Origin of the sequence: Nostoc sp. (genome assembly GCF_036917615.1) — a bacterium.
Taxonomy (GTDB): domain Bacteria; phylum Cyanobacteriota; class Cyanobacteriia; order Cyanobacteriales; family Nostocaceae; genus Nostoc.
This window is the reverse complement of sequence record NZ_JBALCZ010000018.1, coordinates 1-57671: the sequence shown is the minus strand read 5'-3', so window position 1 is coordinate 57671 and position 57671 is coordinate 1. Positions and strand designations below refer to the sequence as shown.

General features: G+C 42.1%; 50 protein-coding genes and 3 pseudogenes (1 of these 53 running past the window's edge). 27 read left to right on the top strand and 26 right to left on the bottom strand.

Annotation, left to right across the window (positions count from 1 at the left end):
* Window positions 1-99 carry the 5' end (the start) of a helix-turn-helix domain-containing protein gene (locus V7K85_RS05465; RefSeq protein WP_334811639.1) on the bottom strand. It extends 228 nt beyond the left edge of the window, so 99 of the gene's 327 nt are visible here — the first part of the coding sequence; the start codon lies at window positions 97-99; its stop codon lies off the left edge, out of view.
* A complete protein-coding gene (locus V7K85_RS05460) occupies window positions 96-470 on the bottom strand; it encodes a type II toxin-antitoxin system RelE/ParE family toxin (protein WP_334811638.1) in 375 nt (124 codons plus the stop codon). Before V7K85_RS05460 ends, V7K85_RS05465 begins: the two co-directional genes overlap by 4 nt.
* Window positions 471-509: 39 nt before the next feature.
* On the opposite strand from V7K85_RS05460, the gene V7K85_RS05455 reads away from it, so the two are divergent.
* From V7K85_RS05455 to V7K85_RS05445, 3 genes are all read left to right on the top strand, one after another.
* The gene (locus V7K85_RS05455) at window positions 510-914 is read left to right on the top strand and encodes a hypothetical protein (protein WP_334811637.1); all 405 of its coding nucleotides are present in this window, start codon (window positions 510-512) and stop codon (window positions 912-914) included.
* Between the two features lie 152 nt (window positions 915-1066).
* A complete protein-coding gene (locus tag V7K85_RS05450; RefSeq protein ID WP_334811636.1) occupies window positions 1067-1789 on the top strand; it encodes a carbonic anhydrase in 723 nt (240 codons plus the stop codon).
* A gap of 450 nt (window positions 1790-2239) precedes the next feature.
* Window positions 2240-3748: a UbiD family decarboxylase gene (locus tag V7K85_RS05445; protein ID WP_334811635.1), complete on the top strand. Its 1509-nt coding sequence runs from the start codon at window positions 2240-2242 to the stop codon at window positions 3746-3748.
* Between the two features lie 218 nt (window positions 3749-3966).
* Here the strand turns inward: V7K85_RS05445 and V7K85_RS05440 are convergent, their stop codons facing one another.
* The gene (locus V7K85_RS05440; RefSeq protein WP_334811634.1) at window positions 3967-4848 is read right to left on the bottom strand and encodes a TauD/TfdA family dioxygenase; all 882 of its coding nucleotides are present in this window, start codon (window positions 4846-4848) and stop codon (window positions 3967-3969) included.
* Window positions 4849-5136: 288 nt separating this feature from the next.
* On the opposite strand from V7K85_RS05440, the gene V7K85_RS05435 reads away from it, so the two are divergent.
* The 3 genes from V7K85_RS05435 (at window position 5137) to V7K85_RS05425 (ending at window position 6743) form a co-directional block, all read left to right on the top strand.
* Entirely contained in the window at window positions 5137-5676 is a 540-nt protein-coding gene (locus V7K85_RS05435) for an SH3 domain-containing protein (RefSeq protein WP_334811633.1), read from the top strand.
* Window positions 5677-5750: 74 nt separating this feature from the next.
* Complete coding sequence (locus V7K85_RS05430) at window positions 5751-6536, top strand: DUF4058 family protein (protein WP_334811632.1); 786 nt, start codon at window positions 5751-5753, stop codon at window positions 6534-6536.
* Between the two features lie 18 nt (window positions 6537-6554).
* Window positions 6555-6743 carry a DUF4058 family protein gene (locus V7K85_RS05425; RefSeq protein ID WP_334811657.1) on the top strand — a complete coding sequence of 63 codons (189 nt, stop codon included), beginning with the start codon at window positions 6555-6557 and terminating at the stop codon, window positions 6741-6743.
* Window positions 6744-6801: 58 nt separating this feature from the next.
* Here the strand turns inward: V7K85_RS05425 and V7K85_RS05420 are convergent, their stop codons facing one another.
* Window positions 6802-7827, bottom strand: coding sequence for a hypothetical protein (locus V7K85_RS05420; RefSeq protein WP_334811631.1), 1026 nt, complete (start codon window positions 7825-7827; stop codon window positions 6802-6804).
* Window positions 7828-8088: 261 nt separating this feature from the next.
* Here V7K85_RS05420 and V7K85_RS05415 point away from each other — a divergent pair, with 261 nt between their 5' ends.
* Entirely contained in the window at window positions 8089-9726 is a 1638-nt protein-coding gene (locus tag V7K85_RS05415) for a tetratricopeptide repeat protein (protein ID WP_334811630.1), read from the top strand.
* A gap of 128 nt (window positions 9727-9854) precedes the next feature.
* Here the strand turns inward: V7K85_RS05415 and V7K85_RS05410 are convergent, their stop codons facing one another.
* Window positions 9855-11765, bottom strand: coding sequence for an ATP-binding protein (locus V7K85_RS05410; RefSeq protein WP_334811629.1), 1911 nt, complete (start codon window positions 11763-11765; stop codon window positions 9855-9857).
* Between the two features lie 318 nt (window positions 11766-12083).
* Here V7K85_RS05410 and V7K85_RS05405 point away from each other — a divergent pair, with 318 nt between their 5' ends.
* From V7K85_RS05405 to V7K85_RS05390, 4 genes are all read left to right on the top strand, one after another.
* Complete coding sequence (locus tag V7K85_RS05405; RefSeq protein WP_069074004.1) at window positions 12084-12287, top strand: hypothetical protein; 204 nt, start codon at window positions 12084-12086, stop codon at window positions 12285-12287.
* A 359-nt stretch (window positions 12288-12646) separates the two neighbouring features.
* Window positions 12647-13501 (top strand): cyanophycinase, encoded by an 855-nt coding sequence (locus tag V7K85_RS05400; RefSeq protein WP_334811628.1) that lies wholly within the window; start codon window positions 12647-12649, stop codon window positions 13499-13501.
* 283 nt (window positions 13502-13784) lie between these two features.
* Window positions 13785-14255 (top strand): NADAR family protein, encoded by a 471-nt coding sequence (locus V7K85_RS05395; protein WP_334811627.1) that lies wholly within the window; start codon window positions 13785-13787, stop codon window positions 14253-14255.
* 497 nt (window positions 14256-14752) lie between these two features.
* The gene (locus tag V7K85_RS05390; protein ID WP_334811626.1) at window positions 14753-15853 is read left to right on the top strand and encodes a tetratricopeptide repeat protein; all 1101 of its coding nucleotides are present in this window, start codon (window positions 14753-14755) and stop codon (window positions 15851-15853) included.
* 62 nt (window positions 15854-15915) lie between these two features.
* Here V7K85_RS05390 and V7K85_RS05385 read toward each other — a convergent pair whose 3' ends face one another.
* The gene (locus V7K85_RS05385; protein WP_334811625.1) at window positions 15916-16602 is read right to left on the bottom strand and encodes a phosphoribosyltransferase; all 687 of its coding nucleotides are present in this window, start codon (window positions 16600-16602) and stop codon (window positions 15916-15918) included.
* Window positions 16603-16793: 191 nt separating this feature from the next.
* Between V7K85_RS05385 and V7K85_RS05380 the strand changes: the two genes are divergently transcribed.
* Window positions 16794-17474: a uracil-DNA glycosylase gene (locus tag V7K85_RS05380; RefSeq protein ID WP_334811624.1), complete on the top strand. Its 681-nt coding sequence runs from the start codon at window positions 16794-16796 to the stop codon at window positions 17472-17474.
* Window positions 17475-17926: 452 nt separating this feature from the next.
* On the opposite strand, the gene V7K85_RS05375 is transcribed toward V7K85_RS05380, so the two are convergent.
* The 3 genes from V7K85_RS05375 to hetZ form a co-directional block, all read right to left on the bottom strand.
* Window positions 17927-20230, bottom strand: coding sequence for a transglutaminase TgpA family protein (locus tag V7K85_RS05375; RefSeq protein ID WP_334811623.1), 2304 nt, complete (start codon window positions 20228-20230; stop codon window positions 17927-17929).
* Window positions 20231-20718: 488 nt separating this feature from the next.
* Window positions 20719-21696: a PatU gene (locus V7K85_RS05370; protein ID WP_334811622.1), complete on the bottom strand. Its 978-nt coding sequence runs from the start codon at window positions 21694-21696 to the stop codon at window positions 20719-20721.
* Entirely contained in the window at window positions 21689-22894 is a 1206-nt protein-coding gene (gene hetZ / locus V7K85_RS05365; RefSeq protein ID WP_334811621.1) for a heterocyst differentiation protein HetZ, read from the bottom strand. The genes V7K85_RS05370 and hetZ overlap by 8 nt, the downstream gene beginning before the upstream one ends.
* A 205-nt stretch (window positions 22895-23099) precedes the next feature.
* Between hetZ and V7K85_RS05360 the strand changes: the two genes are divergently transcribed.
* A complete protein-coding gene (locus V7K85_RS05360) occupies window positions 23100-23573 on the top strand; it encodes a hypothetical protein (RefSeq protein WP_334811620.1) in 474 nt (157 codons plus the stop codon).
* 401 nt (window positions 23574-23974) lie between these two features.
* Here V7K85_RS05360 and sds read toward each other — a convergent pair whose 3' ends face one another.
* Window positions 23975-24946, bottom strand: a complete 972-nt coding sequence (gene sds / locus V7K85_RS05355; protein WP_334811619.1) for a solanesyl diphosphate synthase — start codon at window positions 24944-24946, stop codon at window positions 23975-23977.
* A gap of 947 nt (window positions 24947-25893) precedes the next feature.
* On the opposite strand from sds, the gene V7K85_RS36385 reads away from it, so the two are divergent.
* Window positions 25894-26091, top strand: coding sequence for a hypothetical protein (locus tag V7K85_RS36385; RefSeq protein WP_442940547.1), 198 nt, complete (start codon window positions 25894-25896; stop codon window positions 26089-26091).
* Between the two features lie 76 nt (window positions 26092-26167).
* Here the strand turns inward: V7K85_RS36385 and murI are convergent, their stop codons facing one another.
* The 5 genes and pseudogenes from murI to V7K85_RS05330 all read right to left on the bottom strand — a co-directional run bounded on the left by murI (window position 26168) and on the right by V7K85_RS05330 (window position 34204).
* Window positions 26168-27034 (bottom strand): glutamate racemase, encoded by an 867-nt coding sequence (gene murI, locus V7K85_RS05350; RefSeq protein ID WP_334811618.1) that lies wholly within the window; start codon window positions 27032-27034, stop codon window positions 26168-26170.
* A gap of 131 nt (window positions 27035-27165) precedes the next feature.
* Window positions 27166-29067 carry an N-acetylmuramoyl-L-alanine amidase gene (locus tag V7K85_RS05345; RefSeq protein ID WP_334811617.1) on the bottom strand — a complete coding sequence of 634 codons (1902 nt, stop codon included), beginning with the start codon at window positions 29065-29067 and terminating at the stop codon, window positions 27166-27168.
* 424 nt (window positions 29068-29491) lie between these two features.
* On the bottom strand, window positions 29492-31372 hold the full coding sequence (locus V7K85_RS05340; RefSeq protein ID WP_334811616.1) for an N-acetylmuramoyl-L-alanine amidase: 1881 nt from the start codon (window positions 31370-31372) through the stop codon (window positions 29492-29494).
* Window positions 31373-32225: 853 nt separating this feature from the next.
* Window positions 32226-33704 carry a cation:proton antiporter gene (locus V7K85_RS05335; protein ID WP_334811615.1) on the bottom strand — a complete coding sequence of 493 codons (1479 nt, stop codon included), beginning with the start codon at window positions 33702-33704 and terminating at the stop codon, window positions 32226-32228.
* Window positions 33705-33790: 86 nt separating this feature from the next.
* Window positions 33791-34204: pseudogene (locus V7K85_RS05330) on the bottom strand (EVE domain-containing protein).
* A gap of 393 nt (window positions 34205-34597) precedes the next feature.
* Between V7K85_RS05330 and V7K85_RS05325 the strand changes: the two are divergent.
* Window positions 34598-35341 (top strand): SIMPL domain-containing protein, encoded by a 744-nt coding sequence (locus V7K85_RS05325; protein ID WP_334811614.1) that lies wholly within the window; start codon window positions 34598-34600, stop codon window positions 35339-35341.
* A gap of 65 nt (window positions 35342-35406) precedes the next feature.
* On the opposite strand, the gene V7K85_RS05320 is transcribed toward V7K85_RS05325, so the two are convergent.
* Window positions 35407-35769, bottom strand: coding sequence for a single-stranded DNA-binding protein (locus tag V7K85_RS05320; protein ID WP_334690500.1), 363 nt, complete (start codon window positions 35767-35769; stop codon window positions 35407-35409).
* Between the two features lie 374 nt (window positions 35770-36143).
* Between V7K85_RS05320 and V7K85_RS05315 the strand changes: the two genes are divergently transcribed.
* From V7K85_RS05315 to mreD, 3 genes are all read left to right on the top strand, one after another.
* Entirely contained in the window at window positions 36144-37151 is a 1008-nt protein-coding gene (locus tag V7K85_RS05315) for a rod shape-determining protein (RefSeq protein ID WP_334811613.1), read from the top strand.
* A 99-nt stretch (window positions 37152-37250) separates the two neighbouring features.
* Window positions 37251-38060, top strand: a complete 810-nt coding sequence (gene mreC / locus V7K85_RS05310; RefSeq protein ID WP_334811612.1) for a rod shape-determining protein MreC — start codon at window positions 37251-37253, stop codon at window positions 38058-38060.
* Between the two features lie 26 nt (window positions 38061-38086).
* Window positions 38087-38722 (top strand): rod shape-determining protein MreD, encoded by a 636-nt coding sequence (mreD, locus tag V7K85_RS05305; RefSeq protein WP_334811611.1) that lies wholly within the window; start codon window positions 38087-38089, stop codon window positions 38720-38722.
* Window positions 38723-39496: 774 nt separating this feature from the next.
* Here mreD and msrB read toward each other — a convergent pair.
* The 7 genes and pseudogenes from msrB to V7K85_RS36370 form a co-directional block, all read right to left on the bottom strand.
* Window positions 39497-39991, bottom strand: a complete 495-nt coding sequence (gene msrB, locus V7K85_RS05300; protein ID WP_334811610.1) for a peptide-methionine (R)-S-oxide reductase MsrB — start codon at window positions 39989-39991, stop codon at window positions 39497-39499.
* A 188-nt stretch (window positions 39992-40179) separates the two neighbouring features.
* A pseudogene (hisI, locus tag V7K85_RS05295) lies at window positions 40180-40497 on the bottom strand (phosphoribosyl-AMP cyclohydrolase); the annotation flags it as partial.
* 35 nt (window positions 40498-40532) lie between these two features.
* Window positions 40533-41243, bottom strand: coding sequence for a class I SAM-dependent methyltransferase (locus V7K85_RS05290; protein ID WP_334811609.1), 711 nt, complete (start codon window positions 41241-41243; stop codon window positions 40533-40535).
* A gap of 80 nt (window positions 41244-41323) precedes the next feature.
* Window positions 41324-41682: pseudogene (gene folE / locus V7K85_RS05285) on the bottom strand (GTP cyclohydrolase I); the annotation flags it as partial.
* Between the two features lie 225 nt (window positions 41683-41907).
* Complete coding sequence (locus V7K85_RS36380) at window positions 41908-42234, bottom strand: hypothetical protein (protein ID WP_442940546.1); 327 nt, start codon at window positions 42232-42234, stop codon at window positions 41908-41910.
* A gap of 117 nt (window positions 42235-42351) precedes the next feature.
* A complete protein-coding gene (locus V7K85_RS36375; protein WP_442940545.1) occupies window positions 42352-42834 on the bottom strand; it encodes an FAD-dependent oxidoreductase in 483 nt (160 codons plus the stop codon).
* 104 nt (window positions 42835-42938) lie between these two features.
* A complete protein-coding gene (locus V7K85_RS36370; protein ID WP_442940544.1) occupies window positions 42939-43175 on the bottom strand; it encodes a hypothetical protein in 237 nt (78 codons plus the stop codon).
* 506 nt (window positions 43176-43681) lie between these two features.
* On the opposite strand from V7K85_RS36370, the gene ssuD reads away from it, so the two are divergent.
* From ssuD to V7K85_RS05255, 5 genes are all read left to right on the top strand, one after another.
* Window positions 43682-44842 carry an FMNH2-dependent alkanesulfonate monooxygenase gene (gene ssuD, locus V7K85_RS05275; protein WP_334811608.1) on the top strand — a complete coding sequence of 387 codons (1161 nt, stop codon included), beginning with the start codon at window positions 43682-43684 and terminating at the stop codon, window positions 44840-44842.
* 27 nt (window positions 44843-44869) lie between these two features.
* Complete coding sequence (locus tag V7K85_RS05270) at window positions 44870-45508, top strand: beta-class carbonic anhydrase (protein WP_334811607.1); 639 nt, start codon at window positions 44870-44872, stop codon at window positions 45506-45508.
* Window positions 45505-46071: an NADPH-dependent FMN reductase gene (ssuE, locus tag V7K85_RS05265; protein WP_334811606.1), complete on the top strand. Its 567-nt coding sequence runs from the start codon at window positions 45505-45507 to the stop codon at window positions 46069-46071. The genes V7K85_RS05270 and ssuE overlap by 4 nt, the downstream gene beginning before the upstream one ends.
* A 105-nt stretch (window positions 46072-46176) precedes the next feature.
* Window positions 46177-46374: a hypothetical protein gene (locus V7K85_RS05260; RefSeq protein ID WP_334811605.1), complete on the top strand. Its 198-nt coding sequence runs from the start codon at window positions 46177-46179 to the stop codon at window positions 46372-46374.
* Between the two features lie 369 nt (window positions 46375-46743).
* The gene (locus V7K85_RS05255) at window positions 46744-47085 is read left to right on the top strand and encodes a hypothetical protein (protein WP_334811604.1); all 342 of its coding nucleotides are present in this window, start codon (window positions 46744-46746) and stop codon (window positions 47083-47085) included.
* A gap of 338 nt (window positions 47086-47423) precedes the next feature.
* Here the strand turns inward: V7K85_RS05255 and V7K85_RS05250 are convergent, their stop codons facing one another.
* Both V7K85_RS05250 and V7K85_RS05245 read right to left on the bottom strand, forming a co-directional pair.
* Window positions 47424-48194, bottom strand: coding sequence for a PepSY-associated TM helix domain-containing protein (locus V7K85_RS05250; protein WP_334811656.1), 771 nt, complete (start codon window positions 48192-48194; stop codon window positions 47424-47426).
* Window positions 48137-48286 (bottom strand): hypothetical protein, encoded by a 150-nt coding sequence (locus V7K85_RS05245; RefSeq protein ID WP_334811603.1) that lies wholly within the window; start codon window positions 48284-48286, stop codon window positions 48137-48139. Before V7K85_RS05245 ends, V7K85_RS05250 begins: the two co-directional genes overlap by 58 nt.
* A 477-nt stretch (window positions 48287-48763) precedes the next feature.
* Between V7K85_RS05245 and V7K85_RS05240 the strand changes: the two genes are divergently transcribed.
* The 3 genes from V7K85_RS05240 to V7K85_RS05230 all read left to right on the top strand — a co-directional run bounded on the left by V7K85_RS05240 (window position 48764) and on the right by V7K85_RS05230 (window position 53283).
* Window positions 48764-50122 carry an FAD-binding oxidoreductase gene (locus tag V7K85_RS05240; RefSeq protein ID WP_334811602.1) on the top strand — a complete coding sequence of 453 codons (1359 nt, stop codon included), beginning with the start codon at window positions 48764-48766 and terminating at the stop codon, window positions 50120-50122.
* 56 nt (window positions 50123-50178) lie between these two features.
* The gene (locus tag V7K85_RS05235; protein WP_334811601.1) at window positions 50179-51534 is read left to right on the top strand and encodes a (Fe-S)-binding protein; all 1356 of its coding nucleotides are present in this window, start codon (window positions 50179-50181) and stop codon (window positions 51532-51534) included.
* A gap of 444 nt (window positions 51535-51978) precedes the next feature.
* Complete coding sequence (locus tag V7K85_RS05230; protein WP_334811600.1) at window positions 51979-53283, top strand: P-loop NTPase fold protein; 1305 nt, start codon at window positions 51979-51981, stop codon at window positions 53281-53283.
* A 132-nt stretch (window positions 53284-53415) separates the two neighbouring features.
* Here the strand turns inward: V7K85_RS05230 and V7K85_RS05225 are convergent, their stop codons facing one another.
* Window positions 53416-53667 (bottom strand): hypothetical protein, encoded by a 252-nt coding sequence (locus tag V7K85_RS05225; protein WP_334811599.1) that lies wholly within the window; start codon window positions 53665-53667, stop codon window positions 53416-53418.
* A gap of 104 nt (window positions 53668-53771) precedes the next feature.
* On the opposite strand from V7K85_RS05225, the gene V7K85_RS05220 reads away from it, so the two are divergent.
* Window positions 53772-57671, top strand: a 3900-nt coding sequence (locus tag V7K85_RS05220; RefSeq protein ID WP_334811598.1) for an nSTAND1 domain-containing NTPase, incomplete at its 3' end; no start/stop codon positions are given.

Sequence of the window (57671 nt, the reverse complement as noted above, 5' to 3'; positions counted from 1 at the left end):
CCCTATCTTGCCCCGCGTAAAAAGTTCCGAAGCATCCGACAAACCAAGGTCAGCGAATACGTTGCCACTGCTTTCTTCAAAAATGGGTTCTTGTGTCATTGTTGTTTCTCCCTTGCCACTGCATCCTTATAGCGTTGTTTAATCAGGTCAACATCAGCCTGTGGGGTTTTAATCCCCTGCTTTGATTTCTTCTGAAAAGCGTGCAGGACATAGATTTTCTCTCCAATCTTTACTGCATAGACTGCCCTGTAAGTATCAGTATCGTAGCGTTTGACGATTTCATGCACGCCGCTTCCAACCCCTTTAAAAGGCTTGGCATCCATTGGTGTTTCTCCTGCTTGCACCAATTGCAGCGCATAGCCTACTGATACACGTACCTCTTCAGGAAATGAGCGGATATTTTTGAGAGAGTCTCCCATCCAAACAAGAGATCGTAAAGGAATTTCTATAATATCCTCGTTATCGTCCATTTTATATGAAATTTACTATAAAATAAGTTAGACGATAGCATGAAATGTCCCCGTTTTGGAGGTTGGTTTCACTTTGTACCCAAACAAAGTAGTACTAAGGATTTAGGACTCTATATGCATCACTTCCAGCCTCCAGTAATTGTTGCCATGACCAATGAGGACTGCCGATGGTACTACAGACGAGCAGTAATAAGTTTTGATGATGGAGAAGTTAGAGTTTGTGATCGAATAGTAGCTATTACTTCCACATCGAGTCCCGAATTGATAATCTTCTATGACCCAAGCTTATTACCAATGTTTGCTGACCAATATGCATCTGCTGTAAATGAAGCACTTGAAAAAGGAGGACTTACTCGACGGCTTCAAGTAAAGAAGGGAATGTTGTTCTGGCAAGACGGGACAAAGTTTAATCACACATTCAAACTATCACTAGGGCAAGACTAGCTATCATCTGCATCGCCTCATCTTCAATAAGTTCTAAATTACCATGTAATCTGAACATTAAATGACTCTTAAACCGTGTAACAAGGTACTCTTGCATCTTGCTTAAGTCTGATATCTTCCTGAGAAAAGCTTTGTTGTTGTCAGGTAGATTAATGAGTCGAATTAATGGATTTGTCGGGCGACGTGATTTCTTAAAATTCGCAAGTGTGGTAGGTATTGCGGCTACTGCTTTTGGTGATAGTTTTTGGAATCCAGAGCAAACTGCTGTTGCTGATATTCGCCCAGTTAACCCTAGTCCAATCAGTCCGAATGAAGCCGTCAAACGCTTGCTGGATGGTAATCAAAGATTTATTCATCAAAAACGCAAATATCCCGATCAATCACTAGAGCATCTGCGATTAGTTGCTAAAGCTCAGTATCCCTTTGCCGCTATATTGGGCTGTGCAGATTCCAGAGTACCTGCAGAAATCGTCTTCGATCAAGGACTTGGAGATTTATTTGTCGTGCGAGTTGCTGGTAATGTCGTCAGTGACACGGTTATAGGTAGTCTGGAATATTCTACAGCAGTATTGGGTTCGCAGTTGATTGTGGTTTTGGGTCATAAAAGATGTGGTGCAGTAACAGAAGCAATCAAAAACGAACCACTTCCTGGCAGAATTGGTTTGATTATTGAGGGCATCAAACCATCTATAGAAAGGGTAAAGTTAAGAACGGGTGATAATATGCAGGATGTGGTTATAGCCAATATCCAGTATCAGACTGAAAAATTGCCGGAAAGCTCAACAATTTTAGCCAAATTTATCCGTGAAGGTAAACTAAAAATTGTTGGCGCTTGTTACGATATTGATACTGGTAAAGTCAACATTATTACTTGAACATCTTACACCTTTTAGGCTTAGTATTCTTAGTCTAATGATGTTGCAAAAATTATTATTTATAAAATATTTTTATTGAGAATCTTGAAGATTAATCAAATTCATTCTCACAAAAATTCAGAAAAACCCAAAAGTAAGGCACAGTGCAAGCTTGTAACAAATAAACCCAGCAGGGACCATATAACAAGACCGCCTGCCAGGAAGGTATAGTATATTCTGGCCATGTTTGATTAGGTTAGCGCTTATTTATCAAAAATAATTGCGTATCCCTAGATACAATAACTAAATCCTTTGGAAAACACAGTTAAGAAAAGTTACCAAATAGGTTAATTTCCAATTAAAACTAACAACTTCCGGAATGGGGACACGGAAAAATATTTCCGAATGACAAATGACTAATAATATAAGAAAGCGCTTCACACTTCTTAAATAATCAGCTTTATTAGAACAATGGCCAGAGACTTGCGGGGATTTATTAAAATTTTGGAAGATAAGGGACAATTACGGCGAATTTCAGCTTTAGTTGACCCAGACTTAGAAATTGCTGAGATTTCCAACCGGATGCTGCAAAAAGGTGGCCCAGGGTTGTTGTTTGAAAACGTCAAAGGCGCTTCCTTCCCGGTGGCGGTGAATTTGATGGGAACTGTGGAAAGGATTTGCTGGGCGATGAATATGCAGCATCCAGAGGAGTTGGAAACTCTAGGGAAAAAACTGGGTATGCTGCAACAACCAAAACCGCCGAAGAAGATTTCCCAGGCGATAGATTTTGGCAAAGTGCTGTTTGATGTGGTGAAGGCGAAACCAGGACGGGACTTTTTCCCTGCTTGTCAACAAGTTGTGCTTCAAGGTAATGATTTAGATTTACATAAGTTGCCCTTGATACGTCCTTATGTTGGTGATGCTGGCAAAATTATCACGCTGGGACTGGTGATTACCAAAGATTGTGAGACGGGTACTCCAAATGTAGGTGTGTATCGCTTGCAACTCCAATCTCAGAATACGATGACGGTTCACTGGTTATCAGTGCGGGGTGGGGCGAGACATTTGCGAAAAGCGGCGGAACGTGGGAAGAAGTTAGAAGTTGCGATCGCACTTGGTGTAGATCCTCTAATTATCATGGCAGCTGCCACACCCATTCCTGTAGATTTATCAGAATGGCTGTTTGCTGGACTGTACGGCGGTTCTGGTGTGCAATTGGCGAAGTGTAAAACTGTAGATTTGGAAGTTCCCGCAGATTCCGAATTTGTCTTGGAAGGAACGATTACACCAGGGGAAGTCTTACCAGATGGGCCTTTTGGTGACCATATGGGTTATTACGGCGGCGTGGAGGATTCGCCGTTGATCCGCTTTGAATGTATGACACACCGGAAAAATCCGATTTACTTAACAACATTTAGCGGTCGTCCACCTAAAGAAGAAGCAATGATGGCGATCGCACTAAATCGCATTTATACTCCCATACTGCGGCAACAAGTATCAGAAATTGTCGATTTCTTCCTACCAATGGAAGCTTTGAGTTACAAAGCGGCGATTATTTCTATTGATAAAGCATATCCGGGACAAGCGCGACGGGCAGCTTTAGCGTTTTGGAGTGCTTTACCACAATTTACATACACTAAATTTGTCATTGTTGTAGATAAAGACATAAATATTCGCGATCCGCGTCAAGTGGTATGGGCAATTACTTCCAAAGTTGACCCAGTGCGGGATGTATTTATTCTGCCGAATACACCTTTTGATACGTTGGATTTTGCCAGTGAGAAGATTGGCTTAGGTGGACGCATGGGAATTGATGGGACTACAAAGATTCCGCCGGAAACAGACCATGAATGGGGCGCACCCTTGGAATCTGACCCAGATGTGGCGGCGATGGTAGAGAGACGATGGGCGGAATATGGTTTGGCAGAGTTGCAGTTAGGAGAAGTAGACCCAAATTTGTTTGGCTATGATATGAGATAACGTGTTAGATAGAAACTGGTAAAAATCTATGCTGGCTATCAGCTTAGGAACATAAATTTAATAACTTACAAATTTCGTAGGGTGCGTTAGTAACGCACCATTCCATATGGTTCAGGTGCGTTACGCTGTCGCCAACACACCCTACAAAAGATAAGTTTTCTATTCTATGTTCCTGATCTAACTTTTATCAATAAAACTGACCAATAATTAACAAAATATTAGAATGAAAAAGCTGGAGAACATAGCCGGATATAAATGTCTCTTTGATCATCAGCAAAAGCTCTTCTCCCATGAAGTATTCTTGTATTATCAATCATTAAAATATCCCCTTTTTGCCACGAAATTTCCGTGGTTATTTTTTCAGCAATTTCATTAAGTTCAGAGACAACCTCATCAGGAATTTCTGAATTATCCTCAAACTTAAGAATCTTTGAGATGAACTGTTTTGTGGGCAATAAACTATTAATAAATACTTGATGCTTTCCACATCTGCTATGGATAATGGCTGGACAAATGTATTCAATCAGAATCGATTTATCATCATTTACTGTTAGATGCGTATTATTATTCTGACAAATCTCTTCCAGTGTATTCAAGTTATCTGTTTGGTATTTTTTCTGCCACTCCTCTTTAGATATGCTAACGGTGAATTTTAGCTTCTTTTTGTTGAACAATTCTTTGGTTGAACTACTAATTTCATGAAAAAATTGTCTGCCATCACATACTGTAGTTTCACCATCTTCTAATGGTGGATTAGCACAGAAAAACCACAGCATAAGTGGGATAGTCTGCTGATAATACATTTCTCCGTGCAACTTAATCTCTGACTTAAAATCGTTTACGCTTAAGAGAGTCTGATCCCCATTAATTACCCTTCTCCTGAATGCACCACCAGCATAATTTATAAAATCTCTACTCAAGAAATTGGTAAATTCTTTAAAAGTGTCAGTATCAACATTAAATCTTCTAAAAAGTAAGATTCCATCAGATTTAAATAGACTAATAATTTGTTCTTTGTCTAATTCTAAAATACTGACATGATCGAGATTAATAATCTCTTTACCTATGCCATCTGATATGGGCTGTATCTTGGTATTCATATAACTTAATAAAAATTTGTCGAAATTTGAACTCACTGTTGGCGTTAACTACACCATATACTGACATCTTAATACTCAATCATGTCGTTGTGTTGTATCCATCTGCGTAGGCGTAGCCCGTCGTAGACATCGCAATACTAAATTTTGTAAAATTATAAGTGTTGTTACAGTACTAAAATCCCTTTTATAAAACTACGTTACAAAGTTAACCCTAATTTATTTGGGTAGATTCTGAGAGAGAAATAAGACTACAGCTTTAGTTACTGATACCAGAAAATTAGAGAAATTATGATAAAAAAAGTGAAAAATCCAGCATCAAAGTTAGTGATAGGATTAACATTCAGTTGTATTAGTATAATGCTCAATACAGGTATAGCTAATCAAATAGCTTTAGCGAAATCAACTAATCCTCAAAAGTACAATATTCTTGCCTACGTCACCGATACAGATGCACAAGGTTTAAATGTGCGGAGTGGTGCAAGTACATATAACACAATTCTAGGGCAAATACCCATCAACGAAACAGTTCAGGTTATTGGTGCTGCTGGAGATTGGGTACAGATTACTAATGCTAGTGATGGTTTTCAAGGAACTGGATGGGTGTTTGTGCCAAAATTAGGCTTAACAACGCGGGGCTACGGTACTAATGGCGTGGATTTATATGCTAGTACCAGTCAACAAAGCCTAAAAGTGCGAAGAATTCCGGCTAATACGGTTGTTAAGTTGTTAGGCTGTCAGAAAGATTGGGCGCAGGTAGAATATCAAGGTGTTAAGGGTTGGTTAATAAGGAAAGATCAATGTGGTGCTGCCCTTACTAGTTGTTCTTAAAACTCCATCTCCAACCCCCTTCCTCGCTTGCGAAGAGGGGATTATGATAATTACTTTTAAATGAGATATTTATTATGGCTTATCCTTTTCCTGGTATGAACCCATATTTAGAAGATCCTGAATTATGGCCAGGAGTACATGGGAGACTAATAGTAGCGATCGCAGATTACCTCTCTCCTCAACTACGTCCTAAATATTTTGTCGCCATTGAAGAACGAATTTATCAAACTACTGGCGACGATAAACTCTTGGTTGGTATTCCTGATGTAATAGTACAAAATTCACAGACAGCAATAAATCCTAAAATACCGAATATAGCTGTAGCTACACCTGCCGTTCAACCTAAAACGGTGACAGTTCCCATACCTGAGATAGTGAAGGAGAGATATTTAGAGGTGCGAAAGGTAGCAACAAAAGAAGTAGTGACAGTGATTGAAATTCTCTCACCTAAAAATAAACGTACAGGAGAAGGACGCAACGCCTACGAAACTAAGCGACAGCGAGTATTGGGAAGTTCAACACATTTGGTGGAAATTGATTTATTGCGTGCTGGGGAACCAATGTTAGTTTTTGGGGATGGTACACAAAATGATTATCGGATTTTGGTTAGTCGCGGGCAAAATCGTCCCCAATCTGATTTATATGCCTTTAATTTAAAAGATGTAATTCCCTCATTTGCCTTGCCGTTGCGAACTGATGATAGTGAACCATTAGTGGATTTGCAGAGTTTATTAGCTGGGATTTATGAGCGTGCAAGTTATGATTTAGTAATAGATTATAGTCAAGAACCAGTGTCACGATTGTCAGAAGAGAATGCAGTTTGGGCAAACGCTTTGTTACGGGAGAAACAACTCCGTTAAAAAAGAAGTTACTATCAAATTGTAGTTTGTCGTGGCGATCGCCGTCCTTATGCTGACTTATATGCTTTTAATTTACAAGATATAATTCCACCCTTTCCCGTACCTTTGCTTTCTGGAGATACGGAACCAGTTATAGATTTGCAGAGATTGTTAAATGAGGTATATGACATCTACGGTTATGATTTGGTAGTAGATTACAGTCAATAGCCAGTACTAGCGTTATCAGAAGCAGATGCAGTTACAGTTAAAGTAACAAGAATCGTAATTATCTATTTAAAAAAAAATAATTTTCTTCTATTCCATCATCGTTGCTTACAGTAACTTTAAAAACAGGTTGAGATTTTCTAATAATCATAACTTGGTTACATTGAGAACATTTTTGTTCTAAATATATTTCTTCACCATGTTCAATAATTCTATTTACTAAAATTTTATGCTTGTTATGGCAATAAAGACACACTTTCTCGTCAATATTTTTTAGTTTTTGTCTTTGCCATTCATTTATATTAATTATTACTAACTTGATAGCTAGATTAATTGAGCGACAAAATAAATCATTCCATTTACATAATCGTTCATAACTGAAATTAGAAGATGAAAACCATTTTTTTTCTCCATGAACACAACCGCTTAATTCTTTATATAAATCTGAAAATTCTTTGGCTATATCTTTATCAATTATAGTTTTTTCAAGCAATGTATTAATTATACCTTTTTTATCTCTGTAACTATGCATTTGTAGGTGTTGAAATCTATTTAATCTCCAGTTTTTATAAGCAGCTTCATTTATACAAAAGTAAATCGGCTTAACAACTTCTTCTAAAAAGTTTCTTAATACTTCTAATCCTTGTTTGTAATAGAATCCTGATACTAAATACATAGAACTATTAATTTCACTTATCGTCTCATTAATATGGTCTATACAAAAAAATAAAGCTTCTGCCCTTATATATCTTATTAGGCAGTTCCAAGCAATAAAATATTTACCAACTTTTCCGAACTCAGGATCATCTATTAAGTTAGGTATTAATTCATTAAATTGACCTGCTGTCAATGTAACTCTTTTTATCCATTCTTGAAATATTTGTCTATAATTAAGATAAAAATATATTACTGTATCTTTGTGATTTATTGATATACGGCTGCCATCTTCTTTAACTACTATTCCTTGTTTATCATAAACCTTATAAATAAATTCTAACAAATCTCTATCTATGTTTTCATTCCAGTTAGATAATGCTTCTGGCGAAAAAGGTAGAGAAGTAAATAAATTTTGAGAAATAATATCCATTTAATGCTTAGTGAATTGATACTTGTAATATTCTAATGACTGTTTGACCGTTACAATCGGTTTATAGCTAGTCTAGCCGTCTTAGGTGATGATCGCCCCACATGGAAACCAAATCAGTTAATTTTAATATATTAAGTTAAATTAAGAAGTATTGCAAAATAGTAAACAATTTTTGGGAATATCACCCAAGCTAATTAAAAGGTTTACGCCGAATAGATATTTTAATAGAATAATCTCATCAAAAGATTCGCAGAAACATAAATGGACTGGATTACACTACTGCGATCGCTACAGTCTGATTTTATTAAAAGGTTAACATCTGGTTGTTTGCTTCATTGTGAAACAGAAGGTCAATATAGTGAATTAACTATAATCTCTGGAGAGAGATTAAAGGCACTACGGGAATTTTGCTGGCTGATGGCTGAGAAATATAAGCGTGTTTCGCCAGTGCGTGACGTTTTTCTTAGCTATCTCAAAGGGAAGTTGGGTGAGGAAGTTGTCAAAGAACGTTTAGCTGATTTTATTACCGAAGTTGATTATGAAAAGCGATTCGGCGGTGATGGCAATATAGATTTTACCTTGACTTCTGACCCATCTATTGGTATTGAGGTTAAATCTCGTCACGGGAGTATTGATAGAGTTAGATGGTCAATTAGTTCTGAAGAGGTTGAAAAAAATGCAGTTGTAGTTTGCATTTTGATTCAAGAAGATGTGAATGAAGCACAATCTGAGTATCACCTTTTCTTGGCTGGCTTTCTCCCAACCCAGATGATTAAGTTGAAGACTGGTAAAATTTCATTTGGGATAGAACAATTACTGTATTGCGGTGGTTTATGGTGCTATCTAGAACAATTACAATCTTCTATAAATAATTCTTATAAGCAACAACCACCAATTTATAAATATCTCCCGAAGCCGGAAATTCCATCTAATCCAACTAATAATCAGTTGCTCAAATCTTCCTTTCAACCTGAATTAGAGAACTATTTACAATATCGGGATGAAGATTTAAATATACGTTATGTAAAATTGGGTGATGAATGTTTTGAGAGAGGAGAATATCCGAATGCGATCGCCAACTATAATCAAGCCTTACAAGTTCAATCTAACGATGTTGATTTATATTATAAACGAGGTTTCGCTCACTATCAAGTAGGCGATTATGAAGCAGCGATCGCAGATTATTCTCAGGCAATTCAGATAAATCTTTATGATGCTAAATCTTACAATAAACGAGGTTTAGCTTTGTCTCAACTGGGGCGATTAGAAGAAGCAATTCATGATTATACTCAGGCTATCATAATTAATCCTAATGTTGCCGTAGCTTATAAAAACCGGGCTGAAGCTCGTTCTCATGTAGGAGATAACCAAGGAGCAATTGAGGATTACACTCAGGCTATTAAAATTAACCCCCATTATGCTGATGCTTATAAAAACCGTGGAATTGCTCGTTATTTATTCGGCTCTCAACCGGGATTTCCCCAAGCGATCAAGATTAATCCTAAAGATGCCATAGCTTATAAAAAACGTGGTAATGCGCGTTCAGATTTAGGAGATTTTGAAGGAGCAATTGAAGATTATACTCAGGCAATACAGATTAATCCTAATTATATCGATGCTTATTACAACCGTGGTAATGCTCGTTCTGACTTAGGATATTTTCAGGGAGCAATTGAAGATTATACTCAAGCAATACAGATTAATTCAAATTATGCAGATGCTTATTACAATCGTGGCAATATCCGTTTAGAAATAGCAGATAAACAGGGAGCAATTGAAGATTTTCAAAAAGCGGCAGACATCTATCGTCAAGAAGGTAAACTAGAAGCACTCAAAGATACACGAGAAAGAATATTAGATTTAGAAATAGAAGAATCATTAGATATTTTAAAGTTCTAAAAAATCGATGAATTTAGATAATTAGAAATTTTTAGCTAGGCTGCATATCCCCGACTTATTTGAGAAGTCGGGGATTTAACTTTTCAGTTAAATTCAGAAATATTGGGTTGAGCGCCTATTTACTTAGCTCACAAAATCGCTCCACTTTCTTTCAAATAAACCCGTGTAAATGGTTCATCTTCAGCCAAAGTATAATCTTCAATTAACCCTTTGCGACGCACAGAAATGTCGTTACCTTTTCTAATCACCACAGTAGAACCATCGAAGACATCCCGCACTAGTATCATCTCTGTTTCGGTGGGATTATCCAAAACTACGATATTACTACTCCGGTAAAACATGCCCTCTTCATTTAGGATGTCTTCCGCATATTCGGCAATCAGCAAATCAAGTTTTGGATGACGCAGCAAAGTTTGGACGTTGTTGTTGTAATTTTTGCTTAATACTTTTTTCGAGCGATTCACAAAAACTGCATCACGACAAACAGCGCCTATTGTCCAGTCGGGATGTTGCAAAAGGATATGGTCAATCGTTGCTTGCAGTTCTTCAACGGAGATTTTATTAAAGGTAATAATCGGTATCCTGGCATCTGTACCCGACTCAAAAAAGGTTTCTAAGATATGGGAAGGCACATCAACACTTTCACCAACAGAAGGTTTAAGATGCATTAAAACGCCTGGTGCAGCGTTGATTTCCAGAATGGCAAAGTTACTGGACTTCCAAGATTCTGAGAGACTTTTGGTAATGACATCAATACCAAGGCAAGTCAGCTGGAAGTGTTGGGCAATATCTTGCGCCAAGATAATATTGTCAGCATGAAGTGTCTGGGTTGCATCGATGCTTATACCTCCGGCTGAAAGATTGGCAACTTTACGCAGGTAAACAGTGCGTCCCTTCTCAATCACGCTGTCTAATGATAAGCGCTGTTCGTCTAAGTAGAGTTCCATCGCTTCATCAATCTGAATTTTACTCATGGGCGAGGTTGGCGTATCTAAACGTGCAGGTTTGCGGTTCTCTTGGCGGATTAACTCTGCAAGTGTTAAGTAGCCATCACCAATAACCGATGCTGGACGGCGTTCTGTGGCGGCGACGAATCGACCATTGACACACAATAAGCGAAAATCTGATCCGGAAATACTTTTCTCAACAATTATCCGAGTTAGCTGGTCTTCGGGAATCGCTGCCAGTGCCCTATTATAAGCAGATACCAGTTCTTTTGAGTCTTGCACATCAGCCGTAACACCAATTCCTTTGTGACCAACCACTGGCTTAACTGCCACTGGGTAACCAATTTGTCTGGCTGCGGCCAAGGCTTCCTTTTCAGAAAAGACGATATTGCCCTCAGGGACTGGGAAACCCAAGGTTTTTAAAAATGCCTTGCAGTCATCTTTGCGGGTGGTAAACTCCGAATCTAGATGACTATCACAGTTAAATGTTGTTGCTACCCCCCGGACATGTTTTTTTCCCAAGCCGTATTGCATCAATCCTTCTTCCCACAAATAAAAGGCGGGAATACCTTTTTCGTAGGCTGTTCGCAATAGGGCGTAAACCGTGGGGCCACCATAGGCAGATGCGCGGAATCTATTTTGCAGCCTCACTAGCTGCTCATCAAAGGTAAAGTCCTCGTCTTGAGTAATGGCTTCAAACCAATCCCAAACAAAATAAGCTACTTCTCTAGTTGTGCGTTCATGTAGTGATTGGACGCTAATCCGCACCAAATCTGGATATGGCTTAACACTCCAATGGTTAAGGTGCAAATCCATGTCCAGCTTTCCGACTTCGGACACAACTTGGGCAAATAGATGAGCATAAGATTCGTAGCTTTGGCTGCCCAGGTGTGGATAGCGATCGCCAATGCTTGCAATATAATCTTCAATGGGCAAAGGCTCTCTAGACTCAATTAGAGCAAAGTCAAATACTAGCGCCCCTGTATCTAAATAGGGGTTGGCCCCAATATAATGCTTGAAGTTGAATATATCGAATACATCCGTTCTTCTAGCATTTATGCGGACTAAATCACTGCTTTTTTGTAGAACCATTGATTACGAACCTTTGGCTAAACACCCTGAAATTTAGATGCTGAGTTATGGTTACTCAGACTTATTGATTGTAGATTGATTCAGATTAATTTTGAAGAGTGATGGCAAAGCCATTAATCTAATCAGAACCTACCTTAACTCTATTCGTAAGTATTTTCAACTATCTCAAGGCATAATTAAACCCCCCTTCTTTAGCAAAGAATAAAGCACAGTCTATTCATCCTCATGAATAGTCAAAAATATAACCTTTGAAAGGTGTAACATCCACCCAAGTATTTGTATAATTAAATGTACGGTATTTAAAAGACAGCTAAAGTTATGAATAGCACACAAGCTGCTCTAAGAGATGAAATTCGAGAACTTGCTGAGGAAGCTTTTCACCAAAAGCTGATATCTGGACATGGTGATGGGGCAGACATGAATGAGTATCAAATTGTCTACCAAGGCAAACCCAGGCATCTCCCACTAGAACAAGCACGTTTTTTCTTAACAAACTTGCTTTACAGAAGTCGGATTCATTAGGACTTACCATCAGATATTTAATTGCAGCCAGCCAGAGTTAATACCCAATTACTCACGATCGCACGATAAATCTCCAATCGATAATTAGCAATATAGCCAACTGCCTCTAGAAAATACCTCTAGAGGCAGTTGGCGTTGTGGATTTTATTTAGTAAGGGAAAATTAATTTTGATGAGAGTTATTTTTTAGGTAATTTTCCGGAAAAATCTTTTGGTCTAATTGCGATGTCTAACGACAAGCCGCTTTGCGTCTACGCAAATATTAATCCTACTTCTATCAGCTAATCTACCAAAGGGATGTTTGTATAATTTCAATTGTCATGGTTTAGTGAGATTTATGAACTAAAATCAGGGGGCATCATGGTGCAGAGTAATATCAAACGGCAGTTGGTAATTATTGGGGGAGCTGAAGACAAGGATGGAGATTCCATAATTCTGCGGGACTTTGTGCGACGCTCTGGGGGTATCAAGGCGCACATTGTAATTATCACGGCGGCGACAGAATTACCAAAAGAAGTGGGAGAAAATTATATTCAAGTTTTCGAGCGGCTGGGAGCCGAAAATGTTCGCATTCTTGATACAGAAACGCGCGAAGATGCATCTTCATCTACTGCATTAGAAGCAATTAATAAAGCAACTGGGGTATTTTTTACTGGCGGAAACCAGGCTCGCATTACCAGCATCCTCAAGGATACCGAAATTGATGCGGCGATTCACAAACGGTTCTCTGAAGGTGTAGTTATCGCAGGCACAAGCGCGGGTGCTGCCGTGATGCCAGACGTAATGATTGTGGAAGGCGACTCAGAAACACATCCAAGGATTGAAACTGTCGAAATGGGCCCTGGTCTAGGCTTTTTACCAGGGGTGGTAATTGACCAGCATTTTTCCCAGCGCGGACGCTTGGGACGCTTAATTTCAGCTTTGATACTACAGCCTGCTGTTTTGGGATTTGGTATTGACGAGAATACCGCTATGGTAGTGACAGATAACCAAATTGAAGTGATTGGCCAAGGCGCTGTCACTATTGTTGATGAATCAGAAGCTACATACAACAATATGGGCGAAATTTTGAAGGATGAATCTTTGGCGATTTGCGGAGCAAAGCTTCATATTTTGCCACATGGCTTCAAATTTGACCTGAAAACCCGCCAGCCCATCCTAAATAATGGCTCTGTTGCAAATCTCTCTGTACCTGTTGGTGCAACCACCACTTAACTTTGAGCAGGTGCGTTTAAATTGAGCCAATAATTAATACTTGTAGATTATTAAATATCCTCCCAAGTACTCTCAGAAATAGGGGACATAGCCCCGGATTTTCAGGAGAAAAGGGGGGATTAATTATTAATATTCCTTATCTTGAGTTCAGCAACTCCTACAACTAAGTAAGTAGGCAAGAATTAATCGAACTATATTACACAAAGTCAAATTACCTAAACTTGCTTGTAGCAAGGGCTTCAGTCCTTACAAATTAAGTAAATTTCAAGTGGTATCAACTTCTATGACAATCTACTTTTATAGCACTCGTGAAGAATATGGCTGTTTCTCCAACTTTTCGCCCCACGGCTTTGAATTAGATGGATTGTATTGGCCAACTAGCGAACACTACTTTCAAGCGCAAAAGTTTGTGGGTACACCTCATGTAGAAAATATCCGCCTAATTAAAACACCTAAAGATGCGGCAAGAATGGGGCGTGAGAGAACCCGTCCCTTACGTCAAGATTGGGAACAAGTTAAAGACGACATTATGGGGCAAGCTGTGCTATGTAAATTTCAAACTCATACAGATATCAGGGATATCTTACTTTCCACAGGAAATGCAGAAATTGTTGAAAACTCGCCCATCGATTTTTACTGGGGTTGCGGAGCCGATGGTAGTGGTAAAAACATGCTAGGAAAAATTTTAATGGAGGTGCGAGAGATCCTGCACCATACATACAGTGCAGATGTTGATCATAGAACAGTTAAATAATATTGTTGCTATGAATGCTTGCCCCAGTATCGACTCCTATAATCAAATCCGGTTCTCCCCTTTTTAAGGGGAGCCAGCGCGGTCTTGGGGGTTTCCCCCATGAGCGACTGGCGTGGGTTAGGGGGGATCTATAAGTGCCTAAAGTCACAGCAAAACACTTTTCAAACAACCTCTAAAGACACATTCGCCGAAACTTTTGAAATGTAGATTATTGTTGAGTAGCTTAAAAGCAGCAATTCTTCACAGGATTGACACTCTGCGGTCTAAAAACGTATTGATATTTGAAAGTTACATATTGGCTAAGTAATAACTATAGTAATTACTCTTCATGAGTGGTAATCTGAAAGCCTCGATCAACGATTCAATAGCGAAGCGATCGCTTCATTGATAAACTCTCACTCCTGCTTAACTTACGCTGTGTTAAACCAGCCTGATGAAAGATACCTTCTGGTTTTGGGAACACTAGAGTTAGCACCAGACTTAACAGGAAGGAGTTGATGTCTAAAAGCAAATGGAATAACAGATCGAAAAATACAGTTCCCCTGCAACTACCCATAACATACTTAAAACCAGTGAAGCATAATACAATTACCCATGAATTTGACTCTGGTTCACAAGCAGAAAAACTACCTTCACAGGAAAGTGACGACCATTTATCGGAAGCGTCCAAGCTACTACGGCAAGGAATTCAACAGCAGCAAGCCGGTGAATTAATAGCGGCAATCAAGTCTTTGCAACAATCCTTGGGGCTGTTTCAGGCAGTTGGGGATTTGCAAAAGCAGGCACAGGTACTTTCTTTTTTAGGATTGGTAACTTACAGCGCTGGAGACTACAAAGGTGCTATCTCGTACTCCCAACAGTGTATCTCTTTGAGCGAAGACACCTCAGATTTGGTAGTGCATATGCAAGCACTTTCCCATTTAGGCAATGCATATCGTCACCTGAATAACCCTAAAAAGGCAATTGAGTTTCTAGAAAAATGTTTGAAAATAACGCAGCAACTGCAAGACAAACGGAGTAAAGTGGCAGCACTGAATAATTTGGGATTGGTGTATAAAGCTTTAGGCAACTTTACACAGGCAATTGAGTATCAGCAGCAAAGCCTAGAAATTGTGCGGGAACTCAAAGATAATTGGGGCGAGGAACAGGTACTCAAGAATTTGGGTAATGCTTGGTATGCTTTGAACAATTATCCAAAAGCGATCGCCTACTATGAGCAATGTGTATTAATAGCACGTTCCTTAAAAAATGTTCGCAGTGCTTCTCAGGTACTAAAGAATCTGGGTCATGCTTGTTATGCCTTATATGATTATCCCAAAGCGATTAAGTATTATGAAGAGCGGTTGCAATTAGCCAAAGAAATTCAAGATCAGCGTAGCGAGGAACAGTCTTTAGGTAATTTAGTAGTTGCTTGTGAAGCTTTGGGTGACTATAACAAAGCAATTACATATCATGAAGAACGTTTGCTGTTAGCTAGGAGTATCAAAGACCGACGCACTGAACAAGAAACTCTTGCTCGTCTGAAAGCTGCTTACGAAGCTTTGGGTGATTATGCCAAAGCTATGCAATACCAGCCAGGAACATCTGCAAATAGTTAAAAAGCAACAGAAGGAAACCATTCAAAATTCACTCATTCAAAATTTAAAATTACTCGCACAGGTTAATTCCCCCGATTATCTTTTAGTTGTTGGAGATATACGAGAACTTCTAATGTATCTACTTGGGGAAATTGGGCGTAAAAATTACTCACACTCCAGAAGGGTTCCGGTGTTTCCAAAACAATTGTGCGATCGCCCCACTGTTCTAACCAGGGTAGCGATTTTTGTGGCGCTACTGGAGTACATAGCCAAACTGCTGCTGGAGAAAGCGCTTTGAGGGCAGTTGCCGCTACCGCTATTGTCATACCTGTGGCAATACCATCATCAACTAAAATCAGCGTAGCATCCTCTGCATTGAACTGCGGACAAGCAGGAATTAATTGAGCCTCAAGAGACTTAGCTTGGTTGATCGCTTTATTTAAAGCCACTTCTCGCCACCGCGCATCATGTTTAGGGCGAACTAGCTTTTGATCAGTCCAAAGAACATTTCCAGAAGTAGTGACTGCACCAATTGCTAACTCTGGGTTTTGTGGATGGCTAATCTTTTTCGCCACAACAATTGTCAACGGACAATCCAAAAGACGTGCTATTGGTGCTGCTACTGGTACACCCCCTCTCGGCAAAGCATAAACAATTGGTACAGGCTTTACCCCAGAATCAATAGTTTGCTGAGTCAAAACATCATGAATCACTCGCGCCAATTCCTCACCCGCATGGGTGCGATCGGCAAAAAGTGGGGTATGTGACATGGTTTCCCCCAGCATCTTAGGACGGCACTGCCTCTATCATGACTGAATTTTGTCTCAAATTAACTGATACAATAAGATTTGTATAAATAATTAAGTATTCAGCAAAAGTCTATTTATTCTGAAAAATCTCTACCAGAACGGTATTTAACTCAGATAAGACAGCTGGTGCTGATGCCAAAATCCTAATTTTCATGAGCAGCGAAACCCAACTCAGTCTCTTCGACGACTCAACCTTTAACCAACAAGAACTGATTCCCACAGACGCGAAAATTCCGATCGCTCCGGGAACTTATCCCAGCATGACGGAGTTGACACAGCATTGCGATCGCTGCCACCGTTGTGCATTGGGCGACACTCGGACTCATGCTGTTGTCGGACGCGGTAATCTCAAAGCCCCAATTATGGTCATAGGGGAAGCGCCTGGTCAAAATGAAGACGAAACGGGTTTACCATTTGTAGGTAGATCGGGGCAGTTACTAGAGAAAATATTGGCATCTGTGCATTTGACTACTGAACAAGATGTATACATCGCCAATATCAATAAATGTCGTCCACCAGATAATAGAGTTCCTACTCCAACAGAAGTGGCGGCTTGTCTTCCCTATTTATTAGAACAAATTCGCCTAGTTGATCCCAAAATAATTTTGTTAACTGGTGCAACTGCTGTCAAAGGAATCACTGGCGATAAGCGGGGAATTACGAAAATTCGCGGACAGTGGCTAGAGTGGGAAGGGCGTTTATGTATGCCAATTTTTCATCCTTCCTACTTGCTGCGTAACCCTTCTAAGGAAAGAGGTGCGCCTAAATGGTTGATGTGGCAAGATATCCAGACAGTGCGTGCCAAGTTAGACGAAATCCAAAACAACAGCTAATTTGGTAAATTTGCTCAAAATGTTGACGATTTCAGAGATTATACTCTAGATAATCTTTGATTTCATTTGCTGCTAATAGGGTTCGTTTGCTACTTATAGGATAATACGGTTCAGTTGAGGATAAATTGTAGGTTGGGTTGTAGCTTGCTTAAGAGCAGGGGTACGAAGTGAAACCCAACAAGTCGCGAAGAATGTTGGGTTTCGTTCCTCAACCCAACCTACGCTCTTTAAGGTTTTTGACGCTAACTGAACCGTATAGACTCAAAACACTGTAGAAGCATACCTTAATCATAGAGAACAGTTAGCTGAATTTCTACAGCAACGTTTGTTCAGTGTTCAACCTAATTTGAGATCTCATTCGTTCTCGCTTATTGGCTCAACAACAATCTTAAGCTTATGTTGAGCTTGTTGCTCGATGAAAACTTTGTAAGTAATTTATACGAAGTATTGAATTATTTAGCAGTCTTAGCAGTCTTTTTGATACCTTGCCATCTTTCTCGCAGTCGCTGCAAGTTAGGAGTATGTCCACCATAACGCCAGCTTACATAGGCTTGGCTAATCTCATCTATGACCTCAGCAGTTGCTGGGGCGTGATGCTGGTATGATCCTCTGGCATACTCTAAAGGTGTTTGTGCTGGATGTTTGCCTAAACCTTTTTGGGTTGTCCATTGCAGCATTTGTTGATAAAGGCTCTCCATTGCTGGCAATTTTTTTAACCATCGACGATTGCGCCACTCTCGCCACTGACCCCAACCCAGCCAACCGAAGAAAGCTGCTGTAGTTGCCAAGATTAAGCCAGTCAATATGCCAAACCAACCTTGAGAGAATAAAGCTAAAAACCAAGCGATCGCTCTAATTACCCACCTAAATATTGTCCCAAATACATTATTCAATAAACCTGTCACCGGAGATGGCAGCCATCCAGCAACCCAGTGCCATAACTGGCGCAACACACTAAAAGTCTGAGTATCTTCTACTGATGGAGGTATGAGGGGATGATTGGGAATGGGGTCAAAGGCAAACCAGCCATATTTAGGAAAATATACTTCCGTCATCGCATAAGCGTCAGTATTACGGACAACATATAGCCCTGTAAATGGATTAAATTCTCCTGGACTAAACCCAGCCACTAACCGCGCTGGGATACCAATGGAACGCAGCATCACCGTGAGAACTGTTGAGAAGTGGTCTGGATAACCTCCCTTTTGCTTAAACAAAAAAGCTTCTACCAAGTCTTCTTTTTCATTTAAATAAGGCAATCCTAAAGGATTTTGGGGAACAGAGTAGTGTTGTTTAAGGTATTGAGCTAAGTAGAGAGCCTTTTCATAGGGTGAATCCAAACTTTTAAAAGACTTTGATACCCCTTCTTGATTGTAGTTAGCGAAAATTTCTTCGGTACGTTGTCGGACTTTTTCGGCAATTTCGGAAGGAATTTGCAGATAATACTTTTTAATATGTTGTGGATATTTAGTCGAAGCTTTACCTAACAAAGTCTGATCGCGGTATGGTACTGCTGAAATTACTGTGTAGGTAAGTCCTTGTGATAATTCCACAGGCGATCGCAATCCGTCTTCTGTATCAACAGCGATTATTGGTGTGGGAAAGTAAACTTCCTTGGGATAAGCCATCGCCGGAATTAGGTTAGGCAAATCCGCCACCACTGTATAAGTTTGTACCACCTCTTGGGTTTTAGTAGTAATCAGAGGTGGATTAAGAAAAATTTGGTAAGACCAAGGCGATCGCCTCATGGTCATAACATCATCATTGCGGGAAATCTCCCATCCCTTGCCTGTATAGTGGTCAAATCCTAATACTCGCCAAAAACCCTCAGCTTGCGATCGCACCCGCATTACAACCTTAGGTTTCATCTCGCCCCGCAGGTTTTGGTTAATTTGGCTATTAAAACCGTAATAAAAGTTATCATCTAGTTTACCTGGTTGACCAGTTTGATTTTGTCCCGTACCACTGCCTTGATTATTACCATTACCTTGGCGGACATAACCAGGATTGATGATACTACGTCCTGTGAAACTACCTTTTATTTGAATAGCAGAACTTACAGGAAAATTCCGTAACTGATAGCCAGGGAATCGGGGTAAAATAGCAAAAATTGCCAGCCCCAGACCGACAATTAACAGAAAATTCAGAATTAAAAATTTAAAATTAAGAGTTGAGGAATTCTTCTGATTGAATTTTTCATTCTTTATTTTTAATGGTTGCAAACCTAAGCGTGAGCGATAATCTAATACTAAAGTTGGTAGAGCGATCGCTAAAAATAACAGCAGTATCGGTGCAAATGCTAAAGTCTGACTTAGCGTTGCCGCCACACCCAATAAAATCAGTCCTATGACAATCGAATAGCCCAAATTTTTCCGGCGGGGTGTATCAAAGCTATGCAGCACCTGGAGTTGAATTAATAACTCTGCCAAACCCAAGCGCGTATCATTCAACTCCCCTACTAATCGCCCAAAGAAAGCACCCAGTGCTACTAACATTCCGATGGCAATGCAGAACTTAACTGCAACACTGGTATCGCGGCGACGATAGTAACTCCAAATCGCACCCACTACACTCAGGGGTAACGCCCAAAAACTGAATGAAGTCTCGGCGGCGATATCCGTCGCGACAATTCCCAAAATAACCAACGCTAGCACCAGCACCCGCAAGGAAATTGAATCTTCCACTTCTGTCAAACGCAACCCCTGCGGATTTCGTCGCCAGAAATTACCTACAGGGAGACGCCAAAACCGATTCATCCTGGATAAGTTAAACATTTCGAGTTTAAGGTGTAGATGCTACGGAAACAATGCTAAGGACGGAACTGGCCGCCCTACATTCAAGTATTCCCGTTGGGGGAAGTTTTCTTATCCTGTCTTTAAGCGTCTATAGGTGGAAAATAGATGGCTCTCTAAAATAGAGGCGTGGCGAAATCAGCACAACGCAGCGAATTAACTCGTTCCCCAGACTTTGCTACTACTTTCCCGTAGTCCGCGCCAGCAGCCTACCCTTCTCTACGAGAGGCTGCGCCAACGGGAACGCTGCGCGAACGTTTGTGTAGCCACGACTACTTGATTTTCCGTAGTCCGCCCAGGCGGACTTCGTTTATATAGCCACGACTTCCAATCGTTCGGGCTTTTAATCCAAAATTTAAAGGGGAACAAATCCCCAAGGCAACAGCTAAGGGAATGGTTATCTTAATATATCGGCGTTGATCGACGTAGTGTGCTAGCGGTGGTAATTTAGACTAAATCGTCGGACTAATCACAAACAACAACGACTGTTGGTCTATTTCTGGAAACTCAACTTCCAGAGTATAAGTTGGGTTAAGTTGTTCGCAGCCTAACTCTACACTTAAGTATCCGGAACTCGAAGATGTTGCCATTGCTAAAGTGCCACTTCCCCGAAGTGTCAAAGTTCCTTTAACAGGTAACTCAGCCTGAACAAGTAAATTCGTAAGTTTACCTAGAAACTGGTACTCTACTCTGATGTTCAAAGTACCGACACTGGTTAGCCATTGTCTTTCTACCACTGGACTGGTTGCTGAAAGTGGTAGAGTCAGATTTTCCAGTAGTTGTTTAGCTGCTAGCAACGACAAAGCCATCTGTTGACGTGGTTGTAAATCTGAGTAATCGCTCTGAATATTGGGCATTGTCTCCAGACTATTTACAGACCGATAGGTGCTTCTTAGCACCAATCCAGCTATGTCGTTTAGTGCTTGAGACTCGTTGGGAAAAAAGTTCTCCACCACCTGAACTAATTTTGCCCCCAGCGGCACTGAAGATGTAACCAACGCCTGACACTGTTCTAGCAATTGCCGGAAAACTCTCTCCGGCAAGGGACGCGGCAGGTTCAGCTTCGACTGTTGTACCATCCACCCCCAGGTAGGAACGAGTGTCATTGACGGCTCGTCAACAAAATCGGGATAGTCGATTAATTGTGTTTCCCAGGGAAACAACGGTGGGTGGTCTTGGACTTGGATTTGTAACCGACGCTTAAGGACGGCTTGGAAACGATCTTGCACAGTAGGAATTTCTCCCAATTGAAAGGTCTGGGGCGTTTCTCCCAATTTTGGCTGACTGCTTTTTGAAGCAGTGGCTTCCTTGAGGAGGTTTTTTGCCCCGTCATTTTCCTCACATACCGACAGTTGCTCGTGATTTTTGAGATTATCTGTCAATAACCAATCGAGACACTGGTGTTGTAAGGATTCTGAGTCACTATTCATGAGTAGATGCACCTGATCCGGACACTAATGAGTTACGAATTTCCCAAGCTTGTTCTAGAATCTTAAACCACCGTTTTTGAAGTTGTGCCATTGACAGCCCTAAAGTTTTTGCTATTTTTTCATCGGCTTGTCCTTGTTGCTTCAACTCTAGTAAAGACCGTTGTTTATTGTCCAACTGCGCTGTGTATACTTGCCATTGCTGGGGAGTTAAACCCAAATTGGTGTGCAAAGAAGCTTCCAGCCACTCGTGAACTAATTCCCAACGGTGTAACAAGGCAAACCGAATTAAATGATACTTAAAGCGCTGCTGCAAGTAATCTCTCTGACGAGGGGTTAAACCTAAAATCGACTCAATTTCCTGTGCTGATAGATCCTGGAGACGCAGGGAAAAGTAATCAGCGCAGTCAGATTGTTGCCGTTGTTCGAGATAATTCATTAATTCCGTAATCACAACGGAGCGCAAGGTGTCTTCTTCTGGTTCAGGTTCGGCTTGCGTTGCCATTGTGGAGCGCAATTGATGCACTGCTGGCTCTTCCCAAGAACCATCGGCTTCACTATTGCTGCCTTCTGCGGCTTGTTCTATATCTACGCTGGTTTCTGGGGGCTGTTGTTGGGAAAAAGTTTGCGCCCGCAGGATAATTAGCTGCTGCTGACGGCCTGGTAAGGGAATGCGTCGCTTGCCATAGCGCTCGGTAAATGCCATGTACTCTGCCAATTCCAGAAGCGTTTGAGGGCGATAAGTGGCACCGAGTTGATTTTCTCGCCGGAAAGCGTTTAATGCCTCTAGATAAAAACTCTGGAGGAAATCTTCAATTATAGTCAGCCGCCCTTGATAGCTCAATTGCCTCTGAGGCGGATTAATGTATCGATAAATAATTGCACTCAGAGTACTGTGTAATTCTACCCTGCCCCGATTTGAACCCAACTGATAGTACCTAAGACACTGTTGCAGCCGATGCCGAGCGAGGGTCATCGCCGAGCTTTCTACAGCGCCGGAAGCTTGGATACGTTTGCTCTCATTACAAATCCGGTAGACTTCGGTGGTAATTCGTGTTGCTACATCGTGGCAATTCTGTTCCGAAGCTTTGGTTGACTGCTGAAACTCCCTGGATAGGAGTTGAAAGATCACCTCCACGCCTATAGAATTTTCTCCCAGAATAGTTGCAGATTGAATAGTTGCGGTTGCGGCTGAATTCATAGTCTCGGTTTTCAAAAGACCCTAACTTACTTAAATACAACCTGTACGACTGTGGGTATTGGCTTTTTCCGTTTTACGTATAAGCTAAACGCAGACCAATACTACATTTAGGATGTGGCTGATTTTATTATTCCCAACTCTAATGGGATTGTTCACACTTTGATAGATGTTATTGCCATTACCCAGGAGCCGTATACAAGTCATTATGGATTTAGAAGCACAAATTCAATTGCTGATTGACAACGCACCCCGCGATGGTATGACACCACATCTTGTTGCAGCAATTGCTCCTGCCCTTAGAGCGATCGCTCAAAAATTACGTTACTCCCAGTACTATATTCTCCAAAATTCAGAAGAAAGCTGGGTTTTAACTACATTGAGCAATCGTACTAATCCAGGATTGGAAAAGCGTGTGATTTACGCTTTTCCTACCATACAGGATGTCTCTCTAATTTCCCCTGCTGGGCTTGACCCTCAAATGCTAGCTAAAATTATTCCTGTCACCCATATTTTGTTTCAATTGGTGGCATTGTCACCCGTAGATAGTATCGTTTTTTTGGAAACGCCGGGTAAGACCACTCATACCGTTGAAATTCGGCGAACTGAACTAGAAAAACTCATACAACAACAGTTGCGACAACAGCGATCGCCTAAACAGATACCCCCTGATATTGCATAGAAAAAATTTGGATGTGGGGTTTTTTAGATACAATCCCACATCCAAAATCTTAAATCTCAAATTCTTTTAAGAAAGTTTTCTAAATCAGAGAGAAAAAAACTTTTTCTTGCCTTTACACCATACGACTGGCTCAACTCTCGGTGAAACCTAAAATTTGTTAAAAAACAGTTATCAGTGAACATTTTTCAGTTTTCAAGTTTTAGTTTCCCAGTGAACCAGAGTCTCCCACTTAAGAACTTCCAAATAAAAAAATATCCCATTGCAGAGGGACGACTTGGGCAAGAAGTCGCGTTAAATCCATAAAGAAAGATAATTTATTTTTTAGAGTTCCCTTAAGAACAGGTGGAAAGTTTCACTTGGGTTCTAAATCCTCACTTTCTACCTGAGAACTGATAACTGATTTAATAGAGGCGACTCAGTGTGTACTCAGCTATGTTAATCAATGCCTGGTGGGATTCTGAGGGTGGGAGAGCTGCAAGATGTTCAATTGCTAACTTAGCATGGTGAGCAGCTAACTCTCGCGCCTGCTGTATACCTTCACTGTCTTGAATCAGTGCTAGTGCTTGCTCTAAATCCCCTTCTTGAGCAAACACTCGTTCAATCAGCACTTTCAAGGATGGTTTTTCCGCTAAAGCAAATAAAACGGGTGCAGTCAGATTACCACTTTTGAGATCCGACCCCACTGGTTTACCCAAGGTATCTGTTGTACTGGTGAAATCTAGAATGTCATCAACAATTTGAAATGCTATGCCAAAATGACGACCGTAGCTATACATATGCTCAACAGTTTCTCGGGAGACTTCACTGAGTAACCCAGCAGCTTTAGAACTGTTGGCGATTAATGAAGCTGTTTTGTAATAACTCTTCTGGAGATAAGTTTCAATAGAGATACTAGCATCAAAACTATTTAGTCCCTGCTGGATCTCCCCAGTAGCTAGATCCATAATCACTTCTGAGAGAAGTTTCACCACCTCCAAATTGTCCAAGTTTGCTAAATACCATGACGATTGGGCAAAGAGAAAATCTCCTGCTAGTATGGCAATCCGGTTACCGAACAAACTATGAACGGTAGGAACGCCTCGCCGCACGTCTGATTCATCTACCACATCGTCATGTACCAAACTTGCTGTGTGAATCATTTCCGTAATCTCAGCTAGGCGGCGGTGACGCGGCGTAATGTCTTGTTCTAACATTGTTGCCCGCGATATTAGCAGGACAATTGCTGGTCTGATACGCTTTCCCCCAGCTCCGAATAAATGTTCGGCTGCTGCAAACAGAATGGGGTGGCGGTTTCCAACTAGCTGTTTTAGGTTATCTGCTAGTAGTCGCAGGTCTGCTTCCACAGGGGTAAACAGGGAGGTGGCTGGGGTCATGGATGGGCGGACTCTGGCTTAGGTTACGAAAGTTTACATATCCTATACTCATTTTAAGATAACCCTGTGCCAGCGCAAAGTTTTCATAAAGTAATCTCATGTTCATGAGTCTATGGGTGATAATTAAGGTTGCTGGCGCGTTTGTCAATAAGCAATTATGCTTATTTGTTGGACATTCAGTTTTTAAAATAACTTAAAACATGAATTATGAGTATATGGGAATAGATATCAGTTTAAATTAGGTTATTTAGTCCCTCAATACACGTTTATTGACATAGTTTAGAACAAAATTTCAGCAATATTATTTATTGACAAAAGGGATGCAATATCGATTTGTCGGCAATGGGTAAGACTAAATTTCTTCAGTACTGAAGTGTAGCTCTTCAAAAAATTTGAAATTTAGCAGTCAAGTAAGCTCAAAATTCCGGGTCGTTGTGTTAAGCTAAAATATAGGAATTTTAAATTTTTCAGATATTCACACCCCAAAAGTAAGTCATCTACTAGTTGATTTTACGGGCTTGGTGATGTAAGTCTAAAATAATTAGTCGTAGGTTAGATTAAAGGAATTATTCCTTTGATTTTTTCTCCGATACGCGAAACTCCTGGTTTGGAGCTATGCGATATCCCTATGGGAAGCCGCTACACGTCTTCAGCGCACGTTGAGCGCAAGCATTGCTCTTTTGACAGCCGTTTCAGCAAAAAGAAAGCAGATAAAGTAGACCGCTGAGAATCGTAGTTTTAGATTGCTAAACGGCAATCTAACTGCTGTGGGATCTATGGTCTGCAAGAAGTCGCATTAGATAATAAATTCTTTGTCCGTAGAGAATTTTATCTCTATAGGTAATTTTACCATAGGAAACTACAGCCATCAAGAATGCACTTGGTTGGCTGAGGTTCTACTAATTTTTTGGAATTTTATATTCGTTTAGAAAGGTGCTAGTAGAACAATGATTTACGGAAGTATGCCTATAATGATTTTTATTTTAGCGTCTGGATATTTGTTCACAGTCTACCTGTTATTAGCACTTGCGAAGCGAACGGGTACAAAGACTATACCTACAAGTTTCCCTTCATCTGCCGAAGGAAAACACAAGCAGGAGATATCAGTAAGGACAAAGGTGACTCAAGCAGTTAATAGTCAATAGTTAGGAGTGAGGAGTGAGGAGTTTTGAATTATAACTCCTCACTCCTCACTCTTAACTTCTCACTTTTAAAATAGTTTTATTGGAGTTGGGAAATAGCGGTATCAGTGAAGCAAACCTCTTCAACCATTGGGGTATAGCCTAGCCACTGCATTCCTGACTGGGAAAACTGTTGCGGACAACCGCTAACGGCAAAGCGAGTTGGCAATGGTAGATGAGTATTTCTTAAGCCTAGTAAGTCTAGCTCTTGGGCACAAGCTGCTACAACATGAACAGCTGGATCAACCAACTGGACTTGAGAGGGAAGGAGCGATCGCAGTACTGGTGTCAGGTGAGGATAATGGGTACAGCCGTGGACTAAGGTATCAATTTCCTGCTCTAGTAAAGGCTCTAGGTAGCCTCGTGCTACTTCAGTAGTATAGGGGTCGTGAATGCGGTTTTGCTCAATGAGTGGCACAAACTCTGGACATCCAACTTGCCAGACTTGGACATCAGGAGCAATTTCGAGTATGGCGTGCTTATAAGCATTACTCTTAGCCGTAGCTGGAGTAGCAATCACACCAATACGTCTTCCTTGCTGCACCGCAGCTTTTGCACCCGGTAAGATTACTCCTAAAATGGGTATGCTAAATTCTTGACGCACGGTTTCTAAGGCTAGGGCAGAACTGGTGTTGCAAGCCATAATTACCATTTTTACGCGCTGCTGTTGTAGCCAGGTAAGAATTTCCCGCGTAAATTGTAAAATTTCTGCTTGTGAACGAATTCCGTAAGGAAGTCGAGCTGTATCCCCAAAGTAAACAATTGATTCATTGGGGAGTTGCCGATATAGTTGTCGCAGTACCGTCAGTCCACCCACACCACTATCAAAGATGCCAATTGGGGCACGTTGGGGTTCAAGAGCCGAAAAATCGTCAAGATTCCCTTCAAAGATGGAAGATGAATACACAGGCAGATGTTGATTTAGGTTTTTGGATTTAAAATACAGAATTTAGCAGACAATCTCCAAATTGACTACTAAATTCTGCATGTAAAGAAGTTTGAATATGACCTCTTTAATTAGTAATTTGTACTATATTATTACCTCTGGTGTAAGTATTTGAGGATGCCACGAGCGATCGCTTCTGCCATGCGATTTTGATACTCTGGTGTTCCTAATCTAGGATTATCTTCGTAACCAGTCATATAGCCTGTTTCCACTAAAATGGAAGGCATAGAGCTTTTCCTGAGGACGTAGAATCTGGCTTTGCGTGTTCCTCGATTTTTGATAGTACCGATGTCTTGGAGGATGGTATTGCGAACTACTTCAGCCAGAGCGTAACCGCTGTCGTAATAATATACTTCTAACCCGTTGACATCAGGGCGATTATCAACGGAATTAGCGTGAATGCTGACAAACGCAGTCGCATTAACTCGCTCGGCAATTTCTACCCGTCCCTGAAGTTCTACGAAAAAGTCAGCATCCCGCGTTAGCACCGCTTGTACACCATTTTGCTCTAAAATTGCTGCTACCCTTTTACCAATAGGCAGGATTACATCCTTTTCTAACAGTCCGCCCAGACCAGGAGCACCTGAGTCTTTTCCACCATGTCCTGGGTCAATAACTACTAGCAATTTTCCTTTGGGAACCGAGGGGTGTGGCCGTGGTTGGGAGATGGGACGGGGATTATCTGTGGGGTTTGGCAATTGTCCTTGATTTGGCAATGGCAGAGGAGGTAAAACAATCGGGGGTGTAATACTAACAGAGCGTTGTAATTCTAATGCCAAAAGCTGGTCGCCAACCTGGTTGAGTTCCCCAATTTGCACATCGGCTGCTGGTTGAACTAAGACGATGACAGTATTGGATTCTTGTGGTTGCAGGCGGACTCGCAAAATAGGGCTATTAGCATTAAAAGCAGGGCCTATGACTTTGGGAGCTAACCGAGCATTGTTGATAGTGATGCGGAACAGACCAGAGGTTCTATCCCAGCCTCCTGTAGCAGATAAAGTTTGGTCGGCTCTAATCAGCAGTTGTGTGCCATTATTAGCCAGTTCCACAGACTCAATAGTAGCAGGCGAACTGTTAGCAGGTGATATGGGGCGTGGGCTGTTACTTCCAGGTAACTGGGCAACGCCACGATTAGGGAGAACCACAAAACCACCTAGACTGCTAGTGGTTGCTCGCCAATTTGGACTATTTTTGTCCACCTGTAAAGTTAGACGAACAACAGATGGGCTTGTTTGCAGTTGCGTGAACTGAATACGGCTGACACCATAACGATTAATCGACAAATCTCGCTGCTCTAGATTTGGTGATAAAGTTGCGCCAGCAATATCGATGTTAATTGCCTTGTGATCATTGCTACGATTTACTTGAATTTGAGGATTACCACCACTAGTGCGAATGAAAAAACCATCACCTGTGACTTGTAAGTTCTCAATTTGAGTAACTCTGGCGAGAAGCGTTCCCTTGTTAGATGGATTGACAGAGCCGTTTGTCACCACATTGAAAATATTCCTTGGGGAGAATGTTGGTGTAGATGTTGTCGGTGAAGTTTCTCTGGCTATAGCTTGTTCTTGTTGCCCCCCAGTATTTGTTGCGGGGACATTTTCGGCTTCTGGTGTAGGTAATTGCACCATCCAGCGATCGCCAGTTCTACCAACAAATTTTACTCCCTTGGGGTCTAAAGTATAACCAGGAGTCAATTCAACGACTATGCGCGTTGTTTGTTCGTCAAACTGCCCAACACGGATAGAACGAATTGCACCACCCACCTGTTGGGTTAGCTGCGGACGCCCAAATGTGGTTCTCGGCAAATCAATTACCAAACGAGTCGGGTTAAAAATTAATTCTGCTTGGGGTTGAACATCCCCTAAAGTATTAATTTCCAGCCTGTTTTGATTGGCATCAAAACGCCAAGATTCAAGTTTCGCGGCCATTGCCGGCGACGATAGCATGAAGATAGTTCCAATAGTACTGGATAGTAACCAGTGTAATTTCACAGTCTTTTCTCCTGATTCACATTCATGGGAGCCGTCAACATCTCAACATATTGGCAAATCCTCACACCATCACCGCGTACACTTGAGTTTTGCGCTGTTATTAAGACACAGCTAATGGCGTAAAATATGGCACGCTCCTCTAATTTTGCCATGCCATTAGCCCAGATAAATTTGACTGCCAATTTTAGATTGAAGAAAAGCCGATTTTAGGTTAATGCTGGACTAACGTCCTGCTACGCTAATATCCCTAGTGGGTGAGACAAATCCAAAATCCAAAATCTAAAATCCAAAATCCAAAATCTGTTAACTTGCAAAGCATTAAATGAAAATAACAAAGAAGCTACTCCTGTTTTGCCGCAAGAATACTTAAATTGTTTTACTACTAAATTAGATAAAAATGGTAAACATTATTCAACTAAATTATTTATCTTCTCCTTAGATACTGAAGAATACCACGAGCGATCGCCTCTGCCATTTGATTTTGGTAAGCTGAGGTTCTGAGCCTAGCCATATCCTCTCGACCAGTCATATAACCCGTTTCCACGAGAATGGAGGGCATAGAACTTTTCCTGAGGACATAAAACCTGGCTCGCCGCACTCCTCTGTCTTTGAGAGTTCCAATACTTTGGAGAATGCTACTGCGGACAATGCGAGCTAGACCCAGACCGCTGTCGTAATAATAGACTTCCAAGCCATTAACATCCGGACGACTTGCACCTGCTGAATTAGCGTGGATGCTAACAAACACATCAGCATGAGCTCGCTCCGATAATTGCACCCGTCCTGGAAGGGTAACAAAATAGTCAGAATCCCGCGTCATAATTACTTGTACGCCATTTTGCTGCAAAATCTCAGCAAGTTTCTTACCAATAGGCAAGATAATATCCTTTTCGCGTGCGCCCCCAATACCAAGCGCTCCAGAGTCTTTACCGCCATGTCCGGGGTCAACGATGACTACTACTCGCCCATTGGTAACTCGGCGCTGTGGTTGTATTAGAGGTTGGGGATTGGGATTATTTGGGTCTGGGAATGGTCCGCGGTTTGGCGGTGGTAATCCAGGTAAAGCAAAGGGGGGTCTTCCAGGGAGGGCGACAACTCGCCGAGAGCCTTGTATTGATAGAGCTAAAAGCTGGTCGCCGATTTGCCTGGGTTGCCCAATTTGCACTCCAGCTGCTGGTTGAACTAAGACAATAACAGTGTTGGGTTTTTGGGGTTGCAGACGTACCCGGAGAATGGGACTATTGGCAGCAAAAGTAGGGCCTGTGACTCTGGGAGCTAATTTGGCGTTGATAATTGTGACGCGGAACAGACTGGAGGATCTATCCCAGGTTCCCGTGGCAGATAGAGGTTGATCGCCTCTAATTAGCAGTTGTGTGCCATTATCAGCCAGTTGCACAGACTGAATTGTTGCTGGCGAGTTGTTGGCAGATAATCTGCTGGGAAAGGAAACAGGTTCTGACTGATTGACCGAATTATTACTTCCAGGCAATCTGACAATGCGACTAGGCAGAACCACCAAACCACCGCTATTACTATTAGTTGCTTGCCAGTCTGGGCTATTTTTATCTACCCGCAAAGTCAAGCGAACACCCGGAGGACGGGTTTGCAATGAGGTGAATTCAAGACGGCTAACACCATGTTTGTTAACAGGTATATTATTCTGTTGCGCCAGACGTGGTGATAAAGATGCATCAGAGATGTCCATGAAGATGCTAGCGCGATCGCGGCTGCGAATTACCCGAATCGGAGGATTGCCACCACTGGTGCGAATGAATAACCCATCGCCTGTTACTTGTAAGTGTTCAATTTGAGTCGCCCCTTGTGTAGTCGTGGCAACCCTTGAGATCCGAGGTTGCGGCTCAGAATCTGGGGTAACAACACTGTAAGCACTTCTAGGAAATGAGGCAACTTTATCGACTTCTGGCTTAGGTAATTGCACCGTCCAGCGATCGCCCCTTGTACCAACAAATTGCACTCGTTTAGGGTCTAAAGTATAACCAGGAGTCAGTTCGATAACTATGCGTGTTGTTTGTTCGTCAAACTGCCCAACACGGATCGAGCGTATTCCACTGCCCACCTGTTGGGTTAGCTGCGGACGCCCAAATGTAGTTCCTGGCAAATCAATTACCAGCCGAGTCGGGTTGAAAATTAGTTGTGCTTGGGGTTGAACTGCTCCCACAGTATTAATTTCCAGCCTGTTTTGATTGGCATCAAAGCGCCAAGAGTCAAGTCTCGCGGCCATTGCCGACGACGATAGCATGACGATAGTTCCAATAGTGCTGGGTAGTAACCAGTGTAGTTTCACAGTCCTTTCTCCTAATTCACGTTCATGGGAGCCATCAATATCTCAACTCATTGGTAACTCATCACACTGTCACCACCTAAACTTGGCCTTTGATGCCTTTTTTCATTTTTAAGCTGGTATAAACACACACTTCAATCAGTTATGAGGTTTCATATTGGGTCTAAATCTCCATGTAAAACCTTCCACCTGTAAAGGTGGGGGACTCTGACTCTCAAGGAAGCTAGAAAACTGATAACTGATAATCGTTCACTAATAAGTGTTTGTTCTTTGTTGGTATTGATGCACTGATTAAATAATTCCCACTACTGTCAGCTGATCTAGCAAGATTTATGGGTGTTACTCCCCAATTATCTGGAAATATTCTGATAAAGTTCCATAAGTCGAGGGAGACTGCAAATAAGTAACATTCCGAATGCTGGTAGAAATTAGAAACAAACGATTATTCTACAATCACACGGGACGGAGATTTGCAAAGAGAAGTTTCCACTGCACAATAGCAAAATCCCAAGGCACTTGAGATAGCCTTTGGGAGATGAGGGATCTGGGGGAGACAAGGGAGATGGAGAGATGGAGGAGTTTTGAATGCCTAGTGCCCAGTGCTAAGTGGGGAATCTCACTTCTTTACTCAAACTCGAAACTCGAAACTCACAACTGTTTTGCCCCATGACGCCAGTCGCCTCTCCGAAGGGAGACGCTACGCGTAGCTTGCTTCTCCCTTCGGAGTACAAGTCGGGAAACCATGAAGGCAGTTACTCCTGGGGGAAACCCTCTCTGAGTAACTGCCGACGCTCCTACGTCGCTAACGCTGCGCTAACACCACGGCGCTGGCTCCCCCTCACCCATGCCCCAGTGATTAACGATCGCCAGAATCTGGGGTTACTTCCAAATTGCCACTGTCATTTGATGCTGACACCCTTGACTGAGGTGGTTCAATTACCAACGATGTCCCAGAGGAACCGTCTAAAATCAGTTGCTCTGAGGTTGCATCCACGGTTTTTGGTTCTGGAAATACAAATCGTAACAAGGGAGGAGCTAAAAAGGTTGTCAAGATAACCATCATGATGATTGCTGCCCCTAATGGTTTCGAGAGAGCGCCACTGGCAGCGCCGACACCAGCAAACACTAATCCAACTTCCCCTCTGGGAATCATCCCCACACCGATCGCTAAACGGTTGATTTCTGGTTGACCAAACACGCTTAAGCCTGTGATTACTTTACCGAGAATGGCTACTGTGATCAGGAAAGTTGCCATAATTAGACCTTCTCGATTGTCGGGAATCGCTGGGTTTAACACTCCCAAATCGGTTTTTGCCCCAACAGTCACAAAGAAAATTGGTACCAGCATATCAGCGATCGGTATGACTTGCTTTTGCAGTTCTTTGCGCTTATCCGTCTCTTCTAGGACTAAACCCGCCGCAAAAGCTCCCAAAATTGCTTCTAGCTGGATGACGGCGGCAAGGTATGCCATCGCAAAGGCAAAGATGAATGCTGGTATTACCAGTCCACCGCGTGTTTTGAGTTGATCAGCGATCGCCACAAAGGATTTATTGAAAACATTGCCCAGTAAGATGGCTCCCAAAATAAAACCAGTGGCGCTGATAATCAAATAAATGACTTTGCTGACATCTACCACGCCATCTTTAGCTAGGCTAGCTACTACCGCTAAAACGATGATTCCCAGTACGTCGTCAATTACGGCAGCACCGAGAATAATCTGCCCTTCTTTAGAATTGAGTCGCCCCAATTCTGACAGCACCTTGGAAGTCATCCCAATACTAGTGGCAGTCAAAGCCGCCCCAGCAAAAATTGCAGGTATAGCATCAATACCAAACAAAGTCATCAGTCCTACAGTACCAGCAGCAAAGGGTACTGCTACCCCCACCACTGCGACGACGGTGGCTTGGATACCAACTGCCATTAAATCTTTTAGGTTCGACTCCAAGCCGATTTCAAAGAGCAGGATGATCACACCCAATTCTGCCAAAACGGAAACGACCTCAGACTGCGCTGCAAACACCGCTGGAGTGGCTTCAGGTGTTAAACCGGCAGTGATTTGAAGGAAGGACATGATCAAAGAGCTAGAACTGTCTGTGCCGCCTTCTGGAAACACCAAAAGGTGGAAAACAGAAATGCCTACGACCACACCACCTACAAGTTCGCCTAAGACAGGCGGAAAACCCACTTGGTTTGATAACTCTCCACCAACTTTGCTGGCGAGATAAATGACTACTAAGCTTAGTAGCACTGCTGCTACTACCATTGAACTGTCTGCGGCTTGTGTTGCGCTGGCCAGCAGAGGAAAAGAGTAGCTGATTGGATCTAACAAATGCATGGGTTCTGTGAAAATCCTTCTCTTTGATTCTGACGCGTTTCTGAAAAACATCTATCAATGAAGACGCAATTGGCAGCTTTTAAATCTTAATTTGTGCCATTTGTCAACTCAATCAAGCGCTGCCAGTAGACTTCCCAAACCGGGACTACAGACAGTCTCCGAAGTCGCAGCAAGTCAAAGTCTGTGAATTTATTGTCCTGTTTTATTTGGGCTAGGGTGACGGGTTAGTGTACTCTTCGCACTGCCCGCACATCTACAACTGCCCGTTTGCTGTCATTGAGTGCTGGATCGATATAGGGTTGACTAACTATCTCTACTAAACCGATGATTTGCCGTTCTTTGCCTGTGTGATAAATTAACGCCAAGTCACCAAGGAGCATAGTACGTATATGTTTAAGCGCTAGAGGATTGTTGACTCCATCCCAAACTGTACTGCCGTCCCGTTCCAAATCGAAGTAGGAATAATTTTCCGGTTCAGTTTTTAGCAGCCAATACGCCACGACAAATCTCCAAAAAGGCTAGTACCGCAAGGCGGAAGTCAAAAGTCAAGGCTTCGGCTTCTCTACGAGACCCTTCGACTGCGCTCAGGGTCAAGGCTGAGCGCAGTCGAAGGGTCAAAAGTCAAAAGAAATACAGCGTAAACGTTTCGTTGATTTGAAATGGGTTGTTTCTTTCCGCCGCGCTGTACTAGTGTAATTTTTTTAGTTTCCAAAAATGTAACCATTTCAGCTTTTGATTATGGCAGTGTCAAAGTAAGAACATACAAATCGTATCTAGCGATCGCACTTAAGTTATGAAAAACTTGTGGTAGCTGTTGACCTCAACCGCCATCAAAAGATTGTTACATACGTTTATTAAAAACATCTGTGGTTACTTTGAGGAGTGCAAATCTTATGACTAGAGCCGCTTTACCCGGTTCTCAGTTTCCAAATGGGAACCTGTGGAAAATACTGCCTTTAGCAATACTTTTATGTACAACTTTTGTACTACCTGCGTTCGCACAAGAAAGGGATAAATTGTGGCGAACCCTTAGTGTCAGTGGTCGCGGAGTGGAAACAACTCCTGCAACCTTGGCGCAGGTCAGTTTAGGAGTGGAGATTCAAGGGAAAACAGCACAGGAGGTACAGCAAGAAGCTGCCCGGAGGTCATCTGCTGTAGTTGCGTTTCTCAAGAGCCAAAATGTCGAAAAATTACAAACTACTGGTATTAGTCTCAACCCAGTTTACAGCTACACCAATAATGTGCAGCGGATTACAGGCTATGCTGCCAATAACACCGTGAGTTTTCGCATTCCTACCGAGCAAGCTGGGACATTATTGGATGATGCAGTCAAAGCTGGTGCAACACAAATTAACGGCATTAGTTTTGTTGCGAATGATGAAGCGATCGCTAGGGCACAAAAGCAAGCATTAAAAGAAGCTACTCAAGACGCCCAGCAGCAAGCTGATGCTGTTTTCAGTGCCTTGGGTTTAAAACCCAAAGAAATAGTAAGCATTCAAGTTAATAATGCTAGTGCGCCTCCACCACCACCAATGTTTTTACGGGCTGAGGCTGCCAAGTCAGCTGATGCTTCCACCCCTGTTGTTGGTGGTGAACAGCAAGTAGAGGCATCGGTGACGCTGCAAATTAGTTATTAGTCCTTTGTCATTAGTCATTAGTAATTAGTCATTAGCATTACTAAGAACTAATGACCAATGACCAATTAAAAATGTTCTGAAGACATATCTCCTGTACCGCCTTCTCCATCTCGCTTAGAGCCTAATAAATCCAGTTGGTCTACCTGGATAACTGGTGAGGATCGATTTGCTCCTGTTTGGCGATCGCTCCATGTGTCAAACTTCAAGGAACCTTTAACAGCAATTTGCCTGCCTTTACGTACATAATTACCTGCCACCTCCGCCGTTTTTCCCCATAGTTCCAAATTAAACCAGTCGGTATGTTCACCTTCTTTAGTACGACGATTAACAGCTAGTGTCAATCTACACTTAACACTACCAGATTCAAAATACTTAATCTCTGGGTCGCCGCCTACACGACCAATGAGGGTGACAACATTGATACTCATCGGTGTTACCTCTTAGTACAAGCGTACTTATTGATTATCGACTTCCATCATAGCGAATTGTGAAACTCTTGAAAATAATGTGTTAAACAGTTAACAATATAATTGAATTGAAAAATTATACATATTACTTGGAGAAATACATAAAAGTATACGTATACACTAAGTTAACCAGAAAATATCAAAAAATACGAGGACTGAGACATAGTAAATATTCCTGGGAATCATCTAAAAATATAGTCTAGTTTACTCAACTCAGGATATAAACGTAATCGAATCAGGCACAATTAACTCTTGCCGTTGTAGTCAAAAAGTATCGCACATAGGGGGCTTAGAGACGCGTGGGTATTTTTAGGAACTTTCGCACATCATGGGATATGGGTATCGACCTCGGTACCGCTAACACTCTCGTTTATGTATCTGGTAAAGGTATTGTACTGCAAGAGCCTTCTGTAGTTGCTATCGATGTCAATGAAAAGGTAGCACTAGCAGTAGGAGAAGAAGCCAAAAAAATGCTCGGTCGTACACCCGGAAATGTGATTGCCCTCCGTCCCTTGCGTGATGGTGTAATCGCTGATTTCGATATAGCCGAGCTGATGCTGAAAAGCTTTATTCAGCGTGTAAATGAAGGCAGATCTCTAATTTTACCCCGGATTGTCATTGGTATTCCCAGTGGCGTCACAGGAGTAGAAAGGCGAGCTGTGATGGATGCAGCTCATCAAGCAGGAGCAAGAAAAGTGTATTTAATCGATGAACCTGTAGCTGCGGCAATTGGTGCAGGGCTACCTGTTGCCGAACCGACTGGCAACATGATCATCGATATTGGTGGTGGCACAACAGAAGTTGCGGTGCTGAGTCTTCAGGGTACGGTGATTAGCGAATCAGTACGTATTGCTGGAGATGAACTAACTGAAGCGATCATTCAGTATATTAAGAAACTTCATAACTTAGTGATTGGTGAACGTACTGCCGAGGACATCAAGATTCGGATTGGTTCTGCCTATCCTACTAATGATGATAATGACGCCATTATGGAAGTCCGAGGCTTACACCTGCTTTCTGGTCTACCGCGAACTGTAACCATCAAAGGCCCAGAAATCCGTGAAAGCATGTTGGAACCATTATCAGTAATTATAGAAGCTGTGAAGCGGACACTGGAACGCACACCTCCAGAATTGGCAGCAGACATTATTGACAGAGGTATTATGTTAGCTGGTGGCGGTGCTTTGCTCAAAGGCATAGATACCCTGATTAGCCATGAAACAGGGATTGTGACTCACATTGCTGCCGATCCTTTGAGCTGTGTTGTGCTGGGAACAGGTCGTGTGTTAGAAAACTTCAAACAGTTGGAACGAGTGGTCACCGAAAGCTCTCGCAATATGTAGCAAAAAAATATCAGACTTGAGTTCTATTTGAGTTCTATTTGGGTTTTATATAAATAGAATCCAAGTAGAACTTAATTTATATAAGTATGTAAGGTATATATGGTTACAATACGGCGTTGGTGGGATCATAAAGGGTTACAAATCGGGTTGTTAGCTTTAGTAGTTGGTAGTGCTTGGATATTGCGACAGACTCAAGGTGAATTGGTGCTTGAGACATATCAGGCAATTACCCGCCCCTTAGAGATGTTGCAGTCAGGGCCAACTCCAGAAGAAGGTCTTAGAGATGCCCGGATATTGGAATTGCAAACCCGTATAGTAGATTTGGAAAGTCAAAAGACAAAGCTACAAGATTTATTAGGCTATGTGGAAAAAGAGCCGCTGGCATCACGGCCAATTCCAGCACGGGTGATAGGACGTAGTGCTGATCAGTGGTGGCAACAAGTTACCCTGAATCGCGGTGCGAATGCGGGGATTCAGGAAGGCTTTATAGTCAAGGCAGATGGCGGATTGGTGGGTCTGGTGGAGAGCGTAACTCCCAATACTAGTCGCGTGTTGTTAATCAGTGACCTGAAGAGTCAAGTGGGTGTATCAGTTAGCCGCACGGCAGCTAAAGGTGTTTTGCGAGGAGATTCTTCTGCAGAAGCTGTGCTGGAGTTTTATGAAAAAGTCCCAAATGTCAAGGTAGGAGATTTAGTTTCCACATCTACTTATAGTCAAAAATTTCCATCTGGCTTGGCAGTAGGACGAATCAAGTCACTGGATTTAAAGAAACTTCCGGCATCAGTGGCGAAAATTGAGCTTTTTCCGCCAATCCACTCTCTTGATTGGGTAGCTGTTTATCCAAAGCCAGAAAACCAAGAGTTGGAAAACCAAGAGTCGGCAAATCAAGTGCCGCAAAAGTCTAAGTAAATTCTTTCTTGAAAATCCATAGAAAAATGAAGATTCCTGCATTTAGTGGCAGCAGGCAGAAAAAGCCAAAATCCTCAGGGCGAAAATCGAAATTCCAAATCCAGCCGCTTTCTCGTTGGCATCCCGGTATACGTAAGTTGTTGGGTTGGATAGTGACGGCTAGTTCTGTACTGTTATGTTTACTATTATTGCCAACCCGCCTGCCAGGTATGGAATTATTGGGAATTGGCCCTAATTGGCTGTTAATCTGGGTAGTAGTTTGGAGTGTGAAACGCACAGTCTTTTCCGGAGCATTGGCAGGTATAGTTCTGGGGCTACTTCAAGATTCAATGACATCACCTAACCCTACTCATGCCCTCAGTTTAGGTATAGTGGGAATTTTAACTGCTTTGCTCCAAAAACAGCGTTTTATCGAAGAAGATTTTATTTCGATCGCTGTAATTGTTTTTGGTATGGCAGTTTTGGCAGAAACTATCTTTGGGTTGCAATTAACTTTGATTGACGATGCCTACGGTGGCCAAAGCCTACGCAAGGTAACAGATATTTGGACATATTACCAGCGTGTCGCCCTAGCCTCTGCCATTCTTAGTAGTCTGTGGGCACCTGTAGTCTATTATCCCCTAAATCGTTGGTGGCAGCGGATGAAATTGTTGGAGCAATAGTAAAGGAAGTTAAAAGTTAAGAAGGGGACAGGTTATAGGTAAGAGTAAAGAAAATTATCTTTTGTACCCTATACCCTGTAACCTAAATCTTATGGAATTTGGGCAACCTCTGGCAATATGGATTCAAGCTACAGTCAATTAAACAACACCGTATCATGGTAGTTAATAGCATTTATGTCTGATACTTTCTTTTTTGCCTTAAAAGAATATCAGGTAAGTCATCTCCTGATTTGCTGACGGCAGAATGTGGAAGCTTTCACTGAGTAACCTAGTTGGAGAACGCTGATGTCAAAGGAAAGAAAAAGTAATAAAGAAACTAAAAAACCTAAAAAAGATCCCAAAGACAAAAAGGAGAAAAAAGACCCAAACAAATAGGACGATTTAGGTAGGAAATAAGTCGTTAGATGCACTAACTCTGGCTCAACATTTTTTTAGTCTGAAGCCAGATCATAATCCAATACGGTTCAGTTAGACCTAAAAACCTTAGGCTGCGTAGGTTGGGGAGCCACTGCATTGCGTATTTTCCCCCCGTTGTTCGCGCAGCGTCTCCGACAGGAGAAGCAAGTGGCGTTTGAGGAACGTAGACCCAAAGGGACTTCCCGCAGGGTAACCCAACATTTTTGAGTATTTGTTGGGTTTCACTTTGTTCAACCCAACCTACTATTATCCTTAACCCAAGCGTATTGGATCACAACCAGGTTTTAAGTCTACATCTGATAATTTAGGTTGGCAGTGCGTGCGATGTCTACGACGGGCTACTTCTGGGCAACTAAATTAAGCAGGAGTAAACTTCAGCGAAACACCGTTCATGCAGTAGCGCTTGCCAGTGGGTGCAGGACCGTCATCAAAAACATGACCTAGATGACTACCACAACGACTGCAATGCACTTCAGTTCTGCTCATAAACAACGACTTATCGACAGTAGTGGCGATCGCACCTTCAATTGGATTAAAAAAGCTGGGCCAGCCAGTACCACTGTTAAATTTGGTATCAGATGTAAACAGTGGCTGTTGACACGCAGCACAAAAATAAGTGCCTTGGTCATATTCCTTATCCAATGGGCTGGTGTGAGGGCGTTCAGTCCCATGTTTACGCAATACATTAAACTGTTCTGGCGTTAAAATCGTGCTCCACTCTGACTCAGGTTTGGTAATTTCAAATCCACTGTTAGAAGTTGTCATCTTTTGTGACCCCCAATTGATATACCTTGATAACAATGCCGTGCCGACTATTACTGCACTAGCCTGTAAAAAATACCGTTTGTCCATATATCTATTATTTTCTATTTTCCGGTTAACTGGCCAATCAACTCCAGTACGGGATTCCCTACATTAATGACTATAATCAGCGATGTCTGACAACAAGCCGCAACTCTTGGAGACGCTTGGTGAACGCATCTACGCTCTGAATTAGCCCTGATAAACTAAAATTTAGGATATATTTGCACAGTCTTAAAAAAACAACTTCTCGCGCCAGTGTGACAAGCAATATCGCCAACTTGCTCAATTTTTAGCAACAGGGTATCTCCGTCACAGTTGTAAAAAAGTTCTTTTACCTTTTGAATATGCCCAGATGTTGCGTCTTTATGTCACAACTGGGAACGAGAACGACTCCAATAATGAGCTTCACCTGTGAATAATGTTTTTTGAATCGATTCATAATTCATCCAAGCCATCATCAAGATAGTACCATCGCAGTAATCTTGGGCTATAGCAGGAATTAAATCTTGTTCATTAAATTTAAGTTTTTCAATCCACAATAAATTTTGATTCATTAGCGTTTACTACAGACAATTCAATTTCTGGAGCATTACGTATTTTTTGTTGCTATCCAACCTCCGATCCAGAGAGCTGTAAAAAATCGAGTAATCTTGCTGAAATTTGCTTTTTGTAACAGTTCAGTAGTTCTTTCCTCAGAGATATAATGGAGATGTAAGATGTTGCTTGCTGCTTCCTCTATTATTTCTGGTGACATTCCTAAGTTACGTGCATGATATTTGTAAGCTTTTAGGAAATCGTTAAACCTTTCTGAGCCTTTCTGCTCACATGAATCAACCAGAATAAGTTTAGCTCCTGGTTTGAGACGTTGCGAAATGCTTTGAAGCAGTGACAGTTTTGCTCCGTCATCAGCGAGAAAGCTCATAGCAAGAATGCAAGTTGCTGCATCATAGAGGGGAGTTAGAGGCAGTTCATGCGTTAACCCTTGGTGAAGTTTCACGCGATTTGTTAACCCATGTAGCGCTACTTTTTCCTGGGCGATCGCCAGCATCTTTGCCGAAGGGTCAACGCCTGTAAGGAGCCAGTGCGGTTGCGCTTTCCCAAAAGTTGTGAGTTCCATACCGCCGCCAGCCGCAACAATCAGTAGATGAGCCTGCTCCGACACACTTACATCCAAGAGCGCAACTGCCATGTTGAATATTGACTCATAACCAGGCACAAAGCTACGTACTGCTACTTCATAATCTATCGTTTGGAATGTTGGATTTGAGTCAAAATCAAAGCGGCTCTGCTCTTTATTCATATTGAATTTGCCTTTTATCTTGAAAGTAGTTGCAAGGCAATGACAACTTTTGCTAGCATTGCCCAAGTTTGGTAAAGTTACTAAAACTTAGCATTGTGCCGGATTAAATTCATAAACTCCTCACAAGTCCGCGCATCTTCTGCAAACACACCGCGCATTGCACTAGTAACAGTCCAAGAACCAGGTTTTTGCACGCCGCGCATTACCATACAGATATGGGTTGCTTCCACAACTACTGCAACCCCTTGGGGTTTAAGTAAATCTTGCAGTGCATCAGCAATTTGTAGGGTGAGACGTTCTTGGACTTGCAAACGTCGGGCATACATTTCACAAATACGGGCAATTTTTGATAATCCTATGACCTTACCATTAGGAATGTAGGCAACATGAGCGCGACCAATTAAATTATTGGCAAAATATGATGTTCCCAAGAACTAAAAGGTAATGAAAATCATTATCATTTTTTAGCGCAAAAAAAGTTTGATGGTGCAACCTGGATGGAGAAAAGATAGAAGTCTTTAACTTTGGGTACGTTATTGGATGGTTGCAATGGAAAATGGTTGAGCGATGGAATTCGCGTTCCTTAAGAAGGGGCGTTGCTGATTGAGGAAAATTCTTCCACTTTCCGTTCCCGGTGTGGGTTTTTGTAGGGTAGCGTTTTTGGTTAACCTGCTTGTACTCTGCTGAACGTGTGGGAAAGAGCTAGACTTGGCTTGACAATAGCTGGGACAATTTTCTCACAAACCATTCTTGCGCCCGATAAATTCCGTGCTGTAGGCCCCACAAGCATTGCAGCCAAGCCACCCATGAGAAATAATTCACAACCAGGCCAACGCAGACAAGTATCTAAAACAGGCAAACCTTTAACAATTTTGATGGGGTAAGTCTCTAAAATATCTTTTAACAAGGGTTCCGTGGTGACATCGAATTTAGTGCCAGTCGATAACCAAATATAGTCGCCCTCATGTTGATTACCATCGCTACATTCCACGCGCCAATTTTCACCTAACCATTCGGCTTTTACTACTTGACAGTTTTCATCAATTCTGATTTTACCACGATGTACTTGTTGCCGTAGTTGTGTGGCGATGTCTACGACGGGCTACGCCTACGCAGGTGTCATGGAACCGCCATTTCTAGCTTGCTGAATCATCATTACCCGTTGCTCCCAATCTGATTGGGCAAAAAATCCCTTTAGGTACTTTGGCCCCAACCAACCCGGTTCAGCATCAAATAATTTTTCTGATAACTGCCGCCGAATCATCAGATGAACCTTCGCACCATGAGAAATAGCACCCACTGCCAAATGTCCACTCGTCAAGCCACCACCCACAATTAATACTCTCTTACCCATCAGATGCAATTTTCGTAAATCAATTGTTTGTGAATGGCAAAGTCTATCTTGTGGGTAGGCTGTCTGAATCTGGTTTACCCAATCAGGTATTTGAATTTGAGCGCTACCCGTTGCCAACACTACCCGCCGTGCAATGACTTCTTGTCCATCTTGCAAGCAGAGGCGGAATCTGGGACGCAAATGAGCTCTTAAGGGTTCAATACTCTTGACTGCTAAAGGAATAACTTGCTCGTGCAACTGCCGAACTCGAATTACATCCTGACAAAAATCCTCAAATAATTGCGTTCCTGGTAAATCATAGGGGGGAAATAACTCATCAGGACGAGATTGGGCAAATTTCCTTAAAGCAAAAGGGTTTGGATCGGGATGGTGGACGGCAAGCGTAAATGAGCGATTTCCAAAGCTTTAAATTGGTGTTCCCATTGACTCATCCATCTGCCACTGGGGTCAAATACTAGAAATTTCCGCCTGATTCTTTGCCGTTTTTGCAGCAGATGGGTACTCAAGGTCAAAGCATGAGGCCCAGCACCAATAATTGCCAGGTCAATTGTTGCAGGAACAGTGGTCGTAAATTGCATTGCTGGAGAGACAACCTGACTCTTATGAGAATAGTTATCATTCTACCTTGATCAGATCAGACCAGCAAGGTGATTCTCAAAATAGGGTCTTTGGACTGGAAGTGGGACAAGGAGAATAACCAATGCAGTAGACTTACCTAGTATTTACGATTTGCGCGGCTTTTCTAAGGATGAAGTTTTTCGGCAATTTTACTCGCAATACTGACAAAATCTCTCTGACTGTGGCTTTATCTGCTTCTAGCTTCCTATTCTTTCTTAGAGACAAAAGGAAAGGGGTAGAGGGGATGAGGGGGAGCAGAGGGGAAGTTGTAGTAAGTGTTTCGCTAACGCCCAATTTTTTCGATCGCCACTTGATCGAACACGGCTTAATATACATTGGTCTCATAGGAATACCGTAGTTTTATAAAAAACTTCTTGCTTGCTGAAGTGGAATATGTGATACTCTAAAGCAAGAAACAAAGCACGGTAATTCGATAGAAATACCGTAGTTTAAAAGGACAGGACTCATGCAGCTACTATGGTTCATCCCAACCCACGGCGACGGACGTTACCTTGCGACTGCTACAGGCAGACGGGCAGTAAGCTTTGCTTATCTGCGGCAGATTGCCCAAGCGGTGGATGACCTTGGTTATACAGGGGCATTGTTGCCTACAGGTCGCTCTTGCGAAGATGCTTGGATTGTAGCGTCAACGCTGGTATCACTGACCCGACAGATGTGTTTTTTGGTAGCGATTCGTCCCGGCTTGGTATCACCTGGAGTGGCAGCACGGATGGCAGCGACCTTTGATCGCCTCTCTGGGGGACGCTTGCTGATTAACGTCGTGACAGGAGGCGACCCCGTAGAGTTAGCGGGAGATGGCTTGCATTTGGATCACGATCAGCGCTATGAATTAACAGATGAATTTTTAACAGTATGGCGAGCGATCGCTAGTGGTGAACAAGCCAATCTTCAGGGCGACTATCTCAACATTCAGGATGGCAAACTGCTGTTTCCACCTGTTCAGAAGCCATATCCGCCCTTGTGGTTTGGCGGTTCCTCTGCTGTTGCTCAAAAAATTGCTGCCAAGCATATAGATGTTTATCTAACTTGGGGCGAACCACCGGCGCAAGTAGCCGAGAAGATTGCAGCAGTTCGCAGACTTGCTTTATCAGAAGGGCGGACTTTGCGGTTTGGAATTCGCCTACACGTGATTGTGCGAGAAACCGAGAGTGAAGCTTGGGATGCAGCGAATCAATTGATTAAGTATGTAGATGACGAGGCGATCGCTAAAGCCCAAAAAGCTTATGCCCGGATGGATTCAGTTGGACAACAGCGGATGACTCAATTACACCACGGTAATCGTGAGGCATTAGAGATCAGTCCAAATCTATGGGCGGGAGTCGGTTTAGTACGGGGTGGTGCAGGAACAGCCTTAGTAGGCGATCCCCAAACCGTAGCTGCCAGGATGTTGGAATATGCAGATTTAGGTATTGAATCCTTTATCCTCTCTGGCTATCCCCATCTAGAGGAAGCTTATCGAGTTGCAGAACTTTTATTTCCCCATTTGCCCTTAGAAAATCTACCCGCAGTAGAGAAACAACATGTATTGAGTCCGTTTGGTGAGATTGTGGCAAATGAAGATTTCCCTAAGCAACAGCATCAGGAAAGAGCAACGTCCATATCCTAGTAATTAAGAAGTAGGAGATTACCAGCAATGTTGCACCAACAAATTGACCAAAAAATCTCAGAAACAGAAGCGTGGGCATTGCGGCGGCAGTTGAGCATACCCAATAATAAACGCTTGTGGGTGCTAGCTTGCATGGATGAACGCTTACCTGTAGAAAAAGCATTGGGAATTGGTGAAGGAGATGCTCATATTTTCCGTAATGCCGGGGGTTTAGTTACGGATGATGCTATTCGGTCAGCAATGTTAACCACACACTTTTTTGGCACAAAAGAAATCATCGTGATTAACCATACCGAGTGTGGCATGATGACAGCATCAGGAGATTTTCTCACTGAGATATTGCAAAACCAAGGTATTGACGTGGATCAAGTTGCTGTCGATCCTGCTTTGCCAGAGTTGAAGCTACCAAAAGGCGTTTTCTCCAAGTGGATTAAAACGTTTACCGATGTGGATGAAATTTGCACACAGCAGGTGGAATTGCTGCGTAATTCTCTCTTAATTCCCCAGGATGTAGTTATTCATGGCTACATCTGGGAAGTGGAGAATATGAGTTTACGCCGTCCCTACAAACGTCTGAGTGAGAAGGTCAACACCGCAGAAGCTATGAAGACCAAAACCACAAAACACACTGAACCCGTTTTAGAAATTGGGAGTTTAATTGAATGACAAATATTCTGGCGATCGCTGGTAGTCCAACTCATCCATCCAGAACTTATGGTTTTGTCGAATACACTGCCAAGCTTTTACAACAAGAAGGCTTGCATGTAGACATTATTTCAGTTCGGGATTTGCCTGCTGAAGATTTAGTTTTTGGACGATACGACAGCCCAGCTTTAGAACAGCCAAAAGCTTTATTAGCAAAGGCAGATGGTGTGATTATTGCCACCCCAATTTACAAAGCTGCTTACACAGGAGTGCTGAAAACATTTCTAGATTTGCTGCCACAAAAATCATTGACAGGTAAACCCGTGTTACCAATTGCCCTTGGTGGGACGATCGCTCACTTATTGGCAATTGAATATGCCCTGAAACCTGTGTTATCTGAATTAGGAGCGCGGCATATCCTAGCTACTATTTATGCAGTAGACAAACAAATTCAACGACAAGCTGATAACAGCGTCCTGTTAGATGAGGAAATTGAGCAAAGACTCAAAGATGTTCTTAAGGAATTTGTTAAAGCTGTAGAATATGATGCCGCAGCGCCTCAAGAATTGGTTCATGCCAATTAAATAATCAAGTTTATACCTCCGTTTACTTGTAGCAGAGGGGTAATTTCTACCCACCTGCTACTTTTTTTTATAAAGTTAATCAGAGCAACAACATAATTTTTTTAGTTGGAAGTCCCTAATTTATTTTTTGGAGTTCCCCAAGCCTATGTCATTTTGGAAGAAATTATCGCTAAAGTAGATGTAAACCGCGTCCACCTTGAAAACTGTAGTTCCTTCCGGATGAACAGAAAAACCCTCATCCCCCAGCCCCTTCTGGCAATATTGCCAGAAGCAAAGCCAGAAACAAGTCCCTCTCCTAAGTAGGGAGAGGGATTGAGGGTGAGGGCTAAAACTATGGTTCTCAACATAGATGAGGTTTAGAAGCAGTTCACAGCTTTGGGGAAGCAGTGAAACAAGTAGGCGCTTCAATTTATAAATCTCATCGTTGGTTTTCGCGGGTGTTTGAGTGTAGGTTACTTATGTCCGAAACCGGACAGACAACATTAATCAAATTTTTTATACTAATTCCACCGACTGAAAGTTTTGGGAAAATACTTAGTTAAAATGGAGTGTAAAAGTTAGTAGGTCGGAATTACTGTAGATGTGCTATTCCAAGTTCGACGCCAAAAACCCTAGCATAAATAGTAAATTTTTTCTTAGTTAGAAAGTTAAGTATTGCTACCTTAAGTATGAATGATGAATAATTTGCAGAAATTTGCACAAGAAGTTGACCAAGATGAAGATATTTACTCACAATTGATGGTAATTAGCCAAGAGTCTATTAAGAACGAACATTACGAAACTGCCTACCATGCTTTGTGTGGCGCCTTGCACTATGCCCAAGATATTGGCGACGAGCATTGTGTAAGAGGTGTAGAAGAAGCGGCAAAAGCACAACGCAATTGGATTGATGCCCATGCTCCAAAACATCGGTTGTCAAGTCAGTCTACTACTTTACGCCAAGGTGTCAGCCTATACGACACGCTTGCCAGACAAGCATTTACACAGGCGCTGCTTATAAGAAATAAGAAATAATTAAGGCTGCAAAATTTTCGTAATTACTGAAAAGCCCGATTAACTCTCTTTTATCACTTTCAGTGGAGAATAATCTAGAACCTTTATATTTCGTACTTTCGCAACAAAGAAATTTAAATGACAAAATGGAGACGTGATCGCACAACTTCTGATTAAATCTGAGATATTGGCTTAATCTCCCCCACTTGCGATCGCCCTATTCTTCTAGCCAAAACAAAGGTAAATGAGCGGCAGATTAGAAGCTGATTTCTTGGGATTGTATTCCCAAGGGAAAATAAAAGACTCTTCAGGCTTCTGGAAAACTAATTCTTGGCTGAAAACTTAACCATTTTCATAGTCTACTGTTGGCGATTTTTTTCTTTGTAGCGATACCGCCAGATCATAAGGCCAGTGAGAAATAAAATTAGTGGTGCAAGTCCGACAAATACGTAGAGAATCTGAGATGTCAGTCCCCAGAAAGTGCCGAAGTGGAGATTGCCAAAAGAATCAATGACGCGATCGCTCAAAGACTTCAGTTTGGGAGTCACAACTTTGAGTACCTGTGCGGTGTAAGGATCGAGACTCACAGATTCACCCGTTTTGCTCTCAATCGTAAATGGACTGGTTTTAGCTTCGGGATACCATACAATTGAGACTTGCAAGCCTGGTACTGTTTGCTGGGCTTGCTTCAGGAGAACAGAGAGTGGTGCGAACGCCTGACTCGGCTGAGGCTTGACTATTATGTTCTCGCTACTGCTGGGTGAACTAAACGTGAGCGCATAAATAGCCGGATAAGTCCATTGCTCAAATACCCAGCAAAAACCAGTGAAGGCGGCGAAGCTCATAAATATTGCCATTGTGATACCTGCTACCTTATGCAGGTCAAAGTTGAGGCGTTTGGGAAGAGCGTTCCATTTGATTTTGAATCCGATCGCCAGCTTGCGCCAATCAGGCCACTGGATCACCCCTGTCAGCAATAGGATAACTAAAAGCAAGGATGCAATGCCGACAATGGTTGCTCCCCCTAAACCATACAACATCAGGCTTTTGTGCAAATCAAGTAAATAGTCAGTCAATCTAGATTCAGACAAGGAGCGATCGCCCATCGCTTTTCCCGTGTAAGGATTGATAAATGCTTGATGCCAGTCATCTGGCTTTTCTTTGGGATAATAACTGTACCTTGAATGGATGGCGTTCGTCGTTGGGAGCCAAGCTTCTTCATACAGTAGTGTTGCTAATTATTGTAAGCAGGCTTTGATCCGTTCTTGTTTATGCTGATTTATAGTGGGTGATGCACACTTTTTCTCTCTTCTTGCATTCTCCTAGAACTTGTATATCTTCCAAAACTGGATGCTCCGTAGACTCTAATAGATTCGTAAAGAAAATCTTAAGGATATCCAATTCATTACTGGGCAGGACTTTTAGAGAATAAACGCTCATACTCTTGACAAAATCATGACCTTATCGAATCAAACAGCGCTGCCCACAACCGGGCTATTTTGTCATTAGGGAACTCCAAAAAATAAATTATCCAATTTTACGCCCATCAAAACGAGTTTACCTCCCCCTGCTTCCTGCCTCCTGCCCTCAAAGTGATGGGATATTTTTTTATTTGGAAGTTCCTTACTGGCGGTAACAATCCGCTTTTTTGGTCAGGTTAGCCAGTAAATTAGATGTAGGGTGTAAAAAAATAAACTCAATGAAAGCGATGTCTAACGACAAGCCGCAAGGCGTCTGCGCTTCTGATTTGGCATCTATTGTCGGCGAAGAAAAAGCTGTTTGCCTTTGGGAAAATATCGAACTAGGTCAGCAAAAACGTATCCAACAGGCTATAGCTTCTGGAAATCCTCCCAGTTGTATTGTCTATCCCCGCAGTCAAAAACAGCTAGCCGCAGTCATCGCCACAGCTCACAGTCACAACTGGCGCGTCCTCCCCTGTGGTAGTGGCAGTAAACTTAGCTGGGGCGGTTTAGCTAAAGGCGTTGATGTCGTAGTCAGTACAGAACGCATCAACCAATTGATTGAACACGCTGTTGGGGATTTGACTGTCACGGTAGAAGCTGGGATGAAGTTCTCTGATCTCCAAGCACTTTTAGCAAAGTCGCGGCAATTTCTTGCCCTTGACCCCACAGCACCAGAATTGGCAACCATTGGTGGTATTGTCGCCACAGGTGATACAGGTTCTCTGCGACAACGTTATGGTAGTGTGCGCGACCAGTTACTAGGTATTACCTTTGTGCGTGCTGATGGACAAGTCGCCAAAGCTGGGGGAAGAGTAGTCAAAAATGTTGCCGGATATGACTTGATGAAGTTACTTACTGGGTCATATGGCACATTAGGCTTTATTAGTCAACTAACTTTTCGCCTGTATCCGCTACCAGAGACATCGGGGACGGTGGTACTAACGGGCAGTGCAGAGGCTATATCCCAAGCGGCAGATATCCTTCGAGGTTCGGCGTTAACACCAGTCCAAGCTGATTTGCTATCAACTAAATTGGTGTCCAGCTTAGGTTTGGATCAAGGACTGGGATTAATTGCCCGCTTTCAAAGTATTAGTGAGAGTGTTAAGGAACAATCAAACCGAGTTTTAGAAGTTGGACAAAAGTTAGGTTTAAACGGGGCAATTTTTGCAGATGGTGATGAAGCTAGTCTATGGCAGAGATTGCAAGAACGAATACATACTACTGCTACAGAATCAGTAATTACCTGCAAAATAGGAGTGTTGCCTACTGCTGCCGTGGAGATTTTGACTCAGGTAGAGTTGGGTTTAATTCATATAAGTAGTGGTTTGGGCTTGTTACAATTAGAGGATAAAAATCAAGTTTTGAAAGTGCGCGATGGGCTAGGCTCTGCTGAAGGCGATGCCTACGGCGGGCTGCGCCTACGCACTCAAGCTCATAGAGGTTTTTTAACAATTCTAGAAGCACCAGTGGCGGTTAAACAACAAATAGATGTTTGGGGCTACACTGGTAACGCTTTGCCGTTGATGCGCCAAATTAAAGAACAGTTTGATAGTAAAAATATTTTAAGTCCTGGTCGGTTTATCGGTGGGATTTAAGAAACTAACCGCAGAGACGCTGAGGACGCTGAGATAGAGAGGGGAAAGGGAAAAATATGCAAGTATCAGAAAATTCCGTTAATAATACGGCTAGTTTAAAAAATTTGAAGGGGTTTGATGAGAATCATCCGCCTGATCCAAAGTTGATTGATAGTTGTGTACATTGTGGATTTTGTCTTTCAACTTGTCCGAGTTATCGGGTACTTGGGAAGGAGATGGATTCTCCTAGAGGACGCATCTATTTAATGGATGCGATTAATGAAGGTGAAATTGCTCTCAATACAGCCACGGTAGAACATTTTGATTCTTGTTTGGGGTGTCTTGCTTGTGTGAGTACTTGTCCTTCTGGTGTGCAGTATGACAAGTTAATTTCTGCAACTCGTCACCAAGTTGAACGGAATTATCCCCGCAGTTTGCCAGACAAATTTATTCGTCAACTGATATTTTCTTTGTTTCCCTATCCCAACCTTTTACGGATTTTACTAGTTCCGTTGTTGGTTTATCAAAAGTTGGGGTTTGCGAAATTCTTTCGCGCTACAGGTTTACTCAATAAAATATCGCCCCGTTTGGCAGCTATGGAATCTATTCTGCCAGAAATTACTCTCAAATCTTTTCAAGATAATTTGCCTACTGTCATCCGCGCCCAAGGTGAAAAGCGCTACCGAGTTGGGGTAATTTTGGGTTGCGTACAACGGCTGTTTTTCTCCTCAGTGAATGAAGCAACAGTGCGGGTTTTAACAGCGAATGGTTGTGAAGTTGTGATTCCGAAATCTCAAGGTTGTTGTGCAGCGCTTCCCGAACACCAAGGACAAACAGAACAGGCGAAAGCTTTAGCAAGGCAGATGATTGATAGTTTTGCCAACACTGATGTAGATTTCGTAATTATCAATGCTGCTGGTTGTGGTCATACTTTGAAGGAATACGGTCACATTTTAGAAAATGACCCAGAATATCGGGAAAAGGCGAAGGATTTTGCGGCTAAGGTTAAAGATGCTCAAGAGTTTTTGGCAACTGTTGGGTTAACAGCGAAACTATCGCCACTGACTGATAAACCTTTGAATTTAGTTTATCAAGATGCTTGTCATTTATTGCATGGACAAAAAATTAGCGTGCAACCGCGTCAGGTGTTGCGACAAATTCCAGGGGTGAAGTTGAGAGAACCAATAGACGCGGCTTTATGTTGTGGCAGTGCTGGGGTTTATAATATGCTGCAACCGGAAGTTTCTGAAGAATTGGGTCAGCAAAAAGTGCAGAATTTGTTGAATACTGGTGCTGATTTAATTGCTTCTGCTAATCCGGGGTGTACTTTGCAAATTACGAAGCATTTACAGTTGCAGGGAAAGAAGATTTCAGTTATTCATCCGATGGAGTTGTTGGATTATTCAATTCGGGGTGAAAAGTTGGAATTGTAGACATTTCTTATGCGTTGGACATTTTGTCATTGATTTTAAAGCAAAGAGCCAAAGCTACGTTTTTACTCCCCTCTCGGAGAGCCTACAGTATACACACAAGTCTGAAATAGCTGATTAACCAGGGTTTTACCCCACCCTAACCCTCCCCTTGTCAAGGGGAGAGAACAAGATTTCTTATTTCCCCCCTTTATAAGGGGAGCCACTGCGTTGCGGAGGTTCCCTCCGAGCAAGTGGCGTGGGATTAAGGGGGGTAATTTGACTTGTGTATACACCGTAGCTAGAAGAGCGGGGAGGAGTTGTGGGTGCGGTTCATCTGAATTCTGTTTAATTAAACAAACAAAAATAATCAGTCGTTTTGAAAGGTTTTTTCCGAAATAGCGGCTTTGTCGTCTGTATAATCACTGAAATGGGCAAGAGTATCAGCCTAATTTCAGGTTATTTGTGATGGAACTAGATTTAGTCAGGTTTTTTCAAGCTTGCAACCCCAGTAAGACTCTGGTTGTGAGCAAACCGGAAGATAGACAATATTATATTGATTTCTCTAAAGTGCGTGGTGCCAAGATTATTGAGGAACTTGGGCGAACTATTACCCGCCTTTCACCTGAGCAGCCCACTTGTCAATTATTTACCGGACATATCGGCTGTGGCAAATCCACTGAGTTACTGCGGCTAAAGGCAGAGCTAGAGCAGCAGGGATTTCATGTGGTTTATTTCGAGTCTAGCCAAAGCCTGGATATGGCTGATATTGATGTTACAGATATTTTACTGGCAGTAGCGCGTGAGGTAAGTCAAAGTCTAGAAGCAATAAAAATTAACCTCAAACCAGGATACTTTAAAAATCTGTTTACAGAAATCTCTGAGTTTTTGCAAACGCCGTTAGATATTGGGGTGGAGGCTGAATTATCTGTAGGTATTGCCAAAATTACTGCCAAAACTAAAGATAGTCCCAAACTTCGCGGTCAGTTGCGACAATATTTAGAACCGCGTACTAATGGCATTTTAGAATCAATTAACAAAGAATTGCTCAAGCCTGCTAGAGAAAAACTCAAGCAGCAGAGTAAAAAAGGACTGGTGGTAATTATAGATAATCTCGACCGAGTGGATAATTCTCAGAAGCCTTCCGGTCATTATCAGCCAGAATATCTCTTTGTGGAACGCGGTGAACAGTTAAATCAACTAAATTGTCATGTTGTCTACACCATTCCTCTAGTGTTGATTTTTTCCAACGCTTTAGGAAGGTTAACAAATCGCTTCGGGGTAGACCCCAAGGTTTTGCCGATGGTTCCCGTGCAACTACAAGATGGTTCGCAATTCTCACAAGGAATCACGCTGCTGCAACAGATGGTTATGACGAGGGCTTTTCCTGGTGTTAGTTGGGAACAAAGTCGGAATTTAATTACTGAGGTTTTTGACAGTCCTGATACTTTAGAGCGACTTTGCCGAGTTAGCGGCGGTCATTTGCGTAATTTGCTAATGTTATTGTTTCGCTGTCTTCAGCAAGAAGACCCACCTCTGTCGAGGGAGTGCGTAGACAGGGTGATTAAACAACGCCGCAATGAGTTAACTTTGGCAATTACGCCCGATGAATGGGAAGTGCTGCGTGAGGTGGCGCAAGAGAAAAGCTTGAGAGGTCATGAAAGATACGAACTTTTACTCCGCAGTATGTTTGTATTTGAATACCGGAATGAGGATGGTTCGTGGTTTGATATGAATCCAATTTTGGTTGAAGCGAAGGAATTTAGGTTATGAATCGGCTATAGAGGCGTACAGATGTCATTGGTGTCAACTTCAGGTAAAACACAAGAGAAACACTCTCGTTTCCAGGTTATACCTGGAAATGCGCCTCATTGCGGCTCTATCGCTAATAAACGAGGCAGAGCCTCACAGTAGGCATTCCCAGCCTCTGGCTGGGAACGAGAGAACCATGTGAGTGATGACGGGAGCGATATCAGGGATGACGGGAGTGACATCAGGGATAACGGGAGCGATATCAGGGATGACGGGAGTCATATCAGGGATAACGGGAGCGATATCAGGAATGACGGGAGTCATATCAAGGATGACGGGAGCGATATCAGGGATGACGGGAGCGATATCAGGAATGACGGGAGCAACATCAGTGGTAATTTTCATAACTACAGCTTTTTAAAATTAGCAGAAATCATTCTCCTGCCCACTGCCCCTACTTGCATGATGTAATCATACAAACAGCTAGTATAAGGTAAATCATCTATGTTATGAGTAATCAGCAAGAGCCAGAAAATTTAGCCTTTGACAATGAGAGTTCATTGCAAACTCTGGTGCGAACAATTACCCTTTCTCAGGGAGAATTTTCGCTGATTTTGCTGCGCTGTAACTATGCTGCTTTACGTCAGCGCATGGTGCAACGTCTGCACCAATTATCTCCTGTACACATTCACGAAATTACCTTACCTGCATCAGTCAAAACGCTTTACACAAATATACGCGAACAACTGGGAGATGAACAGCCACCTGCATTGATGATTTTTGGTTTAGAGACTGTTAAAGATGTTGGCACAGTTTTGACTTCTGCTAACCAAGTGCGGGAGGAATTTAGAAAGAACTTACCGTTTCCGATATTGTTGTGGATTAATGATTCGGTTCTGCAACAATTTCTTCGATTAGCAACTGATTTAGAGAATTGGGCAACTATCATTGAATTTCAAAACCCTACTGATGAGTTAGTCAACTTTCTCCAGCAAAAAAGTGATGAAATCTTTACTGATGATGTAAAGCCTAATCCCCAAATGTGCCGAGAACTAAAAACCGCTCGTCAGGATTTGCAAAATCGAGGGGAAGTATTAAAAGCAGCACTTCAAGCAAGTTTAGAGTTTGTGCTTGGCTTGAATGATTATATCGATGACCAGATAGATACTGCTGTAGGACATTATCAACAAAGTTTGGGGTTTTGGCGACAAAGTAATCATTTAGAACGACAAGGTATATTACTCGTTAATATTGCTTTGGCGTATAACCGCCAAGCTGAAAAAAATCAGACAGAAAATTCACGCTATTGGCAAGAGTCTAAAAATTACCTTCAGCAAGCTATTGATATTTTTGAACAAGCACGACGTTCAGATTTAGTCGCAAAACATATTACTAAACTGGGTGAAGTGCTGCGAGGTTTGCAAGCATGGCTAGAGTTGCAAAGCCTTGTTGAAAAATCTCTGCCGCTACATCAAAATTATGGCACACCGTTGCAATTGGCTAAAGATTATGGTTTTTTGGCAGAGGTAGCTTTAGAGCAGTCACGCTGGGATGAAGCTAATCAACTCGTAGGGCAAGCATTGCAAATATTAGCTGATCTTCCTAATATTAAATCAGAGGAATTTGGATTATATCGGTTTATTTTAGCCAAATCGCAACAGGGTTTAGGTCAAGTTCAAGTAGCAATTAATAATTTAGAAGCTGCAAAAAGCGAAAGTAATCATCAGTACAACCCGCATTTGTATATATCTATATTAGAGAGGTTATGCTTACTCTACTTTGGGCAAGGTGAATATCTCAAAGCTTTTTATATTAAGCAAGAGCAATTACAAATTGAACAACAATATGGTTTTCGCGCTTTTGTTGGTGCATCTTATCTAAATCCCCAGCGACAGGCAATTAATTCTGCACAGTTGCAAGTAGAAAATCCTGAAACAATTGCTCAAGAAATTGCCGTTTCTGGTCGGGGACAAGATGTGAAGCGGTTGCGAGAAAGAATTGGCGGGACTGAGCATAAATTGACTGTAATTCATGGTCAGTCAGGAGTGGGAAAAAGTTCAATTTTGCAGGGTGGATTAATTCCAGCGCTACGACAGGAAGCAATTGGTGAGCGAGATGCTTTACCTATTCTGTTGCGAGTATATACAGATTGGGTGGGAATGTTGGGGCAGAGTTTGGCTAAAGCTTTTGAGGAAGTCAGAGGTAATCAATTATCTGTGAATCTGGATTCCTCAGATGCTATTTTAGGAGAGTTACGAAAGAATGCTGACAGGAATCTGTTAACAGTTTTAATGTTTGACCAGTTTGAAGAGTTTTTCTTTGTTTATACCGACCAAAGTCAAAGACGATTGTTTTATGATTTTTTGCGAGTCTGCTTAGATATTCCCTTTGTAAAAGTGATTCTGTCTTTGCGGGAAGATTATTTACATTATTTATTAGATTTAGAACGTTTATTTAATTTAAGTGCAATTAATAATAATATTCTTGATAAAAATATTCGCTATTATTTGGGTAACTTTTTGCCCGCAGATGCTAAGGCAGTTGTGCTGAGTTTAACAGAACGCTCTCACTTTTACCTAGAGCCTGCACTGATTGATGAATTAGTGCAGGATTTAGCAGGTGAGTTGGGGGAAATACGCCCGATTGAGTTACAAATTGTGGGGACGCAACTGCAAACTGAGAAAATTACAACTTTAGAAAAGTATCGTCAGTTTGGCATTAAAGAAAAACTGGTTGAGCGATTTTTAGAAGAAGTCATCCAAGATTGTGGTGCAGAGAATGAACAAGTTGCTCAACTGGTTTTATATTTACTCACAGATGAAAACGGAACTCGTCCTCTGAAGACTCGTGCTGAGTTAACCGCAGATTTACCAGCAGAAGTTGATAAACTAGATTTGGTGTTAGAGATTTTTGTGGCATCAAGGTTAGTATTGCTGTTACCAGAATCTCCGGCTGACCGTTATCAACTGGTACATGATTACCTCGTGTCGTTTATTCGCCAACAACAGGGAAGTGAGTTGTTAGCAGAATTAGCAAAAATTCGGGAACAACAGAAGCTAACTGAAGAGGAATTGAAGCGTGAACAAGAGGCAAGGCAGATATTAGTTGATGCTCAACGCAAAGCTGATCAGCAAATTCAAGAGGGACGCAAGCGGTTAGCGATAAGTTCTGGTTTAGCGGTGTGTCTATTATTATTGGCAGGTATATCATCTTTATATTCGTTGAATAAAATTCAATTTGCTAAGGATACTGAAGCTCAAGACAAATTAGTGACTCAACGCCTGCAAGCTACACAAAAGCAAGAGGCAGAAATGCAGAATAAAGCGCAAGAATTAGAAACTAAAAATAAAGATGCGGAACAAAAGTTTAAAGTAGCGCAGAAGAATCAGCAAGCCGCAGAAGTTAAATTTAAGGTAGCAAAATCAGAAACTCAACAAGCAAAACAAAATCTAACAAATGCTCAGGCAGATTTAGAGAATGTAAACCAGCAAGCAGCAGAATTACAATATAAAAATTCTCAAGCAGAGGAAAAAATTAAAACAGCTAACGAACGAGTAAAAACTGCTCAAAAGAAAGCACAACAGGGAAATATACAACAACAGGAAGCAGAATCTAAAACTAAACAGGCTCAAACTATTTTGAGTCAAGCACAAGTAGCCCTGACAAAAGCAGACGAAGCTACACAAGCAGCAGAGACAGCACAAAAACAAGCACAGGAGAGAACAAAGCTAGAACTGGCTGGAGTTAATGCCTCAGAACAGTTTGAGTATGCCGAGTTAGAATCGCTGGTGTCAGCAGTGCAGAATGGGAAAGAGTTAAAAACTTTGGTTAAAAATGGTCGTCCTTTAGAAAAATATCCAACTACCAGCCCTATTTTAGCTTTGGATAGTATTCTCAATAAAATTAAAGAACGTAACCAGTTTCAAGGGCATCAAGGCCCAGTCTATAGTGTGAGTTTCAGCCCGGACGGCAAAACCATCGCCACGGCATCAGGTGACGGTACAGCGCGGTTGTGGAACCTGCAAGGGCAACTGCTGCAAGAATTCAAAGGGCATAAAGGCCCAGTCTGGGGTGTGAGTTTCAGCCCGGACGGCAAAACCATCGCCACGGCATCAGGTGACGATACAGCGCGGTTGTGGAACCTGCAAGGGCAAGCACTGCAAGAATTCAAAGGGCATAAAGGCCCAGTCTGGGGTGTGAGTTTCAGCCCGGACGGCAAAACCATCGCCACGGCATCAGGTGACGATACAGCGCGGTTGTGGAACCTGCAAGGGCAAGCACTGCAAGAATTCAAAGGGCATAAAGGCCCAGTCTGGGGTGTGAGTTTCAGCCCGGACGGCAAAACCATCGCCACGGCATCAGGTGACGATACAGCGCGGTTGTGGAACCTGCAAGGGCAAGCACTGCAA

What these genes read in the sequence shown, in the direction of transcription:
- V7K85_RS05455 (WP_334811637.1), top strand. Translation starts at nt 510, where the DNA reads ATGAAATGTCCCCGTTTTGGAGGTTGGTTTCACTTTGTACCCAAACAA.
- ssuE (WP_334811606.1), top strand. Translation starts at nt 45,505, where the DNA reads ATGACAAATATTCTGGCGATCGCTGGTAGTCCAACTCATCCATCCAGA.
- V7K85_RS36385 (WP_442940547.1), top strand. Translation starts at nt 25,894, where the DNA reads ATGATTTACGGAAGTATGCCTATAATGATTTTTATTTTAGCGTCTGGA.
- mreD (WP_334811611.1), top strand. Translation starts at nt 38,087, where the DNA reads ATGAAGATTCCTGCATTTAGTGGCAGCAGGCAGAAAAAGCCAAAATCC.
- V7K85_RS05430 (WP_334811632.1), top strand. Translation starts at nt 5,751, where the DNA reads ATGGCTTATCCTTTTCCTGGTATGAACCCATATTTAGAAGATCCTGAA.
- V7K85_RS05435 (WP_334811633.1), top strand. Translation starts at nt 5,137, where the DNA reads ATGATAAAAAAAGTGAAAAATCCAGCATCAAAGTTAGTGATAGGATTA.
- V7K85_RS05375 (WP_334811623.1), bottom strand. Translation starts at nt 20,230, where the DNA reads ATGAATCGGTTTTGGCGTCTCCCTGTAGGTAATTTCTGGCGACGAAAT.
- V7K85_RS05225 (WP_334811599.1), bottom strand. Translation starts at nt 53,667, where the DNA reads ATGAAAATTACCACTGATGTTGCTCCCGTCATTCCTGATATCGCTCCC.
- V7K85_RS05395 (WP_334811627.1), top strand. Translation starts at nt 13,785, where the DNA reads ATGACAATCTACTTTTATAGCACTCGTGAAGAATATGGCTGTTTCTCC.
- V7K85_RS05235 (WP_334811601.1), top strand. Translation starts at nt 50,179, where the DNA reads ATGCAAGTATCAGAAAATTCCGTTAATAATACGGCTAGTTTAAAAAAT.
- V7K85_RS05415 (WP_334811630.1), top strand. Translation starts at nt 8,089, where the DNA reads ATGGACTGGATTACACTACTGCGATCGCTACAGTCTGATTTTATTAAA.
- V7K85_RS05370 (WP_334811622.1), bottom strand. Translation starts at nt 21,696, where the DNA reads ATGAATAGTGACTCAGAATCCTTACAACACCAGTGTCTCGATTGGTTA.
- V7K85_RS05400 (WP_334811628.1), top strand. Translation starts at nt 12,647, where the DNA reads ATGGTGCAGAGTAATATCAAACGGCAGTTGGTAATTATTGGGGGAGCT.
- V7K85_RS05380 (WP_334811624.1), top strand. Translation starts at nt 16,794, where the DNA reads ATGAGCAGCGAAACCCAACTCAGTCTCTTCGACGACTCAACCTTTAAC.
- V7K85_RS05390 (WP_334811626.1), top strand. Translation starts at nt 14,753, where the DNA reads ATGTCTAAAAGCAAATGGAATAACAGATCGAAAAATACAGTTCCCCTG.
- V7K85_RS05450 (WP_334811636.1), top strand. Translation starts at nt 1,067, where the DNA reads ATGAGTCGAATTAATGGATTTGTCGGGCGACGTGATTTCTTAAAATTC.
- V7K85_RS05255 (WP_334811604.1), top strand. Translation starts at nt 46,744, where the DNA reads ATGATGAATAATTTGCAGAAATTTGCACAAGAAGTTGACCAAGATGAA.
- V7K85_RS05405 (WP_069074004.1), top strand. Translation starts at nt 12,084, where the DNA reads ATGAATAGCACACAAGCTGCTCTAAGAGATGAAATTCGAGAACTTGCT.
- V7K85_RS05335 (WP_334811615.1), bottom strand. Translation starts at nt 33,704, where the DNA reads ATGCATTTGTTAGATCCAATCAGCTACTCTTTTCCTCTGCTGGCCAGC.
- V7K85_RS05440 (WP_334811634.1), bottom strand. Translation starts at nt 4,848, where the DNA reads ATGAATACCAAGATACAGCCCATATCAGATGGCATAGGTAAAGAGATT.
- V7K85_RS05290 (WP_334811609.1), bottom strand. Translation starts at nt 41,243, where the DNA reads ATGAATAAAGAGCAGAGCCGCTTTGATTTTGACTCAAATCCAACATTC.
- V7K85_RS05360 (WP_334811620.1), top strand. Translation starts at nt 23,100, where the DNA reads ATGGATTTAGAAGCACAAATTCAATTGCTGATTGACAACGCACCCCGC.
- V7K85_RS05410 (WP_334811629.1), bottom strand. Translation starts at nt 11,765, where the DNA reads ATGGTTCTACAAAAAAGCAGTGATTTAGTCCGCATAAATGCTAGAAGA.
- V7K85_RS36370 (WP_442940544.1), bottom strand. Translation starts at nt 43,175, where the DNA reads ATGCAATTTACGACCACTGTTCCTGCAACAATTGACCTGGCAATTATT.
- V7K85_RS05320 (WP_334690500.1), bottom strand. Translation starts at nt 35,769, where the DNA reads ATGAGTATCAATGTTGTCACCCTCATTGGTCGTGTAGGCGGCGACCCA.
- V7K85_RS05315 (WP_334811613.1), top strand. Translation starts at nt 36,144, where the DNA reads ATGGGTATCGACCTCGGTACCGCTAACACTCTCGTTTATGTATCTGGT.
- V7K85_RS05460 (WP_334811638.1), bottom strand. Translation starts at nt 470, where the DNA reads ATGGACGATAACGAGGATATTATAGAAATTCCTTTACGATCTCTTGTT.
- V7K85_RS05270 (WP_334811607.1), top strand. Translation starts at nt 44,870, where the DNA reads ATGTTGCACCAACAAATTGACCAAAAAATCTCAGAAACAGAAGCGTGG.
- mreC (WP_334811612.1), top strand. Translation starts at nt 37,251, where the DNA reads ATGGTTACAATACGGCGTTGGTGGGATCATAAAGGGTTACAAATCGGG.
- V7K85_RS05445 (WP_334811635.1), top strand. Translation starts at nt 2,240, where the DNA reads ATGGCCAGAGACTTGCGGGGATTTATTAAAATTTTGGAAGATAAGGGA.
- V7K85_RS05325 (WP_334811614.1), top strand. Translation starts at nt 34,598, where the DNA reads ATGACTAGAGCCGCTTTACCCGGTTCTCAGTTTCCAAATGGGAACCTG.
- V7K85_RS05385 (WP_334811625.1), bottom strand. Translation starts at nt 16,602, where the DNA reads ATGTCACATACCCCACTTTTTGCCGATCGCACCCATGCGGGTGAGGAA.
- sds (WP_334811619.1), bottom strand. Translation starts at nt 24,946, where the DNA reads ATGACCCCAGCCACCTCCCTGTTTACCCCTGTGGAAGCAGACCTGCGA.
- ssuD (WP_334811608.1), top strand. Translation starts at nt 43,682, where the DNA reads ATGCAGCTACTATGGTTCATCCCAACCCACGGCGACGGACGTTACCTT.
- V7K85_RS05230 (WP_334811600.1), top strand. Translation starts at nt 51,979, where the DNA reads ATGGAACTAGATTTAGTCAGGTTTTTTCAAGCTTGCAACCCCAGTAAG.
- msrB (WP_334811610.1), bottom strand. Translation starts at nt 39,991, where the DNA reads ATGGACAAACGGTATTTTTTACAGGCTAGTGCAGTAATAGTCGGCACG.
- V7K85_RS05420 (WP_334811631.1), bottom strand. Translation starts at nt 7,827, where the DNA reads ATGGATATTATTTCTCAAAATTTATTTACTTCTCTACCTTTTTCGCCA.
- hetZ (WP_334811621.1), bottom strand. Translation starts at nt 22,894, where the DNA reads ATGAATTCAGCCGCAACCGCAACTATTCAATCTGCAACTATTCTGGGA.
- V7K85_RS05245 (WP_334811603.1), bottom strand. Translation starts at nt 48,286, where the DNA reads ATGAAGAAGCTTGGCTCCCAACGACGAACGCCATCCATTCAAGGTACA.
- V7K85_RS05240 (WP_334811602.1), top strand. Translation starts at nt 48,764, where the DNA reads ATGAAAGCGATGTCTAACGACAAGCCGCAAGGCGTCTGCGCTTCTGAT.